This is a genomic window from Mesorhizobium sp. WSM2561 (assembly GCF_000513915.1).
Taxonomy (GTDB): domain Bacteria; phylum Pseudomonadota; class Alphaproteobacteria; order Rhizobiales; family Rhizobiaceae; genus Mesorhizobium; species Mesorhizobium muleiense.
The window spans coordinates 1-57325 of record NZ_AZUX01000025.1 but is presented as its reverse complement, the minus strand read 5'-3'; the positions used below and the strand labels follow the sequence as shown (position 1 = coordinate 57325).

The window sequence follows — 57325 nt, the reverse complement described above, 5'->3', positions numbered from 1 at the left end:
GAGCCGAGCAGCGGCAAAATCCTGTTCGGTGAGCGCGATATGGCCGGCGTGCCGATGGGCCGGCGTGGCGTCGGCTTCGTCTTCCAGAACTACGCGATCTTCACCCATATGAGCGTGCGGCAGAACCTCGCCTACGGCCCGAAAATGCGCGGCGCGCCAAAAGCCGAGATCGACCGCCGCGTCGGCGCGATTGCCGAGATGCTGCAGCTGACGCCGCTGCTCGACCGCAAAGCCGACCGGCTGTCGGTCAACATATTGCAGCGCGTGGCGATCGGCCGCTCGGCGATCATGGAGCCGGCGATCTTCCTGCTCGACGAGCCGCTGTCCAATGTCGATGCCGCCTTCCGGGCGGTGATGCGGACCGAGCTGAAGCAGCTACAGCGGCAGTTCCGACAGACCATGGTCTATGTCACCCACGACCAGCTCGAAGCGATGACCATGGCCGACCGCATCGCGGTGATGGACCACGGCGTGCTGCAGCAAGTCGGCACGCCGTTAGAGGTCTACAACAATCCGGCCAACGTTTTCGTCGCCGGCTTCATCGGTGCACCGGGCATGAACCTGCTGAGGGGCAGGCCGGCGGAAAGCGACCGGGGCCTGGTCATCGACCTCGGCCCGCTCGGTGTCACGCCGCCGCTGCCGGACAATCTCGCCGCGGCGGTGAGGGCCGCGCGCGGAGATGTGCTCTACGGCTTTCGGCCGGAGCAGGTGATTCTCTCAGACCGCGGCCTGTCGATGCCGATAACGTTTTTCGAGCGCATCGGCGCGCGCACCATTGTCCATCTCGGCCAAGGCGAGAGCGCGGTGAAGGCGGTGTTCGACAATGATGTCGGGCTGGCGATCGGGCAGACAGCGGTTGTCGCGCCGGCCGCGCAGTCGGTGCGCGTCTTCGACGCTGGCACTGGTCGCGCCATCAAGGCGGGAGGCTGAGATGCTCGTACAAATATCTCTACGTCGGCGCCGCCCCTCACCCTTACCCTCTCCCCGTATAGTGACGGGGAGAGGGAGGCGCCGGCGTTGGAGCTTCACCCTTCTCCCCGTCTCTATACGGGGAGAAGGTCCCGGCAGGCGGATGAGGGGCAGCGCCAACGCCGGTAGTCTGTCCGCAACCAGCGAAGCGGATTAAGACCATGGCCGATATCGTCTTCCGCAATGTGACGAAACGCTATGGCGACACGCTCGCCGTCGATGACGCCTCGTTCACTGTCAACGACAATGAGTTCTTCTGCTTCTTCGGCCCGCCGCTGTCCGGCAAATCCACAATACTGCGCTTGGTGCTCGGACTGGAAACCCCCGACACCGGCGAGATCCTAATCGGCGGCCGGCCGGTCAATACGGTGTCGCCAGCAGAGCGCAATGTCGCCATGGTGTTCCAGAACCTTGCGCTGTTTCCGCATATGAGCGCGCGCGACAATGTCCGCTTTCCCCTGGTCGAACGCCGGGTCGCCGAGGCCGATATCGTAAAACGTGTCGATGACGTCGCGGCCAAGCTGCATATCGGCCACATCCTGCACAAGCCGCCGGCGCAGCTTTCGGGCGGCGAGCGGCAGCGCGTGGCGATTGCCCGGGCGCTGGTGCGCGACCCCAATGCCTATCTGATGGACGATCCGATCTCGGCGCTCGACGCCAGGCTTCGCGAGGAGACGCGCGTCGAGCTGAAGCGCATCCAGCGCGAGCTTGGCAAGACGCTGATTTATGTCACGCACGACCAGGAAGAGGCGATGTCTGTCGCCGACCGCATCGCCATTCTGGAAAACGGCAGGATCAGGCAGACCGGCGCGCCGGCCGAGATCTATGATCGGCCGGCCAGCACCTATGTCGCGCGGCTGCTCGGTTCGCCGATGATGAACATCTTGAAGTCGGTGCGCTACGCGGAAGGCATGGAGGCGGCCGAAGGCACGATCCGCATCGCGGACAAGGCCGCGCCGGCCGATGCCGTCGAGATTGGGCTCAGGCCGGAAGACATCAAGGTCCGGCCCTGGCAGGATGGGGAAATATCGGATGATGGAATGTCGGTTGGGCGCGCGGGCCGCCCGGCGCGAGTGTTCGAGGTCGAGCCGCTCGGCGGCTACACCGTGGTGACCCTCGCTGCCGGGCAGGCGCGTCTGCGGGCACTGCTGCGCGGCCAGCCCGATATCAGGCCGGACGCGATGGTGGCGATATCCTGCGAGCCGGGCAGGGTGCATTATTTCGGGCAAAGCGGGGGAGCGCTGGCACGATGACAGCGGTTCTAAGGAACGAGCTTCGGGAGGATCAGATGGCAAGCGGAGTAATAGCGGGCAACGGCTTCGAGCCGGACGTTGAAGTCCGCACCAGGGAATACAGGATCGGCTGCGTTGGCGCCGGCATGATCATGGCCGAATGTCACCTTGCCGCCTACAAGGAAGCTGGTTTTCCGGTGGTGGCGATCGCCTCCAGGACCAAGGCCAGCGCCGAGAGGGTCGCCAGGCGCTGGGAGATCCCGACCGTCCACGACACGCCGGAACAATTGATCGAGGACAAAAACGTCGAGATCATCGACCTTGCGTTTCCGCCGGACCAGCAGCCGGAACTGATCCGCCATGCGCTGAAGCAGCAGCATATCAAGGCGATCCTGGCGCAAAAGCCGCTGGCGCTGTCGCTCGATGAAGCGGTCAAACTGCGCGACGAGGCGGCCGGGGCCGGCAAGATCCTCTCGGTCAACCAGAACATGCGCTACGACCAGTCGATGCGGGTGCTGAAGCAGATCATCGACAGCGGCGCGCTCGGCGACATCGTCTTCGCTCAGATCGACATGCACGCAATCCCGCACTGGCAGACATTTCTCGAGGACTATGACCGGCTGACGCTCGCCAATATGAGCGTCCACCATCTCGATGTGCTGCGTTTTCTGTTCGGCGATCCCGACGAGATCACCACGCTGACGCGCAAGGATCCGCGCACGCGTTTCGACCATTCCGACGGCATCACAGTTTCGACGCTGCGGTTTCCGTCCGGCGTGCTCGCTGTGTCGCTGGAGGATGTCTGGTCCGGCCCGCGCCAGGACGGCTACAAGGACGACCAGCATATCAACTGGCGCGTCGACGGCACCAAGGGCGTGGCCAAGGGCACGATAGGCTGGCCGACGGGTTCGGCCTCGACGCTGACCTATGCCTCGACCGAGACCACCGGCGGTGAATGGGTCACCCCTAGCTGGAGCACGATGTGGTTCCCGCACGCCTTCATCGGCGTGATGGAGCAACTCCAGCATGCGGTCAAGACGGGTGAGCGGCCGGCACTTTCCGTCGCCGACAACGTCAAGACCATGGCGCTGATCCAAGCCGGCTATCGCTCGATCGACGAGGGCCGCACGGTCAAGCTGTCCGAAATCTCGATAAACACAATCAACTGAGTCGATTACAGGGAGAACTTCTTATCATGATGCAGGCAGGTATCTTCACGGGCTATTTCCCGTACGGCCTCAAGGAAACCGCGCAGAAGATCCGCGCGCTCGATTTCAACACGGTGCAGCTCGACCTGCATTTCAGGGATATCGACCTGTCGGTCGGGCAGATCACCAAGGAAAAGGCCAGGACAGTTCGCGACACGTTTCGCGACCATAACCTGCCGGTGTGCTGCGTGTCGGGCTACACCAACATCATTCATCCGGACATGGGCGAGCGCGAGAGGCGCGTCGGCTATCTCAAGGAGATCATCCGCAATGCGCGCGAATTCGGCACGCCTTACGTGATCTCGGAGACCGGCACCTACAACACCGAATCCGACTGGGTGCACCATCCCAAGAACAAGACCGAGGAAGGTTTTGAGGAATGCCGCAAGGTCATCGCCGATCTTGCCCAGACCGCCTACGACCACGGCGCGGTCTTCCTGCTCGAAACCTATGTCAACAATGTCGTCGGCTCGGTCGAGGAGACGGTGAAGATGTTCGCGCAGGTCGATCATCCCGGCCTCGGCCTGTTGATGGATCCGACCAACTATTTCGAGACCCATAACATCGACAGGATGGACCAGATCCTGAACCAGGTATTCGACACCCTGACCGACAAGATCAAAATAGCCCACGCCAAGGACGTCAAGCGCTCGGGCGGCGACAAGTCGGAGAAGCACGCCGATATCGGCGACGAGGACGCGCTGGAAAGCCACACCTTCCGCGGCGTCGGCGAAATCGAGCTGCCGGCGCCCGGCCTCGGCTCGCTCAACTACGATCTCTATCTCAAGCGGCTGTCCGAAAAGCACCCGAACATCCCGGTCATCATTGAGCACCTTTCCGAGGACGACGTGCCGCGCGCCAAGCAATTCCTCGACGAGAAATTCCGCGCCAACGGACTGTGACGGCCACAACAAAGGGAGGAAGAGAATGTTGAAATTCGTATCGAAAATCGCGGCTGCGGCGACCGTGTTCGCCGGTGTTGCACTGGCTGCACCGGCGCTGGCGCAGGATGCTCAGAAGACGTTCTACCTGCTGTCGCATGGCGGCCCGTCGGACGCCTTCTGGATCGACTGGAATGCCGGCGCGACCAAGGCCTGCGACCAGCTCAAGGTGACCTGCAAGATCTCGTTCAGCGGCGGCGACATGGCGGCGCAGAAGGAGGCCTTCAACTCCGCACTTGCCGCCAAGCCGGACGGCATCGCCACCACCTCGGCGCAGCCCGGCCTCTGGACCGAGGAGGTCAAGGCAGCCAAGGCGGCCGGCATCCCGATCGTGTTCTTCAATACCGACGATCCGGCGACCGGCCGGCGGGCCTATGTCGGCGCCGACCTCAGGCAAGCCGGCGTCATCTGGGCGAAATATCTGGTCGACCACAAGATGGTGAAGCAGGGCGACAAGGTGTTCCTGCCGGTCGAGGTGCCGGGCGCCAGCTATCAGCAGCTCGAGACCGAAGGCATCGCCAGCGTCTTCGATCCGCTCGGCATCAAGTACGACGTGGTCGATTGCGGTACCGATCCGGCCGGCATCATCGCCAAGATGACCGACTACATGGTCGCCAACAATCCGCCGGCAATCATCGCGCTCGGCGATTCCGTGGCGGCCAGCGTCAAGCGGGTGTTCGACGGCGCCGGCGTGCCGGCTGGCAAGATCCCGGTCGTCGGCTGGGGCAATTCCCGGGAAACCGCCGAAGCCGTCAAGACCGGGTTCGTCAACGCGGCTGCCTGGCAGTTCCCGTCGGCGCAGGGCTTCATGCCGGTGGCGCTGCTCGGGCTTGCCGCCGCGGGCGAACCGATCGGCTACGATATCCACACTTTCAGCCTCTACGACGCATCGAGCGTCGAACCGATCCTGAAACTCTACGACAAGTGATTGAAACTGACGCCCGTTGCGCAGGCGGCGGGCGTCACCCCGAGATATGGTCCAAGCAGTCATGACTATTGCCGCAGAACAGGAAATGCCGCGCTCCAAACGCAGGTCGAGCCTGATCCGCTCGCCGCAATTCTCTTCGCTCGTCATCCTGATTGTCCTGCTGGCGGTGTTCGCGATCGCCGATGCGAACTTCCTGTCGCCGCTCAACATCTCCAACATGATGGCGTTCCTGCCCGAACTCGGCATCATAGCGCTCGGCATGACGCTGCTTCTGACGGCGGGCGAGTTCGATCTTTCGGTCGGCGCCGTGTTCGGTCTGGCGCCGGTCGTCGTTATGCTGCTGGTGCAGAACGGCGGGTTCGATATCGGCATCGCGCTGCTTGCCGGCCTGCTGCTCTGCATAGCGATCGGTGCGGTCAACGGGCTGATCGTCACCAAGATCGGCATCTCCTCGTTCCTGGTGACGCTGTCGATGCTGCTCGTCGTGCGAGGTGCTGCGCTCTACATCACGCAAGGCTTTCCGCTGAAATCCTGGGACCAGCCTGGCTTTTTCGTGACACTGCTGGCCGGCAGCTTCAATATCGGAACGTTCCGTTTCTATACCTCGCTGTGGTGGTTCATCGGCCTGTCGCTGCTGGCGATCTACGTGCTGCACTACGCCAAGCTCGGCAACTGGATCAGCGCCATCGGTTCGAACCGCAACGCTGCGGTGGCGCGCGGCGTGCCGGCCGATGCGGTCAAGGTCTGGCTGTTCATCCTGACCTCAGTGCTGGCGGGTCTGGCCGGCATGATCAGTGCGTTCCGCATCTCGGCCGCCTCGCCGGTAGCCGGTACCGGATACGAGCTTGAAGTGATCGCCATGGTGGTGGTCGGCGGCACGGCGCTGACCGGCGGGCGCGGCACCATCCTGGGCACCATCGTCGGCGCGCTGATGCTGCGCAGCATCCGCAACGGCATCGTGCTGATCGGCGTGCCCGGCCTCGCCTACAATATCTTCGTCGGCGTCATCATCCTTGCCATGCTCATCCTGCACGCTTTGCTGCAGAAGAACGCCGCCAGGAGCTGACCATGGAAGTGCTTCGGCTGCACAATCTGCAAAAATCCTTCGGCAGCGTCCGCGCGCTGAAGAGCGCCTCCTTCACCCTCAACGAGGGCGAGGTGGTGGCCTTGCTCGGCGACAACGGCGCCGGCAAATCCACGTTGATCAAGGCGATCTCCGGCGTCTTCCCCGTCGACCGCGGCGACATCTATGTGCGCGGCCTAAAAGTCTCGATCCGCTCGACGCGCGACGCCATGGATCTCGGCATCGAGACCATTCACCAGGACACGTCGCTGGCGCCGGACCTGAGCATCGCGCGCAACCTCTTTCTCGGTCGCGAGCCGGTCAATCTGAAATGGCTGGGCGTGTTCGCGCCGCTCGACCTCGCCAAGCTGCGTGATGCCGCCGCGGCACTTTTGAAGCGCGTCGGCATCTCGAAAAAACTCGACGCCGATGCGCTGGTCAGCACGCTGTCGGGCGGTGAACGCCAGTCGATCGCCATTTCGCGGGCCATGCAGTTTGCCGCCAAGGTCATCATCCTCGACGAGCCGACCAACAATCTCGGCGTCGAGGAAACACACGGCGTGCTGCGCTTCGTCAAGGAGGTGCGCGCCGCCGGCCATTCGGTTCTGCTGATCACCCACAACATCCATCACGTCTTCCAGGTCGCCGACCGCGTTATCGTCATGCGCCGCGGCGAGATCGTCGCCGAGCAGACAGTCGCTGATACCGACCTGCTGACGGTGGAGAGCATCATCACCGGCGCCGACATGTCGGCCCTGCTCAAGGAGACGAGGGCGAAGTGAAGGAACTGGCCGTCACATGGTAGAGCTTTACGGTAAGACGCTTTCGCGCCGGCAGGTCTCGGAACGGTCCGGCATGCTGTCGCAATTCGCCGGCGTGCGGCTGATGACGCTTGGCGATGGGGTGGAGCGCGGCATCCGCATGCTCGAATTCCGCACCGGCTCCGGCCTGCGCTTCACCGCGCTGGTCGACCGGGCGCTCGACATCGCCGATTGCGATTTCAAGGGCCAAGCAATCGGCTGGCATTCGCCGAGCGGCTTTCGCCATCCCGGCCTGCACGAATATGAAGGCGAGGAGGGGCTGGCCTGGGCGCGGTCGTTTTCCGGCCTGCTGCTGACCTGCGGCCTTGACCATATATTGTTCATGAACGAGGTACCCGCCGACAGCTACAACTATCCACCGAAGAAGACGGTGCGTCATTCGCTGCATGGCCGCGTCAGCACCATCCCGGCGCGATTGACCGGCTATGGCGAGACATGGGACGGCGACCGCTGCGTGCTGTGGGCCGAAGGCATCGTCCAGCAGTCGACGGTGTTCGGCGAGGATCTGCATCTGCTGCGGCGGATCGAGGCCGATGTCGGCGGCAACGAGATCCGGCTTTCGGACCGCGTCGTCAATCACGGCTTCAGCCGCACGCCGCATATGTACTTTTATCACATCAATGTCAGCCATCCGGTGCTCGACGAGGGCTCGCGCTACCTGGCGCCGATCCGCGACGTCGTCTGGGCGGGCCATGCCGGCGAGCGCTATGAAGCGCAGAAGGTCGGCTACCGCACGGCGCCGGCACCGCAACTGGGCTTCACGGAACAGGTCTGGCAGCACGAACTCGGCGCCGACGCCAACGGCGACGTGCCGGTGGCGGTGGTCAACGACCGTCTCGGCCTCGGTCTCGAAGTCGTCACGCGCAAGGACCAGTTGCCTTGCGCCTACGAGTGGCAGAATTTCCAGGCCGGGCATTATGCGCTCGGCATCGAGCCGTCAACGCATCATGTGCTCGGCAATCTGGCGGCGCGCGAGCGCGGCGAGATGATCTGGCTGGAGCATGGCGAAAGCCGTTCGTACGAAGCGGTGTTTCGGGTTCTCGACGGCGCCGGCGAGATCGCCGGCGCCGAGAGCCGGATCGCAGCGATTGCCAGGCAGCCGCGGGAGGATTATCCGCGGCCATCGGGTCATTTTCCTGTTCTCGGAGGCAGGTCGTGACAATGGCGAAGGCGATGCGAAACACCAGTTGGAAGGCTGGCCTCGGCCGGAGTGGAGAGGGCTCGCGGCCGTTCGGAAATTGGAGGTCACAATGGCTGGCAAGGTGAAGCGCGATTACAGCCTGGTCGGCGAAGGCACGCGGATTGCGATCGAGACCGGGCTAGCCTCGGCGGAGTGGTACCATACCGATGTGCCGCGCAAGACGATGAAGGAGCTGATGCAACGCTCCGACAGTCCGGCAATCCGCGACACGGCCATCTGGCTGGGCGCCATCCTGGTCTCCGCCGCCGGCGGCGTTTACTTCTGGGGCACCTGGTGGTGCGTGCCGTTCTTCTTCGTCTATGGCGTGCTCTATGCCTCGGCCAGCGATTCGCGCTGGCACGAATGCGGCCACGGCACGGCTTTCCGCACGCGCTGGATGAATGATGTCGTCTACCAGATTGCCAGCTTCATGCTGATGCGCAACCCGGTGACCTGGCGCTGGAGCCATGCCCGCCACCACACCGACACCATCATCGTCGGGCGCGACGCCGAGATCGCCGTGATGCGCCCGCCGGACCTGCTGCGCACCGCACTCGCCTTCACTGGTATCCTCGACTTTCGCTATTCGCTTCCGGCACTGGCACGCCAGGCGTTCGGCAAGCTGACGCCGGAGGAGAAAAGCTACGTGCCCGAGATGGAACAGCACAAGGTCGTCATCGCCGCGCGCTGGCATGTCGCCATCTACATCGCCACAATCGCGCTCGCGCTTTTCATGCAGTCGTGGATACCGCTGGTGCTGATCGGCGGGCCGCGCCTCTACGGCACCTGGCATATGGTGCTGACCGGCCTGCTGCAGCACATCGGCCTGGCCGACAATGTCGTCGATCACCGGCTCAACTCCAGGACCGTGTATATGAACCCGATCAGCCGGTTCATCTACTGGAACATGAACTACCACGTCGAGCATCACATGTTCCCGATGGTGCCCTATCACGCGCTGCCCAGGCTGCACGAATTGATCAGACACGATCTGCCGGAGCCGAACCCGTCGATGTGGCATGCCTATCGCGAGGTTTGGCCGGTCCTGCTCAGGCAGCTCAAATACGAGGACTATTTCCTCAAGCGCGAGCTGCCGCCGACGGCACGGCCCTATCGTGGCGAGTTCCACGAAGTGAACATGTCGGCAGCGGCGGAATAGCACTGCGCAGCACAGCAAGTCGAAATTTCGGGAGCAAATAGAGATGGCCGATTGGGTCGAGGCGTGCCCTGTGGACGATGTCGACGAAGAGGATGTCATCCGCTTCGATCATGCCGGCCGCAGCTTTGCGATCTACCGTTCGCCGGATGACGAATTCTTCGCCACCGACGGCTTTTGCACACATGAAAAGGCGCATCTGGCCGATGGGCTTGTCATGGACGACATCATCGAATGCCCCAAGCACAATGGCCGCTTCAACTACAAGACCGGCCAGGCCAAGGGCGCGCCGGTCTGCGTCAATCTGCAGACCTATCCGGTGAAGGTCGAAGCTGGCAAGGTGATGGTCCAGATCGCCTGACCGGCCTTCCATTCACGTAACATAGGGGACCAGAATCGATGAGCCGGAAAAGACCGACGGTGGCAGACCTGCGCGCCATGAAGGGCAAGCGGCAATTGACCATGCTGCGGGTGTTGACGATGGACGAGGCCGAGGCCGCCGAACGAGCCGGGGTCGACATAGTCTCGGTGCCGCCGGAACTGGTGCTCGATCCGCAATACCGCGATGCCGCACCCAGCCTGTTCACCATGCCGGGCGACAATTTCTACGAGATCGGCACAGCCGACGATTTCGTCCGCTGGGCGTTCCGACTCTACAAGGCGAGCGCCGACGCGGTCTATTGCAGCGCCGGCTTTGCCACTGTCAAACGGCTGGCCGATGACAATATCCCGGTGATCGGCCATGTCGGCCTGATTCCGTCGCGCGCCACCTGGACCGGCGGCTTCAAGGCTGTCGGCAAGACCGCCGACAGCGCCATGCAGATTTTCGAGGCAGTCAAGCAATACGAAGCGGCCGGCGCGATCGGGGCCGAGATCGAAGTGGTGCCGGTCGAGGTGGCCAAGGCGATTTCGGAGCGAACCTCGCTGATCATGCTGTCGATGGGGGCCGGCACCGGCTGCGACGCGCAATATCTGTTCGCCGACGACATCCTTGGCCAGAACCGTGGCCACATGCCGCGCCATTCCAAGGTCTATCGCAATTTTGCCGCCGAATATGACCGCCTGCAGGCGGAACGCATCGCTGCCTTTTCCGAATATGTCGCCGACGTCAACAGCCTGGCCTATCCCGAAGACAAGCATGTGGTGCATATGGACCCGGCTCAGCTCGGTCAGTTCATGGAGAAGATCGACGCCGGATGAGATGCTCCGGCCAGGACCTGCTGTGACCTTCTCCCACAACAAGGGGAGAAGGAAAGGGCGCTGCTCGCTACACCGGCCGATATACCTTCTCTGCCGTGACTGGTCGCGAAACGACACGAAAGTTAGTTGGGCCATGTCTGGACGTCGTCGCCCAAATGCTGTTCAAACCGGTGCGTCATCGATTTGCCGGACAATCGCCTGGTCCCAGTGGCGCGGGAAACCTTTCGTACAGTTCTGCGCATGACCGCCATTCCCGAAAACAAAGCCTTGCCCGAAACCGCGACGGCGGCGCGGCAGGCGCGGCGCGTGGCGCTGATCGTCGCCGTCGCCTTCTTCATGCAGCTTCTGGATTCGACGATCATCTCGACATCGCTGCCGCAGATGGGAGAATCCTTCGGCGTGCCGGCAGTGGCGATGAGCATCGGCATCACCGTCTACATGCTGACCATGGCGGTGTTCGTGCCGCTGTCCGGCTGGCTCGCCGACCGCTTCGGCGCGCGCAACATCTTCCTCGTGGCGATCGCCCTGTTCACGCTGGCCTCGATCGCCTGCGGCATCTCGCAGAACCTGACCCAGTTCGTCGCCGCGCGTGCCGTGCAGGGCCTGGGCAGTGCGCTGATGACACCGGTCGGCCGCATCCTGGTGCTGCGCAACGCCTCGAAGTCCGAGCTTCTCAACGCCACCGCGCTGATCACATGGCCGGTGCTGTTTGCGCCGGTGATCGGGCCGGTGCTTGGCGGATTCATCACCACCTATCTTTCCTGGCACTGGAATTTCTTCATCAACATTCCGCTCGGCGCGGCCGGCCTGGCGCTGGTCGCCCGCTTCATTCCCGGCGACCGCGCTTCCGAAACCAGGCCGCTCGACTGGCCGGGCTTCCTTGTGACCTCGGCCGCGCTCGCCTCAATGCTCTACGGCCTCGAACGCATCGCCCATCCGCAAGACGGCGCCTTGCCGACCGTGGCGCTGCTTGGCGCCGGCGTCCTGATCGGCTGGCTGGCCGTGCGGCACCTGGCGCGCGCCAAAAATCCGCTGCTCGACCTTGCGGCATTCAAGGTGCAGACTTTCGCCATATCGACGCTGTCGGCTGGCACCATTTTCCGGGTCTCCATCAACGCCACGCCGTTCCTGCTGCCGCTGCTGTTCCAGGTCGGGTTCGGCCTGAGACCCGTCGATGCCGGCATGCTGATCCTGGCTTATTTCCTCGGCAATCTCGGCATGAAGACGGTGACGACGCCGACGCTGAAGCGCTTCGGTTTCCGTTCGGTGCTGGTCGTCAACGGTGTGATCGCATCGCTGTCGATCATGGCCTGCGCGGCGATATCGCCGCAGACACCGCAAGTGCTGGTGGTGGCGCTGATGCTGATTGCCGGACTGACGCGGTCGATGCAGTTCACCGCGCTCAACACGCTGGCCTTCGCCGATATCGCTTCGGCGCAGCGCAGCTCGGCGGCGACGCTGTCCAGCATGCTGCAGCAGGTGGCGATGCTGTTCGGCGTGGCGGTCGCCGCGGCGCTGCTCAACCTGTCGCAGATCGCCAGGGCCGGGGCGGCGCCCGACCTCGTCGACTTCCGCCTCGCCTTCCTGGCGATCGGCGCCATCGGGCTCGCGGCTTCGTTCCGCTTCCTGGCGCTGCCGCGGGCCGCCGGCGCCGAGGTTTCGGGCCATCGGGCGTGACCTTCTCCCCTTGTGGGGCCCGAAGGGCGGGCGAGGCCCGTGACTCGCCCCGGGNGGTGGATCGGCGCGTAGCGCCGAGACGGATGAGGGGTGCTGGAAGAAACGCGGCGCGCAAAATTGAGGAATTTTAGGTGCTTACGTCTTGGAGGCAGCGATCCTTCCAGCACCCTCATCCGACCTCGCTTCGCGAGGTACCTTCTCCCACAAGGGGAGAAGGAGAGGTCAGCGCGTCACACCGGCCGATACACACGCTCCGCTGTGTTCCAAAAGATATCCGCCTCTGCGGGGGCACCATGCTTGGCTGCCGCCTCCCGGTGCGCCTTGATCAGTTCGGCGTGGCTGGTCCACAGCTTTTCGATCGGGAAGTTGGAGCCGAACATCAGACGGTCGCTGCCGAGGATGTCGATTGCGTTGTCGACGATGTAGGCGATCAGCGCCGGGTCGTTGCGGTGGACGAAGGTGCCGAGGCCGGACAGCTTGGCGTAGAGGTTTGGCGCTGCTGAAAGCGTGCGCAGGCCGGCCTTCCAGGCTTGCGTGGTTTCCTCCGACATGTCGGTCAGCATGCCGGCATGGGTGAGGATGAAATTGGTCTCGGGATTTTCGCCGACAAGCGTCAGCCCGTCCTTCATCTGGGCCGGGAAAAGCTGCAGGTCGAAGGACAGACCATAATCCTTCAGCCGCGCCACATTGGCCCGCACCTTCGGGTCGACGACCTGATCGGCGGACGCGGCAAAACGGAAGGCCGGCGTTTCGTGCCAGTGGAGTTGCATGCGCACGCCGCGCAGCAGGGGGTATTTGATCAGTCGGTCGACCTGATGGCGCACGTCGTCCACCGTCATGTCGGCATAGCCGACGATGGCGTGCGGCCAGCCGGTTTCGTTAGCCGTCGTCTGCAGGAAGGCGACTTCTTTCTCGAAATCCTCCTTGGCCCAGTTGGTCTGGACATAGACCGCCTTCTCGACATCAGAGCCTTGCTGGTCGGCGAGGAATTCCTCGATCGGGTAGTCGCGTCGGATCGGCTCGTAGGGACCGAAGATGCGCGGCACCATCGGCCCGCGCAGCCAGGGCTGATACTCCTGGCGCCAGATGTGGAAATGCGCGTCGATCGCCTTTTTCATCATGAAACCCTTTTCCAGATTGCTGCGGCCGCCGGAGCGGGGCGGGCGAGCGACAGGATGAAATCGCTGAGAGCGGCGATCGATGAGCCGTCGACCAGATCGTCCAGCACCGGCAGGATGGCGCGAAGTGCTGCCGTCGCCGGCTGAAAACGCGGATCGCCGGCCAGCGGCGTCGCCAGCGACAGCCGGAAGGCGCGGGCGCTCAGCCGGTGCATCGCCATTTCAAGCTCGGCATGGTCGCCGCGCTCCAGGGCATCCGACAGGATGACCACCGCCGCGCCGCGTGTAAGTGAGGAAAAGCGCGGCACCGACAGGAAGGCGAGCAGCGTCGGTCCCATGCGGGTGCCGCCATCCCAGTCGTCGACCAGTGCTGCCACGCGGGCGAGCGCTTGGTCGCGGTCGCGAATGCGCAGCGCCGTGGTGATGCGGGTCAGCCGCGTGCCGAAGGTGAAAATTTCAGCCCGGTCCGCGCCTTGCACCGCCGCATGCGCCAGCTTGAGATAGTCCGATGTGTAGAGCTTCATCGAGCCGGACACGTCGATCAGCAGCAAAAGCTTGCGCGGCACGGTCTGCCGGCGGCGCAGCAGCGGCGACGGTATATCGCCGTCGGCACTGACGATTTCGCGCAGCGAGCGGCGCAGATCGAGCTTGCCGCGCGCGTGCGTGCGCACGGTGCGGAAGGAGCGACGGGCGGGCAAAGCGGTAGCAAGTTTGCGGCGGAAGGCGGCAAGGCCGTCGCCGTCACGCTGGAAGTCGCGGGCGCTCAACTGTTCGGCGCCGGACGATAGCGCGCCGCCTTCCTCCTGGCGCGCCACCTCGTTCTCCTCGTCGCTGGCGCCGCCGTCGTCCTTGATGCGGGTTTCCTCGTTGGCCTCGCCTTCGATGACGGCCGCGGTGTTGCCGTAGAAATAGCTCCGGAAATGCGCCTCGAATTCGTCGCGGCGGTCGGGCGGCGGCGCCAGCGTGGCAAGGGCGGCCTCGTGGATGTCGGCCATCGAGCGGGGCCCGAGCAGCGTCACCGCCTGCATGAAGCCTGACACCTGCTCGGGTGCAATCGGAAAGCCGTAGCGGCGCAGCAGCCGGCCAAAGCCGAGCAAGGGTGCAGCCGCCCGGGGTAGGGCCGCGGGGCTCACGCCAATGCCTCCTCGACGATCCGGCCAAGCTCGGGCGCGATGTAGGACAGGTCCTCCTCATCCTTGATCAGCACGCCGATGGCGCGGCGGAACGCTTCCGGCCACGGGCTGCCGCCTTTCTCGAGGATGGTCGCGGCGTTGGCCCATTCGACCGCTTCGGCGATGCCCGGCGGCTTGGCCAGCGGGCGGGCGCGGATGTCGCGCACGGCGGTAGCCACGGCGCGCGCCGTGGCGTTGGCGACGTCGCTGGCGCGCAGCATGATGATTTCGGCCTCGCGCTCCGCGTCGGGATAGGTGATCCAGTGGTAGACGCAGCGGCGTCGCAGCGCCTCCGCCAGTTCGCGGGTGCGGTTCGAGGTCAGGACGACGATCGGCTGCGATTTGGCGTGTATAGTGCCGCGCTCGGGAATGCTGATCTGGAAATCGGAAAGGAATTCCAGCAGCAGCGCTTCGAACTCATGATCGGAACGGTCGATCTCGTCGACCAGCAGCACGCGCTTTTCCGGCGCCTTCAGCACCTGCAGCAGCGGCCGCGCGATCAAAAAACGGTCGTCATAGATGTCGACCTCATGCTCGCCGGCGTGGCGGATGGCGAGCAACTGGCGCTGGTAGTTCCATTCGTAGAGCGCGTGTGCTGCGTCGATGCCTTCATAACATTGCAGCCGCACCAGGTCGCGCCCGAGCAACTCGGCTATCGCCTTGGCCGCCTCGGTCTTGCCGACGCCGGGCGCGCCTTCGAGCAGCAGCGGCTTGCCCAGCCGGATCGCCAGGAAAATGGCGGTGGCCAGGCTTTCATCGGCCAGATAGCGCGAGGCGGCGAGGCGCGATGCCACCGCCTCCGGCGAGATCACGACAGTGTCGGCGCTTCCAGTCCGGGCGCTTCTTTTGGGCATTTCCAGCACTCAGTTCGAGGCTTGCGCCTTCAGCGCCCGCAGGATGCGTTCCGGCGTGATCGGCAGCGTGTCGATGCGCACGCCGACGGCGTCGAAGACCGCGTTGGCGACCGCCGGGATTTGCGGGTTGGCGCACATTTCGCCCGGCCCCTTGGCGCCAAAGGGTCCGTCGGCCGAAGGCCTCTCCAGCACGATGATCTCGGTTTGCGCTAGATCGCCTGGTCCCGGCATCAGATACTGGTTGAAGTCGGTGCCGCCATGATCGCGGTCGGGGTAATATGGTTCCGTCGTCTCGTAGAGCGCGTGGCTGATGCCCATCCACGAGCCGCCGACGAGCTGCTGCTCGACCATTTTCGGGTTCAGCGCGCGGCCGATCTCAAAGACGTTCTTGACCGTCAGCACGGTGACCTCGCCGGTTTCGTCGTCGACCTCGACTTCGACCACCGTGCAGGCATGCGCGTAGCAGGTCGACGGTTTCATCGCGCCGGTTTCTTTCTCGGGATATGAGCGCGGGATCAAGAACATGCCGCGGCCGGAAATCGAGCGGCCGCGCTTGAAATGCGCCGACAGCGCGACATCGAAGATCGAGATCGATCTTTGCGGCGCGCCCTTGACCAGGATGTTGCCCTGGCCGTCGGTCTCGAGGTCCGAGGCGTTCACTTCCAGCTCCTCGGCCGCCACTTCCAGCATGACCTGGCGGGCTTCCCTGGCCGCCTGGATGACGGCGTTGCCGGCGCGGTGGGTGCCACGCGAGGCGAAGGTGCCCATGCAGTGCGGGCCGGTGTCGGTGTCGGCGGTGTCGACGACGACGCGGTCGGTTGGCACGCCGATCGTCTCGGCACAGATCTGCGCCATGATCTGCTTCATCCCCTGGCCGAGATCGACGCTCGACAGCGTCACCATGAAATTGCCGGTCGGCGTCGAATGGACCAGCGCCTGAGTCGGGTCGCCGCCGAGATTCATGCCGGTCGGATAGTTGATCGCGGCGACGCCGCGCCCGCGCCTGATCGCCATTTCAAGCTCCCTTCGCGTAGGACGACATCGCCATGAATTTGTCCGCCACCGGCCAGTTGGCGGCGCGCGAGGCTTCCTGCATGCACTCGATCAGAGCCGCGCACTCGGTCGGCTGGCGGTGCGCCTTCATGTCGCCGTCGCGGTAGGCGTTGATGAAGCGGAATTCTAGCGGGTCCATGCCGATCAGCCGGGCGAGCTTGTCCATCTGCACCTCAAGCGCGAAATCGCCGATGGTGACGCCGAAGCCGCGCATGGCGGAGGAGGGAGTGCGGTTGGTGTAGACGCAGTAGGTGTCGATCCAGACATTCGGGATGGTGTAAGGGCCGGGATAGTGGCCGGCGCCCTTTTGCGCGCCATAGGGCGAATGGCGCGAATAGGCCCCGGCATCGGTGTAGCCGGTGACTTTTCTGGCGACGATGCGGCCATCCTTCATGACGCCGTCCTTGATGACGACCTTTTCGGCGGCGCGCGGCGAGGAAATCTGCATCTCCTCCTCGCGGCTGTAGATGAAGGAGACCGGCCGCCCGGTCAGCTTGGCGCCGAGGATGGCGATCGGCTCGACGATGACGTCGACCTTGCCGCCAAAGCCGCCGCCGACGGTGCCGCCGACGAAATGCAGTCTGTTGCCGGGCATCTGCAGGATGATCGAGGCGTTGTCGAGGGTGAAGAACATCGCCTGCGTATTGGTGTAGCAGGTGAAGCGGTCGTCGCCCTCCGGCGCGACGATGCAGCCGGTCGTCTCGGTCGGCGCGTGTTCGATCGGCGAGGATTGGTAGGTCTGCTCGAGCACGTGGTCGGCGCCGGCGAAACCGGCCTCGACATCGCCGAAGCGCACCTTGCGGCATTCGCCGCTGTCGTAGAGATAGTGATTCCGGCCGTGATATTCGTTGACGACAGGCGCGCCGGGCTTCAGCGCTTCCTCCATGTCGAAGACGGCCGGCAGCACCTCGTAATCGACCTTGACCTTGGCCGCCGCTTCCTGGGCGGCACGTTCGGTCTCGGCCAGCACCGCCACCACCGCCTCGCCCTTCCAGCGCACCTTGCCGTCGGCCAGCACCGTCTCGTCCTCCGGCCCGATCTGGATTAGTATCAGGATGGTGTAGACATTGTGCGGCACGTCCTTGGCGGTCAGGATTTTCACCACGCCCGGATGCTTTTCCGCCTCTGAAGTGTCGACGCTGCGGATGCGGGCGTGATGATGCGGGCTGCGCACCATCTTCAGATGCAGCATGCCTGGAAAATTGCGGTCGGCGAAATAGGCGGTCCTGCCGGTGACATGACCGGGCGAATCGGAGCGCGGCCGTGGCTGGCCGATCTCGTGCAGGTCGTCCGTGCGCTGGTCGGCGAAATAGCTCTTGCGGAGTTCCATTTTTTCGACTCCCCTCAAGCTGCGTTCTGCGAATTGGACCGCGCGGCGGTCAGCACCGCCTGGATGATCGGCTCGTAGCCGGTGCAGCGGCAGATATTGCCCGACAGCGCCTCGACCACCTCGTCGCGGCTGGGGTCCGGCGTGTGATCGAGCAGCACCTTGGCGGCCATGAGCATGCCCGGCGTGCAGAAGCCGCATTGGGTGGCGAAAGCGTCGAGGAAGGCGCGCTGCAAAGGATGCAGCACGCCGCCTTGCGAAAGCCCCGATGTCGTGGTGATCGCCGCACCGTTGCAGGTTTCGGCCAGCGTCAGGCAGGACAGCCGCAATTCGCCGTCGATGATGACCGAACAGGCGCCGCATGTGCCCTGATGGCAGCCGCCCTTCGGCGAGGTGTCGCCGATCTTGTCGCGCAGCGCATTGAGCAGCGTCGTGCCGCTGTCGATGAATTCGGCCTTCTCCGCGCCGTTGAGCGTGAACTGAACCGGGATCTTTGCCATCTTTTACTCCTTGCGCCGCAGCCAGGCGGAGATGTGCGCCATCGGCTTTCAGGCGAGCAAAAGCCGGCCGAGATGGACCGGCAGGACTTCGTTGCGATACCAGGCACTGGCGATCGGATCGGTAATCGGCGAGGTGCCGTCGTTCGCAACTGCCAGCGCCGGCGCGATGCCGTCGCTGGTGAGTATTCTGCCGAGCAGCGCCTTCTCCGCCGCCTTGGCGCGCATCGGCCGGTCGGCCATGCAGCCAAGCGCGATGTGCGCCGATGACACGGTTCCGTCCGGCGCTCGTTCCAGCACGGCGGCGATGCTCAGCACAGAGACGCCCTTCGGCTTGACCCGCGATACTTTCAGGAAGCGAAAGCCGCCTTCCATTGGCAAGCTGAAGCTGACCGAAGTGACGATGGCGTGATTGTCTTCGCGTTTTGCCAGGAAGGTTTCGATCGGCACCTCGCCGTCATCGGTGCCGACGGTTGCGCCCAATGCCAGCAGCGCGACGGTTAAATCGCCATAGGGCGCCGGGGCGAAGAGATTGCCGCCGACGGTCGCCATGTTACGGATCGCCGGGCCGCCGACGGCGCGCGCGGCGCGGGCAAGGGAAGACAGATCCCGGTGACGGGCGATCGCCGCCATGGTCACCGAAGCGCCGATGCGGACCTCCCTGCCGGAAACAGTGATGGCCGACAGCGCCGGTTCGGTCGACCTGATGAGGCCGGAGACCGAAACGTCGCCTTCATTGGCGGCGCGCACGACCAGCGTGCCGCCGCCGAGATAGCGGGTGCCGGCGGCTTTCAGCGCCGCGTTGGCGTCCTTGACCGTCGAGAAAGTCTGCAGTGCAAGCGCCATGGAACGCTCCTTTTTGTGAGCCCCATTCAGCTCAACCCTGGCCGGCGAAATGGGTCTTCAGGGCGTTAAAGCCGCCCTGGAAGACATTGGCGCCCATGCCCTCGGCCAGCTTGTCGGCTTCCTCTGGAGCCGCGTCGAAGCTGGCGGTCCATTCGGCATAGGTGCGGTCGCCATCGGTCACCCGGCGCAGCTGCAGCGTCGCCTGGTGGTTGGTCAGCGGCTGCGGCGTCTCCAGGATGGAGTAGCTGACGAGGAAATTATCGTCGGAGAAGTCGAGCAGCTTCTCGCGGATGCGGGCGCCGCTGGCGAGCTGAAAGTTGCGCACGCAGCCGATCGCTCCGGCGTCCTTGCCGTCCTCGATATGGCTTTCGACCATGCGCGGGTGCCAGCTCGGCAGCCCGTTGAAATCGCGTATGCGCGCCCAGACCTTTTCGACCGGTGCGTCGATGACGCTGGAGACGGTGACTTTCGCCATATGATGCTTCCCTTGCAGATATCTGTGTCGCGAGGGTAGGGCGGCGAGCCCGGCAGCACTTATCAATGCGTCTTGAACGCCTATCAATAAGTCTGAAAAAAACCGGCAATCTGAAAAAAACGGCGGCCTGAAAAAACGGGCAGTCTGAAAATGGCTCAGGAGATGGCCCGTGCCGCCTCGCGATAGAGTGTCGGCGGAACGCCGACATGGTCGCGGAAGAAGCGCGAGAAATTGCCCTGCGTGGTGAAGCCGAGATTGCAGGCGACCGAGATCAGCGGTTCCTGCGACCACTGCAACTGCCGCACCGCTTCCTCCATGCGCAGCGTGTTCCAGTAGACATTGGGCGTCAGATTGGTCTGCTCCTTGAACAGCGCGAAGAAATGCGGCCGCGACAGGCCGACGCTGCGCGCCACCTCGTCGAAGCAGATGCGTTCGCAGACATTGGCCTTCATCAGCTGGATCGCCTTGCGGACACGGAAATCCTGCACGCAGTGGACGCGGGCGCGCGCCACTTGTGGCGCCGAGGCGTCGGCGGCGTCGAGCACGCTGTCGATGAAGCGCTCGATCTCGTAATTGGCGATGTCGTCGATGCTCTCATTGTCGCTGAGATGGTCGAGAAGATTGGCTGCCGCCTTGTGCAGCCACGGCTCCAGCGTGATCGCCGGTGCCGAAAACAGCGGCGCGGTCGACCGCAGGTCGCGGCGCCGGCGCGCCCAGTCCGGATCGATGTAGAAGGCGAGGAACAGGCCGGGCCGGCCGTCGCGGGACAAAGCGTGGCTGTGCGGCTGGAAGGAATTGATACCGGCGGCGGTGCCGGGCCCAAGCCGCACCGTCTCGCGGCCGATGGTCATCTCGCCGGCCGTGCCTTCCAGCCAGATGATGATATGCGCCTCGACATGGGCATGGGTGACGAAGTCGCTGGCGACGTTCAGGACAGAAACATGTCCGAACCGGCCCCAGTAGAGCCTGATCGCTTCCGTCATGGGTATATCCTCCCGCAGGCGACTGGCCTCCCTTCGCCTGCAATCGGGATAGTGCGGCTCAGTCCGGGTCCGCGTCAAGGCGCATGTGCGCGCCTGGCGCACGCCACGCGGCGCACCGGCCGATTTTCAGACTGAGCGATAGCAACGACAACGAATTGCGCGCGTGACCTTCGGCCTATTCGTTGCGCCGGAAATTGCGGAGCCTGTCGAACAGGACCGCCATCAGAATGGCGCCGCCGATGAACACCCCCTGCCAGAAGGCGTTGATGCCGAGCAGGCCAAGGCTGTTGCGGATCACTTCGATCAGCGCCGCGCCGACGACGGCGCCAAAGGCCGTGCCCATGCCGCCGGCCAGGTTGGCGCCGCCGATGACGGTGGCGGCGATGACCTGAAGCTCCATGCCGTTGCCGAGATTGGTGGTGACGGCGCCCAGCCAGCCGGTCTGGATGATGCCGGCAAGACCGGCCGCCAGCGCCGAGATCATGTAGACCGCGACCTTGATCTGGCGCACCGGAACGCCGGTCAGCGTCGCCGCATGTTCGTTGCCGCCGATGGCGAAGATGTGCCGGCCGAATTTCGTCCAGCGCAGGACGAAGCCGGTGATCAGCGCCAGCACGATCATGTAGAGCACCGGATTGGCGATGCCGAACACAAAGGCGCCGCCGCCCAGCGCCAGAAGCTTGTCGTGGTCGGGCCCGAACTGGAAGACGACGGTGTTGTTGGAGGCGACCATGGCCAGGCTGCGGGCGATCGACAGCATGCCGAGCGTCACCACGAACGGCGGAAAGCCGAGATAGGCGATCAGGATGCCGTTGAAGGCGCCGATGATCAGCGCCGTCGCGATCGCAGCGGCAATGCCGACCTCGATACCGAAGCCGGCATGCATGGTCACCGCGAGCACCATCGAACACAGGCAAAGCACCGAGCCGACCGACAGGTCGATGCCGCCGGTGATGATGACGAAGGTCATGCCGAGCGCGACGATGGCGACGAAGGTGATGTTGCGGGTGATGTTGTAGAGGTTCTTCGTCGTGGCGAAGGAATCGGTGGCGACGGACAGGAACAGGCAGGCGAGGATGACAGCGATCACCACCCAGAAGGTCTGGCTGGCAAACACTCTGGTCAGCAAAGTGTGCTGTTTCTGTGCGATCGTCTGGTCAAGAGTTACTGCCATCGTCGACCTTTATCTGCTTGCGTGGTGAAACCGGCTGGCATCAAACCTGTTCGATGGCGCCGGTGATGAGCCCGGTGACTTCCTCGGGCGAACTCGACGCGATCGTCTTGTCGGCGACCTTGCGGCCGCGCCGCATGACGATGACGCGGTCGGCAACGTCAAAGACGTCGGGCATGCGGTGGCTGATCAGCACGACGGCAATGCCCTGGTCGCGCAGATGGCGGATCAGGTTCAGCACCTCGGCCACCTGCCGGACCGAGATCGCCGCCGTCGGCTCGTCCATCAGCACGATCTTGGCCTGCGAAAGCATGGTGCGGGCGATCGCCACCGCCTGGCGCTGGCCGCCCGACATCTGCTTGACCAAATCGCGCGGGCGGGTTTCGGATTTCAACACGGCAAAAATCTGGCCGGCGCGCTTGTACATCGCGGCGTAGTCGAGGATGCGAAACGGCCCGACGCCGCGGCGCAGCTCGCGGCCGAGATAGACATTGGCGGCCGCCGTCAGATTGTTGCACAGCGCCAGATCCTGATGGACGATCTCGATGCCGTGCTGGCGCGCCTCCACCGGCTTGTGCAGGATCAGTTCCTTGCCGTCCATCTGCATCGTGCCATGGCTCGGGCGGAAATTGCCGGCGATCATCTTGACCAGCGTCGACTTGCCGGCGCCGTTGTCGCCCATCAGCCCGACCACCTGTCCGGCCTCGATCGAAAGCGAAACGTCGTTGACGGCCTGGATGGCGCCGAAATGTTTTGAGATGTTGGCGAGTTCGAGAACCGGCACCAGACTGCTTCCTCCGTGTGTTCGGCCTGCGGTCCTGCCGCGGCCTCGCTCTTCCCAACTCCTCCCGGGAACCGCGCTTTGGCCCATTTACGCATATGCCCCCTTGCCGTCAACAGCGGCTTCTTTCGAAAAATCCGTTTTGTAGGACAAATAGCAATTGACGTCCGTCGCAAGCCGATATTAGCTAGACGTCGGAGGAGATTATGCCGATCTCCTGCCCCGGTTCGCTGGGGCTGAGCAGGCGGAGGTTTATCGGTCGAGGATCTGGCAGCGTCCCTATCGCGCTGGTCTGCAACCGCATCTGGAAATTCTTATCGGCCCGGCTTGACGACACGAGCGCTCGCGAAACGAACCTCTGTCATCGCGCATCCGGGCTGGTCTGTGTGGCGGGCACGCCGTGTCCGTCTGTTTCAAGGGAGGACTGAAATGAGGAAGTCACTATTGCTCGCTGCCGTCGCCATGCTGGCGTTGGGCGCCGGGCCGGCCATGGCCAAGAAGCAACTCGTCATCGTGGTCAAGGGGCTCGACAATCCGTTCTTCGAGGCCATCAACCAGGGTTGCCAGAAATGGAACAAGGAAAACGCCGACTCGGAGTATGAGTGCTTCTACACCGGTCCGGCATCGACCTCGGACGAAGCCGGCGAAGCCCAGATCGTCCAGGACATGCTGAGCAAGCCGGACACGGTGGCGATGGCGATTTCGCCGTCCAACGCACCGCTGATCGCGCAGACGATCAAGAGCGCCAATCCGTCGATCCCGATCATGACGCTCGACGCCGACCTCAGCAAGGAAGATGCGGCGCTGCGCAAGACCTATCTCGGCACCGACAACTACCTGATGGGCTACAAGATCGGCGAGTATATCAAGAAGGGCAAGCCGGATGGTGGCAAGATCTGCACCATTGAAGGCAATCCGGCGGCTGACAACATCCTGCGCCGCGCCCAGGGCATGCGCGACGCGCTTTCAGGCCAGAAGGATCTCCCGGCGCTCAAGGGCGAGGGCGGCTGGACCGAGGTCGCCGGCTGCCCGGTGTTCACCAATGACGACGGCGCCAAGGGCGTGCAGGCGATGACCGATATCCTCGCCGCCAATCCCGACCTCGATGCCTTCGGCATCATGGGCGGCTGGCCGCTGTTCGGCGCGCCGCAGCCCTATCGCGACCTGTTCAAGCCGATGGCCGACAAGATCGCCAAGAACGAGTTCGTCATCGGCGCCGCCGATACGATCGGCGACGAAGTGGCCATTGCCAAGGAGGGCCTGGTGACCGCGCTGGTCGGCCAGCGGCCGTTCGAGATGGGCTACAAGGCGCCCTCGGTGATGATCGACCTGGTTGAAGGCAAGCCTGTCGCCGATCCGGTCTTCACCGGTCTCGACGAGTGCACCAAGGATACGGTCGATACCTGCATCCAGAAGTAGGTTCGCAGTTTTCGGGGCGTCCGCTCGACGGGCGCCCCGTCACGCCGGTTCACGAAAATCTGCGAGGTGACGTGGCTGGGGCGAACCGCTCCTGCTTTGCCGCGCATTGAGTTCAGCTTGTGCCGGGGAACATGGATGTCGGACGCCAGATCGAAAAAGCCACTTACTACCGTCAAGGCACGGGCCACAGTCAAGGCACGGGCCAAGGTCAAGGCGCCGCTCGGCCGCCCGGCCGGCGCCCGCCGGACCGACGCGGCGCTGATCCCCGGATCGAGCGTGCATGCGTCGCTGGCCAACGAGATCGGCCTCAGAATCGTGCGCGGCGACTATCCGCCGGGAACCATCCTGCCCAATGAAGCCAAATGGTCCGAGACTTTCGACGTCAGCCGCTCGGCGGTGCGCGAAGCGATAAAAATGCTGATGGCCAAGAGCCTTTTGGCCTCACGCCCCAAGATTGGCAGCTGGGTCGAGCCGAAAGAGCGCTGGAACCTGCTCGATCGCGACGTGCTGGCCTGGTATGCGACGGCGCCCGATCGCGAAATGTTCCTGCGCACCGTCCAGGAGTTCCGTCACATCATCGAGCCGGAAGCCAGCGCCTTTGCGGCGATCCGGCGCAGCGACGAGCAGATGGCCGAGATCAGCCAGGCCTGCAGGGAGATGGGCGAGGCGGCGACATTGCCGGAGCGCACCCGCGCCGACACGCGTTTTCACCTGGCTATCCTGCGCGCCTCGGGCAACGACCTGCTGGTGCCGCTGGGCGTGCTGATCGAATCGGCGCTCGATCATCTCTTCGTTTTCGTCACGCGCGAAACCAGCGACCAGCCTCGGGCGCAGGCGCTGCATGAGGCGATCGAGAAGAACATTCGCCTCCGGCGGCCGGCGGCAGCCCGCACCGCGGTGCACAGGCTGCTCGCCAACACCGACGAGGTTATCGGGCGGTCGCGGCGGTGATTCATACGCCTTTCCTTCTCCCCTTGTGGGAGAAGGTGGATTGGCGCGCAGCGCCAAGACGGTTGAGGGGTGTTGGAAGAAATGAGGCGTTGGCGTTCCCTGGAACACCCCTCATCCGTCCTCGCTTCGCGAGGCCACCTTCTCCCACAAGGGGAGAAGGGACGGCGGAAGCCTCAAATCGTCTGTTTCTTCCCATCCTTCGTCGGCGTCAAATCGACGCCGTTGACCTTGCCGATATGTGTCGCCAGCATCGGCACATATTGATCGACCGGCCCGGCGGCGAATGCGCCGGCGAAGGCGTTCTTGGTGGCGTTGCCGAGCGGGTTGGCGATGCCGGCGGCACCGGCCATCGATTCGAGATAGGTGAGGTCCTTGAAGGCGTTGGCGATGGTGAATTTGTGCGCATCGCGGTCGCCTTCAAGCGTCCAGCGCATAAAAGTCTGGTAGAAGCCGCAATCCATGCGGCCGTTGCGGATGACGCTGTCGAAGCGCGGCGGCGAGATGCCGACTTTTTCGGCCAGCGCCAGCGCCTCGGAATAGATCGCCGCATAGCCCAGCGAGATGAAATTATTGAGCAGCTTCATACGGTGGCCGTCGCCGGTGTCACCGATATGGACGATACGTCCGGCCCAGGTGTCGAGCACTGGCTTCAACCGGGCAAACACCGCGTCGGATGCACCGACCATGGCGTCGAGCGTGCCTTCCCAGGCCTCCTTCGGGGTGCGGCTGAGCGGGGCATCGACATAGTCGACGCCGAGCCCCTTGAGTTCGGCGGCAAGCGCCACCGTCGAGGTCGGGTCGGAGGTCGAGCAATCGACGACCACCGAACCCTGCTTCAGGCCCTCCTTGAGGCCGCCCGGCCCGCGGATGATGGCCTCGACCTCGCGCGAGCCGGTGACGCAGATGAAGACGATATCGGATGCCACCGCCACCTCGCGCGAGGTCGCGGCTTCCTTCGCACCGCGGCCAAGCAGGTCTTGCGCCGGCGCGCGGTTCTTGCGGCCGAGAAACGTAAGGGAATAGCCCTTGTCGACGATGTTCTTCGCGATCCCGTGTCCCATCAAGCCAAGGCCGATAAAGCCGATCTTTTCGCTCGCGGCGGTGGTGTTCATGTCGTGTAATCCCTGTTGCGGTCTCGATGATGGCGCCGCCCTTCGGCAGGCGAATTGTTGAAGCAGGTTTTTGCCGCAAGCGGTTGGCAGACGATTGCAGAGTTAGATATTGTCTGACAATACACATGTATTCCAGGGAATGTGGAGAGCAAAATGACGAAGCGGATCATGTTCACCGGCGGCAGCGGCAAGGCCGGGCGTCATGTCGTGCAGTATCTGGTCGAGCAGGGCTGCCAGGTGCTCAACATCGACACCAAGCCGCTCGACAATCCCAAGGTGCGCACCTTGATCACCGACATCACCGACAGCGGACAGGTGTTCAATGCGCTGTCGAGCTATATGGGCCTGCATGAATTCGACCCGTCGCTGCGCGCGCAGCCGGTCGACGCCGTGGTGCACTTCGCAGCGATCCCACGCATCATGATCACGCCCGACAACGAGGTGTTCCGCATCAACGCGCTCGGCACCTACAATGTCATCGAGGCGGCGGTGAAACTCGGCATCCGCAAGGTGGTGATCGCCTCCAGCGAGACGACCTATGGGCTGGTCTTCGCCAACGAGCCGCGCGACCCGACGCATTTCCCGCTCGACGAGGACTACGACGTCGATCCAATGGACAGCTATGCGCTGTCGAAGATCGTCAACGAGAAGACGGCGCGCGCCTTCGCGCTGCGCAGCGGCATCGACATCTACGCCTTGCGCATCGGCAACGTCATCGATCCGCATGAATATTCCCTGTTCCCGAAATGGTTCGCCGATCCAGGTTTCCGCAAGCGGATCGCCTGGAGCTATATCGATGCGCGCGACCTCGGCCAGATCACGCTGCGCGCCATCGAGAAGGACGAGCTCGGCTATCAGGTGTTCAACGCCGCCAATGACGACACCTCGTCCGACCTGCCGACGGCCGAACTGTTGAAGCGGTTTTATCCCGGCGTGCCGGTCAAGGTTGAGCTCGGCGAATACGAGACGCTGCTTTCGAACCGCAAGGCGCGGGATATGCTCGGCTTCCGCCCGGAACACAGCTGGCGGAAATACGTCAGGACGGCATGACGAGGCCGCTGCCTCCCGGCTGGTCTGTGCACAGAAGCAGGCTTTGCCGCCCGAGGCTGTTCCGGTGCTTGACAGCTTTCGCAATCCGGACTTTGTGAACGCATGCGGGACGGCAAGCCGAATAAGCGAAATACACCGGCCAAGGCGGCGTCCGCCGAGCGCCCGGCTGCCGTTCGCCGTGCCGATACGGCGCGCATGCCTGGGGCGAGCGTGCATGCGTCGCTGGCCAACGAAATCGGTCTCAGGATCGTGCGCGGCGACTATCCGCCGGGAACCATCCTGCCCAACGAGGCCAAATGGTCCGAGACTTTCGACGTCAGCCGCTCGGCGGTGCGCGAAGCGATAAAAATGCTGATGGCCAAGAGCCTTTTGGCGTCGCGTCCAAAGATCGGCAGCTGGGTCGAGCCGAAAGAGCGCTGGAACCTGCTCGACCGCGACGTGCTGGCCTGGTACGCGACCTCGCCCGACCGCGAGGTGTTCCTGAAGACGGTGCAGGAGTTCCGCCACATCATCGAGCCGGAAGCGACCGCCTTTGCTGCGATGCGGCGCACAGACGAGCAGATGGCCGAGATCAGCCGGGCCTGCCGGGAGATGGGCGCGGCGGCGACGCTGCAGGAGCGGACCCGTGCCGACACCCGTTTTCATCTGGCGATCCTGCGCGCCTCCGGCAACGACCTCCTGGTGCCGCTCGGCGTGCTGATCGAATCGGCGTTCGATCATCTGTTTGCCTATACGACGCGGGAACTGGACGATCTGCAGCACGCGCAGAAGCTGCACGAGGCGATCGAAAAGAACATCCGCCTGCAGCGGCCGGATGCGGCACGCAACGCGGTGCGCAAGCTGTTGGCCAATACAGATAGCGTCATCAAGTCGCGCTGAAAAGCGCGCCGGACCACTGCAGCGCTTCATCTCGAGCTTTCTTCGCCGTTCGCAATCTCGCCGTCCGCAATCTCCCCGTTCGCAATCGCCGCCGGGCCACAGCCGCCAATCTCCAAGATTTGAGATTAGCCGCAGGGTCCCATGCCTTCGTCATCCTGGGGCGAAGCAAGGAGCGAAGCGACGCCGCGCAGACCCCAGGATCCATGCCGTTACCTTGGAGCACTGCTGCGGTGCGGGACCTTTGATCGCGGAGGGACAGCGCCCCCTCTGTCCTGCCGGACATCTCCCCACAAGGAGGGAGATTGGCTTCATCACTGATTTCGCCAATCACCAACCTTGCGGACGCTGTCCGCGAAGCTGCCGATCTCCCCCAAGTGGGGGAGATGTCGAGTCTTGGCAAAGAGGGCAGGACAGAGGGGGGCGCGAAGGATCGCTACAGAGCGCTTTTATTCTGAGCCGTTGCATTCTTCGGCGGCTGTCACGGAATGGCTCCCAGCGTCTGCGCCGCCTCGCTTGGCTCCTTGCTCACTGTTCTCTCGGGCGCCCAAACGCGGCGCGCAGTTCGTTTTTGGCATCCTCCAGCACTTTCTTCTGCTTGGCCGGCAGGTTCGTGCCGGCGCGGTTGATGTAAAAATTCAGCATCGACATGGCGGACTGGAACGGCTCGCCCTTGCGCCGGTCGCTGTGCTCGGCCGATCGCTTCAACGAGGCTGCGATCTTCCTGGGGTCGTGGGATTCGAAGATATGGTCCTCGAGGTCGAGCGCATCGCTGTGCTCGGTGACCTCGGCCGACCATTTCCTTTTCGCGGTCATGACAAGCTCCTTCCATTGCTAAGTCTGATGAAAAACTCCGGGACGGCGGCCACGTTCCACTCCAGCTCAAATCCCTGGAGCCACGGAATTGCGCGATGTGGCGCTGCACGGCGCCGCCAATGTCCCGATAGTGGTGTCGAACCCGTCGACTTGCGCACAACCGCGGACAGGAAACGCCTTGACCACAACCGCCTCCAGCCAGGCCAGCAGCCCCGGCATAGACAGCGCCTATGCCTGGCTGCGGCTCGGCATCTCGATGCTGCTGGCGACGATCGGCGGTGTCGGCATGTGGGCGGTGGTCGTGGTGCTGCCCGCCATGCAGGCCGAATTCGGCGTCGATCGCGCCGCCGCTTCGACGCCCTATACCGCGACCATGATCGGCTTCGCCGTCGGCAATGTGCTGGTTGGCCGCGCCATCGACCGCATCGGCTACTGGATACCGGCGCTCATTGCCTCGGTGACGCTCGGTACCGGGTTCCTGCTGGCGTCGCTGACCACTTCGATCCTGCAGTTCACCCTTGTCCAGGGACTTTTGATCGGCGTCGGCACGTCGGCGATTTTCGGGCCGCTGATCGCCGACATCTCGCACTGGTTCAACCGCCGCCGCGGCGTCGCGGTGACGGCTGCCGCCGCCGGCAGCTATCTCGCCGGGGTGATCTGGCCGTTGGCAATGCCCTACGTCATACAGAGCGAGGGCTGGCGCTTCACCTATGCCGCGATCGGCGTCGTCTGCCTCGCCACCATGCTGCCGCTGATCATGCTGCTCAGGCGCGGCGCACCACATGCCGCCGCTCCCGGTTCATCTGGCAGCCGGCCGGTCCAGCCGATCACGCTGTCACCGGCAGCGCTGCAGGTGTTGCTCGTCGTCGCCGGCCTTGGCTGCTGCGTGGCGATGTCGATGCCGCAGGTCCATATCGTCGCCTATTGCATGGATCTCGGCTACGGCGTGGCGCGCGGCGCCGACATGCTGTCGATCATGATGGCGGCGGGCGTCGTCAGCCGGCTGGCGTCCGGCTTCCTTGCCGATCGCATCGGCGGCGTGAAAACCCTGCTGATCGGCTCGGTGCTGCAAGCCCTGTCGCTGCTGTTCTACATCCCCTTCGACGGGCTCGCGTCGCTTTACGTCGTCTCGCTGGTCTTCGGCCTGTCGCAGGGCGGCATCGTGCCTTGCTATGCCATCATCGTGCGCGAATACATGCCCGCCAAAGAGGCCGGCCAGCGCGTCGGCATCGTAATCATGGCAACCATCTTCGGCATGGCAATCGGCGGCTGGATGTCGGGCTGGATCTACGATCTGACCGGCTCCTACGCCGCCGCGTTCCTCAACGGCATCGCCTGGAACCTGCTGAACATAGCGGCCATGGTGCTGCTGCTGTGGAAGGCACGGCGCAGCGCCGCGGCGATGGCCTGAGCACCTTCCCCGCTGGCCTGCCCCTGGCCGGAGCGATGGAAGAGACATAGCGGTGGCCCCTGTGACGCGGATGCCGGCCACGTTCCTGCTTGACTATCACATATCTCGGCGGTTATTGGTTTCCAATAGCCAGAGAGTTATCGATCGCCATATGTCACAGCCCCACGAGATCCTCTTCAAAACGCTTGCCGATCCGACGCGACGGGCCATCTTCGAGCGGCTGTGTCGCGACGGCGACCAGACCGTCGCGGCCCTGACCGCTCGGGCCGGGGTCTCGCAACCGGCCGTGTCAAAGCATCTTGGGGTGCTGAAGCAGGCCGGGTTGGTGCGCGATCGCCACGAAGGCCGCAACACGCACTACAGCGCGGAGCTTGGCGCCCTGGCGCCGCTGATCGACTGGACAAACCAAATGGCTGGGTTCTGGCAAAGCCGGTTCGATAACCTCGAAGATCTGCTCAAAAGGATGGACCAATGACCAATACCGAGACCGAAACGCGCGCCGTCATTGTTGAACGGGAGGTCGCTTTTCCGCCGGAAAAGATCTGGCGCGCGCTCACCCAATCACATTTGATCGAGGAGTGGCTGATGAAGAACGATTTCAAGCCAGACGAGGGGCACCGTTTCAATCTGAGCGCGGACTGGGGGACGGTCGACTGTCAGGTCCAGGCAGTCGAGCCCAACAAGACGCTGTCTTACACGTGGGATACCAAGGATCTCAGGAGCGTCGTCACGTGGACGCTCACCCCTACGAGCACGGGGACCCATCTGCGCATGGAGCAGTTGGGCTTCCGGCCGGATCAGCAGCAGTACTATCAGGGCGCCCAACACGGGTGGCAGCGGTTCTTTGCGAACCTGGAGCAGGTCCTGTCGCGGATAGAATAGCCGTGCCGGCGCCATAGGCATCTGCGCGCGAAACGCAATGCCCAACAAGAAATCTGTCAACGAAACAAGGTAGCAAGAAAGGCCCGCCAAGCGGGTCGACCGATCCGCTTCAACTCGTCTTCAGAGGAGGTCCCAAATGAACTGGAACACGTGGATTCGGCAGTTCCACCGCTGGCTGTCGATCATTTTTACGGCGGTCGTCGCTGCCATCTTCATCACCCTGGGGGTAGGTGTCGAGCCCGCCTACTGGGTATATCTCATGCCGCTGATCCCGCTCGGCTTGCTCATGCTCAGCGGTCTCTATCTGTTCGCGTTGCCCTATGCCACGAGGTGGCGCAGCGGACGACGCACGGCGTAGAAGTCTGAGCACGGTGGACGACAAGACGCCCGCTCACCACCCACAGCCGAAATTCAAACAGTGGCGCTACCCGAGTTTGGGGTAGCTGTGCTGGCACTGTCTTGGCCGGTTCGCTTGACAATGGGGTAAGGCTGCGCGACGCCAGACGGGTGCGGCAAGTAGGGTGCGGCAAGTCGGGTGCGGCAAGTCGGGTTGGCATGGCGACAGTGGCAAAGACGCTGAACAGCATTTCGCGGCCGCGCTTCGGCGAGGGCGCCGCGTTCGGGACGAGGCTATGACCAAACCGCGCTCGCGCCGCGGCGGCGGCCGTCCGACGATCGCCGATGTCGCGCGCAAGGCCGGCGTCGGCGCCATCACCGTCTCCCGCGCCTTGCGCGAGCCGGGGCGCGTTTCGGAGGATCTGCGCCACCAGATCCGGGCTGCTGTCGATGAGCTCGGCTATCTGCCCGACCCGAATGCGCGAGCGTTGGCTTCGGCGCGCGCCGAGGTCTTTGGCGTGCTGGTGCCGTCGCTCACCAACAGCGTCTTTGCCGAAGTGCTGCGCGGCATCTATGACAGCCTGTCGGACAGCTCCTACCGCATCCAGTTCGGCAACACACATTATTCCGGCCTCGAGGAGGAACGGCTGCTGCAGGTGTTCGGCCCGCAGCGCCCGGCGGCGCTGATCGTGGCGGGCATCGACCAGACGGCAATTTCGCGAAGACTGCTCGAGACGGCCGGCTGCCCAGTGGTGCAGGTCATGGAGACCGGGCCCGATCCGGTCGACATGATGGTCGGCTTCTCGCATTTCGACGGCGGCAGGGCGGCGACTGAGCACATGATCGAAATGGGCTATCGCCGCATCGGCTTCATCGGCGCGCGCATGGACCCGCGCTCGCAGCGGCGGCTGGCCGGCTATCGCGCGGCGATGGAGGCGGCCGGCCTGTTCGACGCGCGGCTTGTCACCACCACGCCAGTGCCGTCCAGCGTGACGCTCGGGCGCGAATTGTTTCGCGACGCGCTGGCCAAGATGCCGACGCTGGACGGGGTTTTCTGCAACAATGACGACATCGCGCTCGGCGCGCTGTTCGAGTGCCACCGCGCCTCGATCGCCGTGCCGAAGACGATCGGCATCGCAGGCTTCAACGATCTCGACATGATGGAAGTGGCTTTCCCCTCCGTCACCAGCGTCCGGACGCCTCGCTACGAGATCGGCCGGCTGTCAGTCGCCATGGCGCTCGCGGCGATTGCAGGCAAGCGGTCGCAACAACCGGTCGTCGATCTCGGCTTCGAACTCAAGTGTCGTGAGAGCACTGCCCGCTGAAAGCGCTTGCAGGCATCGCGAAATGCCGCTTTACCCTACGTCATGGTAGCGCTACCAGTTATTTCCAGGCGAAAGCTCGCGAAACAGCGAAGTCTGTTTATTATATATAAGCGACAGCTGATGCTTGTTTATTATGTATAATATGATAGTTTTTATTCCGGTTTACTGAGCCACGAGGGAGGAGATCGGGTTGGCATTCGGCCACCCTGAAAGCGCGACGGCAAGGCAGGAGGTGCCGAGCCAGGCACGCGAGACGCGTAGAACAATCAGAAACTGCAACTGGGAGGAATATCGATGATCAAGTCACTCGTAGGTGGCGTCGTCGCCGCCACTGCATTCGTCATGCTGAGTTCGTCGGCGCTCGCCGAACCCGAAATCGTCGCAGGCCCATCCGCCGAGCCGGAATGCTTCGCGCCATGGGCCGCCGACACGCAGTTCTTCAAGTTCCCCAAGAAGGAAGGCCCGTACCGCATCGCGCTCGCCAATGGCTACATCGCCAACACCTGGCGCATCCAGATGGTGCAGACGGCAAAAGCCTATGCGGCGCAGCCGGAGGTCGCGGCCAAACTCAAGGAATTCAAGGTCGTCTCGACCGGCGAAGACGTGCCGGCGCAGATTTCGGCGATCAACAATTTCATCGATTCCGGCTATGACGCGATCGTCGTCAATGCGCAGAATCCGACGGCGTTCGGTCCGGTCATCAAGCGTGCCAAGCAAGCCGGCGTCGTGCTGGTCGCCTTCGACAACATCCTCGACACCAAGGACGCCATCAACGTCAATGTCGACCAGAAAGGCCTTGGCGAATTGTGGGCCAACTGGCTGATCAAGCATATCCCCAATGGCGGCAAGCTCCTCGAGGTGCGCGGCGTTGCCGGCACGTCGGTCGACACCGACCGCCACAACGGCATCCATGAGGCCCTCGACGCTTCAGGCAAGAAGTGGGAGGTCACCGAAGTCGTCGGCAAATGGGACGACGGCGTCGCGCAAAAGGCTACGGCCGACGCGATCGCCACCAACGGTCCCTTCGACGGCGTCACCGGGCAGGGCGGCGACACCGGCATCGTCCAAGCGATGATCGACGCCAAGCATCCGTTCGTGCCGTTCGGCGGCGAAACGGAGAATGGCTTCCGCAAATTCTGCGCCAAGTTTGCCTCAGAAGGGCTGAAATGCTCGTCGGCCGGAACCGGACCCGCCCAGGTGGCGGTCGCCATCAAGACGGCGATCGCCGCGCTCGAAGGCCAGGTCGTCCCGCAGGCGGTGAAGCTGCCGCTGGCGATCGTCGAGGATCCGAACTTCAAGGAGGGCGAGGACTATTTCCCCGACCAGTCCGACAATTTCTTCGTCGGCAACTCCTTCCCGACCTGCGGCATCAATTTCACCGCGCAGGAAATCATGGGCCAGAGCAAGGAGAACCAGTAGGCTGATCGCTCGGCGCCGCGGGATATTCCGCGGCGCCGGTCCCGGTGAACAAGCGCCTTGGGAGGGGCCGATGGACGGTGCGGTTCCGCTCTTCCGCATGGAGGGCATATCCAAGCGCTATGGCGGTGTGCGGGCGCTGGAAAAGGCCGAGCTTTCGGTCACGCCAGGCAGCATCCACGCCATCCTCGGCGAAAACGGCGCCGGCAAATCGACGCTGATCAAGGTCATGGCCGGCGTCGTCGCGCCTGACGAAGGCCGCATGATGCTGGACGGAAGCGAGGTGAGCTTCGCGTCGCCGGCCGCGGCCAACCAGGCCGGCATCGTCTGCATCTTCCAGGAATTGTCGCTCGTCCCCGAACTCAGCGTAGCCGACAACATCGTCATTTCCGATCCGCCGAAACGCTTCGGCATGATCGACCGCAGGGCGCAGCGGCGCATCGCGGAAGAAGCCCTGGCGCGTGCAGGCGCCGCCGACATCCACCCGCTGGCGCTGGTCAAGGACCTTCCGCTTTCAAGACGGCAGATGGTCGAGATCGCCAAAGCACTTGCCAGGAAGCCGCGCATCCTGATCCTCGACGAGGCGACCTCGGCGCTGACCGCGGCCGACGTCGCCAAGATTTTTGGCGTCTTGAAGCGGCTGCGCTCGGAAGGGTTGGCGCTGCTCTACATCTCGCATCGGATGAACGAGATCGCCGAACTGGCCGACCAGTGCACTGTGTACCGCAACGGCCGCAACGTCGCCAGCTATGCTGCCGGCTCGAAGAGCGACAATGAAGTCGTCGAGTTGATGATCGGCCGCGAATACAGCCATATTTTCCCACCGAAGCCGGTGCGCGCCCCGGCTATAACCGCTCCGGTACTGGAGGCGCGAAAACTGTCGTGGACCGACCGGCTGGACAATATCTCGCTCACGGTCGAGGCGGGCGAAGTCGTCGGCCTCGGCGGCCTCGACGGCCAGGGCCAGCGCGAATTGCTGCTCGCCTTCTTCGGCGTGCTGCGCGGCCTCAGCGGCCAGATACTGATCGACGGCAAACCGGTGGCGATCGCCAGCCCGGCCAAGGCCCGCGGTGACCGGATCGGCATGGCGCTGATCCCGGAGGACCGCAAGACCGAAGGCCTGATGCTGCCGATGACGGTGCGCGAAAACCTCTCCTTTGCCGCACTCGACCGGTTGTCCAGGGCCGGCATCATCGACCGTGCCGCCGAGCAGCGGCTGATCGACGACATGGTCGCCCTGCTGGCGATCAAGACGGCCGGCCTCGACATCCCGGTCGGCGCGCTGTCCGGCGGCAACCAGCAGAAGGTCGTCATCGCCAAATGGCTGATGCGGCAGCCGCGCATCATCCTGCTCAACGACCCGACGCGCGGCATCGATGTCGGCACCAAGCAGGAACTGTATCAGCTGATGCGCAAGCTTGCCGACCAGGGCGCGGCGATCCTGTTTTACTCGACTGACTATGACGAGCTGATCGGCTGCTGCGACCGGGTGCTGGTGCTCTATGACGGAGCGGTCAAGCGCGAGCTGGTCGGCGCCGAGATCACCGAGCGGGCGCTGATCGCCAGCGCGCTCAACATCCATGGCGAAGAGATGAAAGTCAGAGGCATGGCGAAGACGCCAGCCCGAGGAGCAGACGCGTGAAGGATTGGCGCTACTGGCTTGCCGAACAACGCGGAACGCTGCTGGCGTTCGGCATCTTCATCGTGATGTTCACGATCTACACCTCGAACCATCCGGCCGGCTTTACCGCCAATGTCGTGCAGACGGCTTCCAACAAGGGCGTGCTGCTTGCCTTCGTCGCCATGGCGCAGACGCTGGTGGTGATCACCGCCGGCATCGACCTTTCCGTCGGCATGATCTTTCTGCTGACCAATTGCCTGGCCTCATGGCTGGTCATCGGCACCGGCATCGAGACCGCCTTCGGCGTCGTCGCGGTGCTCGGCACCGGACTGCTGTGCGGGGCGATCAACGGCGCCATCGTCATCTACGGACGGCTGCAGCCGATCGTCACCACCATCGCCACCGGCGCGGTCTATTTCGGCATCGCGCTGCTGCTGCGACCGTTCCCGGGCGGTTCGGTCAACGAGGATCTTGCCGACGCGCTGACCGGGCGGCTGTTCGGCGTGGTGCCGGCGAGCCTGGTGGCGCTGCTGGCCATCGTGCTTGTCGTCTGGGTGCCGTTCAGCCGCTCCGTGCTTGGCCGCGCGGCCTATGCCGCAGGATCTTCGGAGATGGCAGCCTACATGTCCGGCGTGCCGATCCGCCGCGGCAAGTTCGCCGCCTATGCGCTGGCCGGCCTGCTGGCCGCGATCGGCGGGCTGTTCCTGACCTTCTTCACCTATACGGGCGAGGCGGCCTATGCCAGCGGCAATGCCTATACGCTGTTCTCGATCGCCGCCGTGGTGCTCGGCGGCGTCTCATTGTTCGGCGGCAAGGGCAGCGCCATCGGCGCGATATTCGGCGCGCTCGCCTTCCGCACCATCGGCGACCTGCTCTTTGTCTTCGATTTCGATCCGCTCTGGCAGCCGCTGTTCCAGGGCGTCATCCTGCTGATCGCGGTCAGCCTCGGCGCCTTCGCCCTGTTCAGGGTCCGCAACCGGCTGGAGTGGTTCCTGTGAGCGAAACGACCATCGCCGGCATCGCCGGCCGCATGCCGAAATTCATCCGCCGCGCCGACCCTGCGGTGCTGACCGCCTTTGCCTGCATCGTGCTGCTGCTGTTTGTCGGCAGCCTTTATTCGCGCAGCTTCCTGTCGCCGGAATATCTGCTGCAGCAGCTCAAGGTGGCGTCGTTTCTCGGCGTCATCGCCACCGGCATGATGCTGGTCATCCTGCTTGGCCAGATCGACCTGTCGGTGCCGTGGTCAGTGGCGACGGGCGCGATGATGGCCTGTGCGGCCGCCGCCTACGGCCCCCTCGGGGTGGTGCTGGCGATCCCGTTCGGCATTTTCTGCGGCGTCGCGATCGGCATCGTCAACGGCATTGGCGTCGCTTATCTGCGCATTCCCTCGATGATCATCACGCTCGCCACCAATGCCGTCGCGCAAGGGCTGATGGTGGTCTATACCGGCGGCTTCTCGCCACAGGATTCGGCGACCCGGGCGATGCGCTATCTGGCGACCGGCTTTGCCATTCCGGGCGTGCCCAACGCCGTCGTCATCTGGGCGCTGATCGGTGCTGCGATGGTTTTCGTGCTGACCCGCACGGGCTTCGGCCGCACGGTCTACGGCATCGGCAACCGCGAGCGCGCCGCCTACCTCTCCGGCATCGACACGCGGCGCGTGGTGCTGATCGCCTTCGCCGTATCCGGCGGGCTCTCCGCCTTCGGCGGCGTGCTTCTGGCCGGCTATGCCTCCAAGGCGGCGCAGTCGATGGGCGACGCCTATCTGCTGCCGTCGATCGCTGCGGTGGTGCTTGGCGGCACCTCGATCCTCGGCGGCCGCGGCTCCTATCTCGGCACAGTCGCGGGCGTCATCCTGATCACGCTTTTGCAATCCATTCTTTCGGTCATGCAGATGCCGGAGGCGGGGCGGCAAATCATCTATGGCGTCGTCATCGTCGCCATGCTCCTGCTTTACGGCCGCGCGCCGGCCAGCCGCTGACCCGCATCGTGGACGAAAAGACAGCACAAATGCAGAGCGATCGCATTCGGCCCGCACCGGCCGTCGTGGTGATGGGCGTTGCCGGCTGTGGCAAGTCGGCCGTCGGCGCAGCGCTGGCGGCAGCATTGGGCGCTGTCTTCGTCGAGGGCGACAGGCTGCATCCACCGGAAAATGTCGCGCGCATGGCAAGCGGTGAGCCGCTGACCGACGCATTGCGCGAAGGCTGGCTCGACGCGATCGGCCGGCGCATTGCAGGACCGGTCGGCGATGGGCAGAGCGTCGTCGCCGCCTGCTCGGCGCTCAAGCGCAGTTATCGCGAGCGTCTGCGCGGTTTTTGCCAGGACATTTTGTTCCTCTACCTGGAAATCGATCCGGCGACCGCAAAGCAGCGTGTCGGCTCCCGCCAGGGGCATTTCATGCCGGCAAGCCTGGTCGACAGCCAGTTCGCCACGCTCGAACCGCCGGCAGCCGACGAGAATGTATTGACGCTCGATGCAACGCGCCCGATCGCCGACATTGTCGCTGACGTCACAAGCCTGTTCGAGGCGAATTCATGAGCGGGTGGCCGGCGCGGATATTGCTTCAAGACGCCAGATCAGATCTGTGACGTCAGTTCGACTGGAAAATCGTCATTGTCGGCGTCGCGCATGGCGGCGAGGCTGCGATTGTCCAGCACCTCGGCGATCGCATGGCGCACCTCCAGCATCATGTTCCGGACCTGGCATGTCGCCTCGTCGCAATCATCGCAGCGCTGATATTGGGTACGGCTGGCGCAAGGGATCGGCGCCAGCGGCCCGTCGAGGACGCGCACGACATGGCCGATCTTGATCTCTGAGGCCGGGCGGGCGAGGCGATAGCCGCCTTCCTTGCCCTTGCGGCTCTGGACGAAGCCGGCATTGCGCAATTCGCCTAGAATGGCATCCAGGAATTTCTTCGGGATGTTGTTGGCGACGGCAATGTCGTTGACGAACGCCAGCTGGCCGACCGGCAAGCCTGACAGATGCACGAGGGCCTTGAGGCCGTATTTGCCTTTTTTGGTAAGCATGCCCGATTCAGTTCATGAAAACCCCAACCGCCCGCATCTGGCGGTTGTTTGTGTGCAAATCATGACGTTTTGTCGCGCGATGCAGTTTCGCGAAACAAGCCGTCCGAGGGTACAGTAGGCACAAACACGTTGATTGTTCGTGACGTTTTGGACGGCGCGCTGGGAACGTGCGGGAAATCACCCGTCCGGAACGCGAAAAACGAAGAAAGCCGGCAAAGCCGGCTTTCTATCAATTTCGAAGATCGCTTGGCTCAGCGGCTACCATAGGTCTGGTCGAGCAGTCCGCCGGCAGCAAAGTGCTCGGCCTGGACCTTGGCCCAGCCGCCGAAGACATCTTCGACCGTCAGCAGCCGGACATCGGGAAACTCGGCCTTGTATTTGGCGGCGACCGCCGCGTCGCGAGCCCGCAGGCCGTTGCGGGCGGCGATGTCCTGGCCTTGCGGCGTGTAGAGGAAGTCGAGATAGGTCTTGGCGAGGTCACGCGTGCCATGCTCGTCGGCGACCGTGTCGACGATCGCCACCGGAAACTCCGCCAGCAGGCTGACCGAAGGCGTCACCTGCTCGAACTTGTCATCGCCATACTCCCTGCGGACGCCGCGCGTTTCCGACTCGAAGGTGATCAGCACGTCGCCGATTTCGCGCTGCACGAAGGTGGTGGTGGCGGCGCGTCCGCCGCTGTCGAAGATCGGCACGTTGTTGAACAGCTTGGTGACGAATTCCTTCACCTTGGCATCGTCGCCTTTGAAGGCTTCCTTGGCGTAGGCGGTGGCCGCTAGATAGGTGTAGCGCGCATTGCCCGACGTTTTCGGGTTGGGGAAGATAACCTGCACGTCGTCGCGCACGAGATCGTTCCAATCCTTGATGTTCTTCGGGTTGCCGGCGCGCACCAAAAAGGACGGCAGCGAATAGAAAGGCGAGGCGTTGTCGGGGAAGTCCTTCTGCCAGTCGGCGGAGATAAGCCCCTTCGAGACCAGGAAGTCGATGTCGAGGACCTGGTTGAAGGTGACGACATCGGCGCCGAGGCCTTCGGCGATGGCACGCGCCTGCGCCGACGTCCCGGCATGCGACTGATCGATGGCCGCCCCGGGGTGCTCGGCGATGAAGGCCTTGTTGACCTGCGCAAACAGTTCGCGGCCGACATCATAGGACGCATTCAGCAGTCTGTCGGCCGACCAGGCTTGGGAGGATGCCAGGAACAGGCCGGCCAATGTGGCGACGCCAAGCAAAAATCGCTTCATGAAAACAGAACTCCAATGCAGTGCGCTTATTGCCGAACCATAGCGGCAAGGCATGGTGGGCGACGAGACACGCAGAGCGGCTTCACCACGCCCTCGCGAGAAAAAAGTTCCCATTCCAGGCCGTTGCTAGGATTTTCTTTCACCCGGAGTCTTGCGAGGCACCTGGGCAGCGGTCCCCATGCGTTGGCAAAACGATTGCATCGCGACACTGTCTGGCATTTTACAAATGGTATAAAACAAAGGAGCCATCGCTATGCCCCAGCGCCGCCATTCCAAGACTCCGCCGAAAGAGGCGAAGCTGTTTCGCAACAATCGCAGCCAGGCGGTGCGCATTCCTGTCGAGTTCGAGCTCCCCGGCGAAAAGGTCTTGATCAGCCGTGAAGGCGACCGCCTGGTCATCGAGCCGGTCCGCAAACCTGGCCTCTCGGCGCTGCTCGCGCAATGGGCGCAAGAGCCGCCGCTCGGTCCCGAGGGAGACTTCCCCGAGACCGACGATATGCCTGTCAAATCCGAGGAATTGTTTTAATGCGGTTCATGCTGGACACCAACATTATCAGCGATATGGTCCGAAACCCGGCGGGCAGAGCCACCAGCGCCATCCTGCGCATCACCACCCTGGTGACCGCCAACATGGGAGAGTTCAACCGGATCAAAGGCCTGAAGGTCGAGAACTGGCTGGCGTAGCGCCGGACAGAGGATCAAGCAGCCGGAAAAAGTTTCCAGCGCCGCGGCCTGAACGCAACCCGGCTTTTCTGCGCCGCCGGATGGTCGACCGGCAGCTCGATCTCGACCCGCTGGCGCTCGCCGCCGATTTCGAGCTCCACCCGTCTGGTGCCGGCGACGCGGCGGCTGGCGGCGACCGTGCCGGCGATGCAGCCATTGCATTCGTCCACCAGGTCGACATCGTGCGGGCGGAAGAACAGCGTTGCTTCGCCCCGCGGCGCCTGCGGCGCCGACAGCCCGATCGGGCGGTCGGCGATCCAGACCTGGCCGTCCTCGACCTTGACGGGAAGCGCGCTCGATTCACCGATGAAGCCATAGACGAAGGGCGAGTTCGGCGTGTCGTAGATTTCGTCGGCGGTGCCGACCTGCTCGATGCTGCCCTGGCTCATCACCACGACGCGGTCGGCGAGCTCGAGCGCTTCTTCCTGGTCATGGGTGACAAAGACCGTGGTGTGGCCGGTGGCGTCGTGGATGTCGCGCAGCCAGCGGCGCAATTCGCGGCGGACCTGGGCGTCGAGCGCGCCGAACGGCTCGTCCAGCAAAAGCACGGCCGGTTCGATCGCCATCGCGCGGGCCAGCGCCACGCGCTGGCGCTGGCCGCCCGAAAGCTGCGCCGGATAGCGCTTTTCCAGGCCGGAAAGCTGGACGAGGTCGAGAAGCTCTGAGGCACGGCGGCGGATTTCCTGCGCCGACGGCCGTGACGCGCCATGCCGAACTTTTAAGCCGAAGCCGATATTGTCGGCGACCGTCATATGGCGAAACAGCGCATAATGCTGGAAAACGAAGCCGACATTGCGCTGCTGAATCGACTTTTGCGATGCATCCTCCTCGCCAAAGAAGATCTTGCCTTTCGTCGGCCGCTCCAGCCCGGCGATCAGCCTGAGCAGCGTCGTCTTGCCGGAGCCGGACGGCCCGAGCAGCGCGATCAGTTCGCCGGACTTGATGTCGAGCGAAACGTCGTGGAGCGCCGGAAACCGCTCAAACTCCTTGCGCACGTTGGCAACGCGAACTTCCATCAACCGTCCCTTTTTTCAGTGTCCGCGCGTCGCGGCGAGCTCGGCGCCGTAGCGCATCTCGAGAAGTGTTTTCAAGACCAGCGTGACCAGCGCCAGGCCGGCAAGCAGTGAAGCGACGGCGAAGGCGGCTGCGGCATTGTATTCGTTATAGAGGATTTCGACATGCAGCGGCATGGTGTTGGTCAGTCCGCGTATGTGGCCCGACACGACGGAGACCGCGCCGAACTCGCCCATGGCGCGGGCATTGCACAACAAGACCCCGTAGAGCAGCCCCCATTTGACGTTGGGCAGCGTCACGTACCAGAACGCCTGCCAGCCATTGGCGCCGAGCGACAGCGCCGCCTCCTCGTCGCCATTACCCTGTTCCTGCATCAAGGGGATCAGTTCGCGGGCGACGAACGGGAAGGTGACGAAGATGGTGGCCAGCACGATGCCCGGCACGGCAAACAGGATGACGATGCCATGCGCCTTCAGCCAGGCGCCGAACAGGCCTTGCGCGCCGAATAACAGCACATAGACCAGGCCGGAAATGACCGGCGATACCGAAAACGGCAGGTCGATCAGCGTGGTCAGGAAGGCCTTGCCCTTGAACTCGAACTTGGCGATCGCCCAGGCGGCGGAGACGCCGAAGACGATGTTGAGCGGCACCGAGATCGCCGCCACCAGCAGCGTCAGGTGGATCGCCGAACGCGTGTCGGGATTGGTCAGCGCCTCGGTATAGGCACCGATGCCCTTTGCGAAAGCCTCGTTGAAGACGACGATCAGCGGCAACAGCAGGAAAATGCCGAGGAAGGCAAAGGTCACGATCATCAGCACGGCTTTCGCCGGGCGGCTCTCGGTCACTGCCGCCGACTGGCTTTCGTGGTGCGGTGCGTAGGATTTGATCTCCGGATCAGCCATAGCGCTTGCGGCTCCACGTCTGCACCAGATTGATGACCAGCAGCATCACGAACGACAAAGCGAGCATGATCGCCGCGATCGCGGTCGCCGCCGCATAATTGTATTCCTCCAGCCGGATGACGATCAGAAGCGGCGCGATCTCGGATTTGTAGGGCAGGTTGCCGGCGATGAAGATGACGGAGCCGTACTCGCCGACACCGCGCGCGAAAGCCAGCGCGAAACCGGTGACGATGGCCGGCGCCAGGCCCGGAAGCAGAACCCGGGCGATTGTCTGGAAGCGATTGGCGCCGAGCGTGGCAGCCACTTCCTCGACCTCCTTGTCGATCTCCTCCATGATCGGCTGGACGGTGCGCACGACAAAAGGCAGGCCGATGAAGATCAGCGCGATGACGATGCCGAGCGGCGTATAGGCGACCTTGACGCCGAGCGGCGCCAGCAGGCTGCCGAGCCAGCCGTTCGGCGCGTAGAGCGTGGTCAGCGCGATGCCGGCGACCGCCGTCGGCAAGGCGAAGGGCAGGTCGACCATGGCATCGACGATGCGGCGGCCAGGAAAGCTGTAGCGCACCAGCACCCAGGCAACGATCGTGCCGAAGACGACATTGACCATGGCGGCAATGAAGGCGGTGCCAAAGCTGATTTCAAGCGCGTTGATGGTGCGGCGGTCGGTGGCGATCGCCCAGAAATCGGCCCAGCCAAGCGCGGCCGATCGCCAGATCAGCCCTGACAGGGGAATGAGGATGATGAGCGTGAGGTAGGCAAGCGAGAAGCCGAGCGTCAATCCGAAACCCGGAATGACGCTCGGCTGTCTGAACCGCCACCCCGCCTTGGCGGGTGCTGTGGTCATGTCGTCCTGATCTAGAGTCTAGCTAACTGGGTCTACTGGGCCGGCTTGTAGATCTGGTCGAATATACCACCGTCGCCGAAATGGTAAGGCTGTGCTTTCTTCCAACCGCCAAAAAGCGGATCGTCGATGGTGATCAGCTTGATCTCAGGCAGTTTGGCGAGGTCCTCGGGCGGTACCAAATCCGGCTTCGACGGGCGATAGTGGTTCTTGGCGATTAGCGTCTGGCCTTCCTTGGAGTAGAGGTAGCTCAGATAGGCTTCGGCGACTTTTCGCGTGCCCTTGGCATCGACATTGGCGTCGACCACGGCGACCGGCGGCTCGGCCAGGATCGAGGTCTGCGGGTAGACGATATCGAAATTGTCGGCGCCGAATTCGTCGAGCGCCAGATAGGCCTCGTTTTCCCAGGCCAGCAGCACGTCGCCCAGCCCCTTTTGCGCAAAAGTCACGGTCGCGCCGCGCGCGCCGGTGTCGAGCACCGGAACATGCGCGTAGAGATTGCCGACGAATTCCTTGGTCTTGGCCTCGTCACCGCCATCCTTGGCGTTGGCATAGGCCCAGGCCGCGAGATAGTTCCAGCGCGCGCCGCCCGAAGTCTTGGGGTTCGGCGTAATCACCTGGACGTCGTCCTTGACCAGATCGCCCCAGTCGTGAATGCCTTTCGGATTGCCCTTGCGGACGAGGAAGATGATGGTCGAGGTGTAGGGCGCCGAATTGTTCTCGAATTTGGTCCGCCAGTCGGGATTGATTTTCTTCGATTTCTCGACGATGGCGTTGATGTCGCCTTCTAGCGCCAGCGTCACCACGTCGGCGTCGAGGCCGTCGATCACGGCACGGGCCTGTGCGCCCGACCCGCCATGCGATTGCTGGACGGTCACCGTCTCGCCGGTCTCGGCCTGCCAGTGGGCGGCGAACGCTTCGTCGAATTGCTTGTAAAGCTCACGCGTCGGATCATACGACACATTGAGGATGGTGGTATCGGCGAACGCGAAACCGAGCGTGCCGAACTGGACAGATGTGGCGACCAGTGCGCCGAGCAGTTTCCTGAAATGAGGATTGGTCATTTCCGCCTCCGTTGAGATCGCCTCAATCTACTGAATTGGTAGAAATTAGATGCAATCAATGTTGCTTTTTTTCGCCTTATGAAGCAATTTTTCGCCGGCTTTCGGTATCACGAAGAAATTCTTTCCTCGCAACGCTGCAGTGCGGAATCCGGGCACATGAAGCAATCTATCTAGAGACAGGTCGCGCCTCGGCAATGGCCTGAGGAGTCGAGCGTGTCCTGCTTACTCGCCGACCCAATGGAAAGCCAATTCCCTGAATCGCTTGGCGCATTCTATTCAACGAACACTTTCACGCTGGCCGCACGCCCGGCCGCGTCGATCACGGTCAGGGTCGAATAGCCGGCGCCGTCCGGCTGCCAGGTCGCGGTGCGCCGCCGGTCGATGCCGACCAGCGGCTTGCCATTAGCCAGCCAGCGGAACGGGGCGCGGCCGCCTTGCAGCTTCAGCACCAGTGGCGTGGCGTCGGCGGTGGTGGCGCCGAGATCGACGTGGGCGCCGTCGGGCGGAAAGATGATCGTCGGCGCGGGCTCGGTCGGCGTCGCCTGGACCAGGCCGTCGGCGCCAGAACCGAAGCGCGCCAATGTCACCGGCAGATCGTCGCGCCTGGGTCTGGTGACGCCGGCCGGCTGGTCTGGCAGCGGCACGGCAGCCAGGCCGGAGCGGACAAAGCCCTCGAACAGGATCGGTGCGGCCGAGACATAGCCGGACAGGCCGGGCACCGCGCCGGCATCGGGACGGCCGACCCAGACGCCCAGCACGTAGCGCCCGTCGAAGCCGACCGACCAGGCATCGCGGTAGCCGTAGGAGGTGCCGGTCTTGTAGGCGATGCCGCGCTGGGCGGCGCCCTCGGGCGGCTTGACGCCCGACAATATGTCGGTGATCTGCCAGTTCGCCTGATCGTCGAGGAGGGTAGCGGTCGAGCGCTCGGCATTCGCCGGCTCGGTGCCGTCATGCAGCGTGTGTGCCTTGCCGCCATTGGCGAGACCGGCATAGAGCTGGACGAGGTCGCGCAGCGTCACGCCGACGCCGCCAAGGCCGATGGCGAGACCCGGCGCCTTGTTGACGGGCAGGATCGGCGTGACGCCGGCCTGCCGGAAGCGCGCGAGCAGCCGCGCCGGCCCGACCGCGTCGAGCACACTGATCGCCGGCACGTTGAGCGACAGCTGCAGCGCCTGCCTGATGCTGACGTCGCCCTGATAGCCCATGTCGAAATTCTTCGGCCGATAGCCGGAGAAATCCGTCGGCCTGTCGTCGATCAGCGTTTCCTGCGCCACCAATCCCTGCTCGAAGGCGAGCCCGTAGATGAACGGTTTCAGCGTTGAACCGGGCGAGCGGACGATCCTGGTCATATCGATCCAACCAGAGCGGCTGGCGTCGAAATAGTCGGCAGAGCCGACTTCGCCGAGGATGTCGCCGGTGCGGGCGTCGGCCAGCACCATGGCGACGGACAGGCGAGGGCCGAGCCTGGCGGCGGCATCCCTGGCCACCTGTTCCAGCCCTTCCTGGACACTCTTGCGGATCGTCAGCCGCAGCTTCTGGCCGGGGACGGCCCGGGGCAGCACTGCATAAGCGGCATGGGCGGCGAGTGCCGGCAGCGGGCGGCGGCTGGCGGGAACATCGTCGAGCGCGGCACGTGCGGCCTCGCCTTCGCCGAGCAGGCCTGATGCGACCATGCGCGTCAGCACCCGGTCGCGGGCGGCGTGAGCGATTGCCAGGTTGCGGTCGGGCCGGCGCTTTTCCGGCAGTTGCGGCAGCGCGACGAGCAGCGCCGCCTCCGAGACGTCCAGCCGCCTCGGCTCCTTGCCGAAATAGGCCAGCGAGGCGGCGCGCACGCCTTCGAGATTGCCGCCATAGGGCGCCAGCGTCAGATAGCGTTCGAGGATCTCGCGCTTGGTGAGCCGCCGCTCGATCTGCAGGGAGCGCAGCAGCTGCTTGAGCTTGGAGCCGAGGCTGCGGCTGTCGCGCGGTTCGGTCAGCCGGGCGAGCTGCATCGACAGCGTCGAGCCGCCGGAGACGATTCGGCCATTGGTCACGAACTGGCCGGCGGCGCGGGCCAGCGCCAGCACGTCGACGCCTCGATGGTCCCAGAAGCGCTTGTCCTCGTAAGTCACCAGCATGTCGACGAACTGTCTGTCGACCTGATCGAGGCGGGTGGCGAGCCGCCAATAGCCGTCCGGCGTGGCAAAGGCCCGCAACAGCTGGCCGTCGCGGTCCTGGACTTCGGTCGATACCGTCAGCGCCGCCGGCAGCGGCGGCGGAAAGGCGCGGTCGAGCTGCCAAAGGGTGGCGGCGGCGATTGCTGCGAAGCCGGAGAGGGAGGCGGCGGCGATGGCTGAACGGCGCAGGAATTTTTTGGCGAGCACGGCGCTGCCCCTCATCCGCCTGCCGGCACCTTCTCCCCGTATAGTGACGGGGAGAAGGGGGCTGTCACGGCCCACAGCGGCTTTTCAGCAGCGTTCGAGTTTGGCGAAAATTTCGGCGCAAGCTTCTTTCTCCCCATCTCTTTACGGGGAGAAATGCCCGGCAGGGCAATGAGGGGCAGCGACATCGCCATGTTCCTGTTCGCCGCCTTACGGCGCCTTGACCTCCATCATGCCGGTTGCGGTGCGGGCCGAATATTGCGGCCGGTACATGTCCTCGACGGTTGCCGCCGGGTGGGCATAGGTGCCCGGCGTCACCGCACGCACGACATAGGCGAGCGTGATATTGCGGTCGCCTTCGCCGTCGTTCGGATTGAAAGCGGCGACGAAACGGTCGTCGCGGAATTCGAGATGGGCGGCGTCGGTCTGGGCCAGCCAGGAAAAATTCGACAATTGGGCGCTGGAAACCAAGCCCGGATTGTCGATCTCGAAGCCGGCCGGCAGCAGATCGGTGATCACCAGCCGCGACGGCCATTTGTTCTGCTCGTAGATACTGAGCACGACGACATAGCGTTCGTTCTGGGTCGCCTGGGTGACATTGGCTTCGGTGCCGTCGAGCTTGTAGTAGGTGCGGCCGATGGTGAAGCCGTCGCCGCTGGCCGGCAGCGGCTGGATCGGCGAGGCCACCGTGGTGACGACCGCCTGCAACGGGTTGCTGCCGGTGTTGGCGACGGTCAGCGGACTGTCGGCAATGTCGCTGCCGGCGATCTGGTCCGAATAGGCGCCGGCATGCGGCGCGCCATTGATGGTCAGCGCGATCGCATCATTGCCGGCCTTCAGGGCACGCGCCGCCAGCAGCATCCAGGACTCGTCCTGCGTGCTGGTCCATCTGACGGCGGCGCGTTCCTGCGTCACCCGCTTGATCAGCGCCGGCACGATCGTCGGCACCGGCTTGGATTCGGCGGCAAGCGCCAGCATCGCTGCGCCGTCACGCAGCGGCGAGCCGTAATCGGACCTGTAGTGGTCGTATGCCGAGCTCGAATTGGCCAGTTGCAGGGCGGCCTGGAAGGTGGCTTCCGAGCGCTGCGTGTCGCCATAGAGCGCCAGGCCCGCCGCCAATTGGGCGACGGCCATCGGGCTGGTAAAGGCTTCGAGCTGGGTGTCGGCGTAGTAGCGCAGATCGCCGATCGAGGCCTTCTTGTTGCGGGCCAGCACATAGAGCGCATAGGCGATCTCGCTGCCGCGATCCTTGACGTCCTGGTCATAGCCGATCGCGTTTTGCAGATTGCTCAGCGCCTGGTTCATCGCCAGCGCCGGCACGTCGTATTTCTGCTCGCGCGCCCGGGTCAGGAAGTCGGTGACATAGGCGTCGAGCCACAAATCGCCGGAGCCCGGGCCCCACAGGCCGAAGCTGCCGGCCGAGGCCTGATAGCTCAGCACCTTGTAGATGGCGTCCTGGATGCGGCCGTGCAGATCGGCGTCGCTGGCCATGCCGGCGCCCGACGCCATCTCGTTGACATAGAGCAGCGGCATGGCGCGGCTGGTGGTCTGCTCGGCGCAGCCATAGGGGTAGCGGTCGAGCGTCATCAGCAGCGATGGCACGTCGAAGGCCGCCGCCTGTGAAACGCCGACGCTGACCGAAGCGCCGTCGAGCAGGCTTGCCGCCAAGAGCTCCTTGTCGACGCGCAGCGAGCCGCCATTGCCCTTGAGGTCGACCACCATGCGGGTGGTCACCGGCAATTGCGCCGGGCGCACCGGGACATAGAGCGTCTGCTCGACAGCGGTGCCGTCGGCATGGGCGAGCTTGATGGTGATCGAAGCGTTCCCCGGCGCCTCAGCGATCAACGGCACGGTCAGCGTCTGCCGCTTGCCCTTGGCCAGTGTCAGCTTTTCGGGCAGGGCGGCACTGCCGGTCGAAAGATCGCCTGACGTGTCGATCGACAGCGCATAGTCGCCCTCCGGACCGTCGGCGTCGGTGACGTCGAGCCGCATGAACGCCGAATCGCCGGGCGCCAGGAAGCGCGGCAGGCCGGCTGTGATCACCACCGGATCGCGCACGATCACGTCGGATTGGGCATGGCCGACCCCGTCCTCGGTCCAGGCGACGGCCATGACGCGCACGGTGCCGTTGAACTGCGGGATGTCGAAGTCGACCCGCGCCTTGCCGTCGGCGTCGAGCTGGACCGGACCGGAGAAGAAGGCGACCAGCTTTTCGGTCGGCGGGCTGCCTTGCGACTGGATGTTGGCGCCGTCGCCGCCGCTGCGCAGCTTGCCGGTCGTGCCCAGCGAGCCGTCGATCAGGCGGCCGTAGAGGTCGCGTACTTCAAGGCCGAGCATGCGCTGGCCGAAGAACCAGGTCTCCGGATCCGGCACCTTGTAGTTGGTCAGGTTGAGGATGCCGACGTCGACGGCCGCGACCATGACATAGGCGTTGGCGCCCGGCTGCACGCCGGCCACCGAAACCGGGATCGACAGCTGCTGGCGCGGCATGGTCTTGTCCGGCGGCGTCAGGCTGACGGCGAGTTTTTTCGAGCCCGGATCGACCTTCAGCCATTTGACGCCGATGGCGCGCGCCGGCATGCGGGTTTCCTGCGCATCACCCGGCCTGAACAGCGTTGCCGTGACATAGGCGCCGGCGCCCCAGTCGTCGCCGACCGGGATGTCGATGGTGCTGCCGCCGGCCGGCACGCTGGCGGTGACGGTCTTCAAGAGCTTGTCGGCGCCGATGGTGACGAGCAGCTCGCCGGCAAAATGCGGCGACACTTTGAGCTTGGCCACTTCGCCGGCCGCATAGCTGTCCTTGTCGAGGGCGATTTCGAGGCCGTCGGGCGTTTCGGTGGTGGTGGAGCTGACATACCAGCCGGCGTCGAACTCGTAGCTGGTCGCCGGGCCCTCCGGGTCAGACGTCTCGATCTCGAGCCGGTAGCGGCCCCAGTCGACCGGCAGCGAGACGGTGGCCTCGCCGTCGGCGGTCATGTCGACCTGGCCGCTGGCCACCGACTTGGTGAAGGTCACCGGCTCATAATTCCAGGAATTGCTGGAGCGGTACCATTGGTAATTGCGTTCGACCTTGACCAGCGACCATTGCGCGCCCTGCAGCGCCTCACGCTTGCCGTCGGGGTCGACGGCAATCAGGCCGAACTTCGCCGTGCCGCCTTGCGGCACCTCGTCGCCGTCGAAATCCGGGCGGATGCCGATCATCTGGCCCTGCGGCCGGATGGCGATGTTGAGCGAGCGTTCGACGGCGCGGCCGCCGGTCTCGCGCATCCTGACCGTAACCTTGGCGTCGACCAGCCTGGTGGTCGAGGGCAACTGGTCGACGGAAACCGGGAAGGTCGCCTTGCCGTCGTCGCCGACCACCGGCAGGCCGGTGAACGGGGTGACTGACGGTTCCGCCGACTGCTCGTCGGCGAGGCCGAAGGAATAGCCCTTGAAGCGGTCCCAGGCGCGGGTGGTCGACAGCGTCAGTTCGCCTTCGAGCGCCAGCCCGGCGGCCGGCGCGCCATAAAGGAAGCGGCCGTCGACGGTAACGTTGGCGGTTTCGCCCTGCGCGATCTCCTGCTTGTCGGAGGACAGGTCGAACTCGATGCGATCCGGCACGAAATCCTCGACCAAAAACATCTGGCTGGCGACCGCCGCCTGCTTGGGGTCGGTGTGGATCGCCACCGTCCAGGTGCCGCGCATGGCGTTGGGTTCGAGCGGCAGGTCGACGGCATGGCCGCCGGCCGATGCGCCGTCGCTGACGATGCGGCGGTTCTCGACGCCGTCGGGACGGGTGAAGATGAAGGTCAGCGGCAGGTTCTCGACCGCCTTGGCGGCGCTGTCGCGGGCAAGTGCTGCGACATGGACGTCCTCGCCGGCGCGGTAGATGCCGCGTTCGGTCCAGGCATAGACGTCGAGCGCGCCCGGCGCCGGACGCCCGGTGACGCCGCGATCGGAAAGATCGAAGCCGGCGCGGCCCATGTCGAGGAAGACGAAGTCGCTGTCACCTTGCTCGGCTGTCAGCACGGCCGGCACCATGCCGCCGTCGCCGCGCGTCAGTCCGGGGTTGAAGACGGCGCGGCCTTCCGCGTCCGTGGTCGCGGTGCCGAGGATCTCGTTGTTCCTGGCCAGCAGCGTCAGTTCAGCACCTGATATCGGCTTGGCGGTTGCGAGCGAACGGGCAAAGACGTTCAGCCCGTCCTGCCCGGTATAGGTCGACAGGCCGATATCGGAGACGACGAACCATTGCGTGGCGCGCGAATCATAGTCGTCGTCGTTCTCGTCGACCGGTTGCGCGGTCAGCACATAGACGCCGGGCTTGCGCTGCGGCAGCGCTTCGTCGACCGGGAAGGAGGTGGTGACTTCCTTGTTCAGGTCGTTGTCGATGTCGAGCTGGCCCTGCCAAACCGGCTCGCCCATCTGATCGGAAATGTTGGAGATGTCGTAGCCGTCAAGCTGGCGCAGGAACTGGTAGCCGGACAGAAGCTGGGTCAGCGAGCGGTCGCCGATGCGATAAAGCTTCATTTCGGCGGCGCTCATGTTGACGGTGACGACCGGGATGCCGCGGCGCGCGCCGGCCGGCAGCACGAAGCTGTCGCCGGTGAAACGGGCGGACGGGGCGCGGTCCTGCACATAGATCGACAGCACCACCGGGGTGGAGATCACCTCGCCGATGGCGGCCGGCAGGCCGGGACGGAAGGTCACGTCGTAATGCTGGCCGTGCTCGAGCCCCTCGACGCAGATCTGCTTGTCCTTGGCCTCGACGCCCTTGGGGGCGGCGCTGTCGACGGTGACGAATTGCGCGTAGTCGACGCCGGTTTTGACCAGGTCTTCTGAAAATTGCGCGCAGATGCGTGGCGCGCTGGTGTCGGCGTCGACCGTGTGATCGACGACGCGGAAGCCCTTGCGCGCCTTGAGGTCCTGATAGGCGGCCGTGACCCAGGGCGAACTGGCCAGCGCGAGGCTCGCTTCGTAGGCCTGCAGGGCCGGCCGGGCGAGGTCGCGGCGATCGAGCCCGTCGCCAAGCAGTGCCAGCGCTTCGGCGCGGGTTTTTGTGGTGCGCAGCAATTTGTAGGCGTTGAAGCCGGCGGAGGTGGCGTTCGCCGGCAGGGTCGACGCCTCGGCGCTGTTGGCGGTCGGCTGCACGGCAAGCGTTTCCCGCGCCAGTTCAAGCCAGAGTTGGCCATCGTCGGGCAATACCGAAACCAAAGCCTCGTATTTTTGAACGGCCAAGCGGTGGTCGCCGGTCTGCGACGCTTGCCTTGCCGCCTCCCGCAGCGCCGTCAGCCCTTCGGTGGGCTTGGTGTAGGCCGGGCCGGTGAGCCTGTTGCGGTATTGCTGGGCCTGGTCGGCCATCCAGGCGGGGAAGAAGGCGAGCGCCGGCGGCGCGCCGATATCGGGGTCGCCTTCGACGTTGACGACCTTGCCGGCGACGGCGCCCTTGAAGGGCTTCAGCGTGTTATAGTCGGATTTGAGAAAACACCATTTGGCCTTGGGGTTGTAGGTGAAGGCGCGGCAGGCGGGATCGCCGAGACATGTCGTCGTGCACTGATCGAGGCTGACGTTCTGGTCGGATCTGAGATCGAAGCCGAAATAATCGGAATTGTCCGATGTCACCACCCGGCGCGCTTCGGCCGCTTGCGCGACACTGGCCCAGGCGAAAAAGAGAAGGAAAAGAATCGACAGACCACGAGCCGCGCGCATTGCCATGACACCCCTCCGGACACTGCTTACGTTACGTCCACGTACGTCCAGACATGTTCAAGCTTCGGTCCAGCTTGTCAACACAAGGACGCGGCAGGTTCCCGCCTGCCAACGGTTTCCTTTCCGGCCGATGACCGGTAGTACCTCCACAGGACAGGGATCACGCTTTCTTGCGGCGACGCAGAAGGTGTGAATTCCAAGCCCTGTCCATTTCGGACAATTGGATTGTGGCAATTGGATTGTGGCCCGTTTACGAGCAATTCAGAACTTCATTCCAATTTTAGCTTTGGCCGCTAGTGTAGAGTTGTAATGTCGGCGTATGAAAGGCAGATGTCGGGAGGAACCGCGCCACGGCGCGTGTTTTTGCTCGCCCTGCTTTCCGCCTTGCTATGCTCGACTGCACTGATTGGTGCGAGCGGAAATGCGGCCGCTTTCGAGATCTTCGGCATCAAGCTGTGGGGATCGTCCGAGGATGAAGATGCCGACATCGTCGATCCGCTGCGCTATGCGGTGACCCTCGAGGCGCCCGACGCCGACGAGGATCTCGCCGAGAAATTCGAAAACGCCTCGGCGCTGAAGGACGACGAAGAACGTCCGGTCTCCGGTTCGCTCGGCCTGCTGGCCAAGGCGCGTGCCGACCGCGATCAGCTTGTCGCCGCCCTTTATGCGGACGCCCGCTACGAGGGCGTCGTCACCATTACCATCGAAGGCAAGCCGCTCGACGATTTGCCGCCCGACGCCGAATTCTCGGGTCCGCAGCCGATTCCGGTGGTGATCAACATTGCGGCCGGGCCGAAGTTCACGCTTGGCGACATCAGGCTGGAGGGCGACGCGGCGGGGCTGGCTGGCGCCGATTTCGGCCTGATCGCCGGCGGCGATGCCGGGTCCGGTGCCGTGCTCAAGGCCGAGGCGTCGATCGTGCGGGCGCTCAAGGAGCAAGGCAGGCCGCTGGCCAAGGTGACGGCCCGCGAGATCGTTGCCGATCACGCCACCTCGACGCTCGACGTGACGCTGACCGTGGCCGCCGGGCCGGTTGCCGGCTACGGCGACACCACGGTCGAAGGCACCGAGAAGGTCGACCGCGATTTCACCGAATACATGACCGGCCTGAAGCGCGGCCGCCAATATTCGCCGGAAGAGGTCGACGAGGCGCGCGACCGGCTGCTCGGGCTGGAAGTCTTCAACAGCGTCACGCTGAAAGAGGCCGACGGTCTCGACGCCGACGGCAACATCCCGATCGGCGTTGAAGTGAGCGAGCGCAAGCCGCGCTATTTCGGTCTTGGCGGCACCTTCTCCAACACCGAGGGGCTCGGCCTCGAAGGCTATTGGGGTCACCGCAATCTGTTCGGCCGTGCCGAAAAACTGCGCATCGAGGGCGAAATCAGCGGCATCGGCAGCAACGAACTGACCGAGCTCAACTACAATGCCGGCATCATGTTCGAAAAGCCGGGCGTGGTCGGGCCGGCGTCTAAATTCTTCGCCGGCGCCAACACCGTGCTGGAGCATCCCGACGCCTACGACCGTTTCTCGGTCAAGGGCAACACCGGCCTGTCGTATGACCTCGACCGGCAGCAGACGGTTTCGGCGGAAGTCGCGCTCGACTATTCGAAGATCACCGATTCCTTCGGCAAGCACACTTTTCTGATCGCCAGCATTCCGCTGCGCTATGTCTACGACAACCGCGACAACCGGCTCAACCCGACGACCGGATTCAGGGCGCTGGCCTATGCCGAGCCGAGCTACGACATTTTGAACGGTGCCGCCTTCGTCAAGCTTAGGGGCGAAGGATCGGCCTATCAGTCGCTCGACGCGGCCTCGAAGTTCGTCCTGGCCGAACGCGTCGCCATCGGCTCGATCATCGGCGCCGGCCTTCAGGATGTTCCGGCCGACCGGCGCTTCTATTCCGGCGGCGGCGGCTCGGTCCGCGGTTATGCCTATCAGGGCATCGGTCCGAAGGACGCCGACGGAGAGCCGATCGGCGGGCTGTCCTTCTTCGAGACCTCGTTCGAGATGCGCATCGCCATCACCGACACGATCGGCGTCGTGCCGTTCGTCGATGCCGGCACCGTCTCGACCGATCAATTCCCGGATTTTTCCGGCATGAAGGTCGGCGCCGGCGTCGGCTTGCGCTATATTACGCCGTTCGGACCGTTGCGCATCGATGCGGCGGTGCCGCTCAACCCGGATCCCGACGACCCGGATTTCGGCATCTATGCCGGTATCGGCCAGGCGTTTTGATGACAATGTTCAAGCGCATCCGTCGCATTGCCCTTTACACGCTGCTCGTCCTGGTGGCGGCGGTGGTCGGTGCGCTCGTCGTGCTGACCAAGACCGAGCGCGGCCGCGCCAATCTCGCCGGCATCATCTCGACCGTGGCGTCGACCGATGACCAGAAGGTCACGGTCAGCGGCATCGACGGCATCTGGTCCGGCGCGCTGACGGTCGACCATGTGGTGCTGGAGGATCGCCAGGGCGCCTGGCTGGTGGCGCGCAAGGTGGCCGTCGACTGGTCGCCGCTGGCGCTTCTGTCGAAAAACTTCAGCGCCGGCCGCATCGGCGCCGATCGCATCGAGCTGGCGCGGCTGCCGGTGGCCGGCACGCAGCCGAGCCAAGGTGGCGCCACCACGCTGCCGGTGTCGCTCGACATCAAGCAGATCGACCTGCCGGAAATCGCGCTCGGGCAGGCGCTGGCCGGCAGCGGTATCGCCGAGCTCGCCGCCAAGGGATCGTTCAAGGCCGATGCGGCGCCATTGGCGCTCGCAACCAGCCTCAACATCACCCGCCGCGACGGCAAGCAAGGCAAGCTCGACGCCAACATCCATTTCGCGCCCGCCGACAACAAGCTGGACCTCGATCTGAAGGCGTCGGAGCCGGCCGGCGGCATCATCGCCAATCTGCTCAAATTGCCGGATGCGCCGCCGGTCAACATCGCCGTCACCGGCACCGGGCCGGTCGCCAATTGGAGCGGCATCGGTACCTTCGTCGTCGACGGCCAGATCGTCACCCAGCTCACAGGTCGCCACCAGCTCACCGACAAGGGCAACTATGTCGAGGCCAAGGGCGACGGCGACTTCCAGCGCTTCTTGCCCGACAATCTGAAATCCTTGTTTGCCGGCAAGACCAGCTTCGACCTCGCCGGAACCGCGATCGTGACGGGCGGCGTCGAGGTCGAGCGCGCCAGCATCGACAGCGATGCCGTGCATGGCACCGCCGCGGGCATCATCGACCCCAACGGCGCCAGCGACCTTTCGGTGGAACTCGCCGCCAAGGGTCCACCAATCGTGCTCAGCCTCGGCGCCGCGGCGCAGCCGGTGACGGTCGCGATCACCGGCGCCACGGCTCGCGCATTCGGCGGCGGCGAGGCGCCGATAATCGACATCGGCGCGTCCCTGGTCTCGGTGGTGGCGGGCGGCACGCGGGTGGACGATCTGGTGGCCGAAATCCATTCCGACGGCTTTGACATCCAGGACCGCAGCGGACCGGTCACCATCAAGCTTATCGCCGGCGGCCTGAACACCGACGTGGCGACTCTGGCGCCGCTGGTGACCGGCAGGGTCACCGCCGACCTCGCCGGGTCGGTCAGCAAGGACGAGATCGTCGTCGATCAAGGCACGCTGCGCAGCGATGCGCTCAATGCCTCGGTGACATCCAAGGTGACGCTGGCCGATCTGGCGATGACGCTCAAGATGAATGCCGATGCCGTCTCGACTGCGCTGCCGCCGCAGATCCGCCCGGTTCTCGGCGAGCGTGTGACATTCTCGGCGACCGCGACCCGCGACCCGCAAGGCTTGTTTGCCGCCAATGCGCTGCAACTCAATTCGGGCTCGCTCAGCGCCAGCGGCACCGCCAGCGCGACGGGCACCGACATCCAGGCCGACATCAGGGGCACGCTCGGCGATGTCTCGGTGCTGTCGCCGATGGTTGGCGTACCGGTCGGCGGGGCCGTCAATTTCGCGCTGACGGCGAGCGGCACGCGCTCGGCGCCGGATTTCTCGGTCTCGGCCGACAGCGACAGCCTGACCGCGTCGGGCCGGACGGTCAAGACGATCAAGCTGACAGCGACGGGCAAGGCCGACATCGTCAATCCCGCTGCCGATGTCGCACTGACAGGGTCCGTCGACGACCAGCCGCTCGATCTCAGGGCATCTTTGGTGACGCGCGGCGGAACGCGTTCCCTCAACGGGCTTAACCTGTCGCTGGCCGACAACAAGGTCTCGGGCGATCTCGTGCTCGACGACAGCTTGCTGCCGCTCGGCACGCTGACCCTCGAAGCGCCCGATATCGGCCCGCTGGCCGCGCTTGCCGGGCAGACGGCGGCCGGCGACGTGCAGGGCAGCATCCGCCTCTCGAATGATGGTGGCGCGCCGACGGTAGTCATCGATATGACGAGCGGGTCTATTTCCCGCGGCGATCTGGCGGCGAAGACCATCGCCGTCAACGCGCTGGTCGCCAACTTTCTCAAGGCGCCGGCGATCTCCGGCACGATCAAGGCCCATACGGTCACATCAGGCGCCACCGTGATCAGCGGCATCGGTGTCGATTTGAAGCGCGACGGCGACTGGACCGGGTTTTCCGGCGGCGCCACCGTCGCCGGCATTCCGGCCA

The 57325-nt window shown here is 64.3% G+C and carries 51 protein-coding genes and 1 pseudogene (1 of these 52 cut by a window edge); 30 read left to right on the top strand and 22 right to left on the bottom strand.

Annotated elements, in window-relative coordinates; all coding sequences use genetic code 11:
• From M727_RS0121235 to M727_RS0121180, 12 genes are all read left to right on the top strand, one after another.
• Window positions 1-930: the 3' portion of an ABC transporter ATP-binding protein gene (locus tag M727_RS0121235; protein ID WP_027154357.1), read on the top strand. It extends 159 nt beyond the left edge of the window; only the last 930 of its 1089 coding nucleotides appear in the window; the start codon falls outside the window, past its left edge; its stop codon occupies window positions 928-930.
• Between the two features lie 200 nt (window positions 931-1130).
• Window positions 1131-2222, top strand: coding sequence for an ABC transporter ATP-binding protein (locus M727_RS0121230; RefSeq protein WP_027154356.1), 1092 nt, complete (start codon window positions 1131-1133; stop codon window positions 2220-2222).
• A 35-nt stretch (window positions 2223-2257) separates the two neighbouring features.
• Window positions 2258-3370 (top strand): Gfo/Idh/MocA family oxidoreductase, encoded by a 1113-nt coding sequence (locus M727_RS0121225; protein ID WP_036262925.1) that lies wholly within the window; start codon window positions 2258-2260, stop codon window positions 3368-3370.
• A 26-nt stretch (window positions 3371-3396) separates the two neighbouring features.
• Window positions 3397-4311: a sugar phosphate isomerase/epimerase gene (locus M727_RS0121220; protein WP_027154354.1), complete on the top strand. Its 915-nt coding sequence runs from the start codon at window positions 3397-3399 to the stop codon at window positions 4309-4311.
• Window positions 4312-4336: 25 nt separating this feature from the next.
• Window positions 4337-5278 carry a substrate-binding domain-containing protein gene (locus M727_RS0121215; protein ID WP_027154353.1) on the top strand — a complete coding sequence of 314 codons (942 nt, stop codon included), beginning with the start codon at window positions 4337-4339 and terminating at the stop codon, window positions 5276-5278.
• A gap of 61 nt (window positions 5279-5339) precedes the next feature.
• Window positions 5340-6344: an ABC transporter permease gene (locus M727_RS0121210; protein ID WP_236376860.1), complete on the top strand. Its 1005-nt coding sequence runs from the start codon at window positions 5340-5342 to the stop codon at window positions 6342-6344.
• On the top strand, window positions 6341-7123 hold the full coding sequence (locus M727_RS0121205) for an ATP-binding cassette domain-containing protein (RefSeq protein WP_027154351.1): 783 nt from the start codon (window positions 6341-6343) through the stop codon (window positions 7121-7123). Before M727_RS0121210 ends, M727_RS0121205 begins: the two co-directional genes overlap by 4 nt.
• A 16-nt stretch (window positions 7124-7139) precedes the next feature.
• Window positions 7140-8321 (top strand): aldose 1-epimerase family protein, encoded by a 1182-nt coding sequence (locus M727_RS0121200; protein WP_027154350.1) that lies wholly within the window; start codon window positions 7140-7142, stop codon window positions 8319-8321.
• Window positions 8322-8412: 91 nt separating this feature from the next.
• Window positions 8413-9501 carry a fatty acid desaturase family protein gene (locus M727_RS0121195; protein ID WP_027154349.1) on the top strand — a complete coding sequence of 363 codons (1089 nt, stop codon included), beginning with the start codon at window positions 8413-8415 and terminating at the stop codon, window positions 9499-9501.
• A 43-nt stretch (window positions 9502-9544) separates the two neighbouring features.
• Window positions 9545-9859, top strand: a complete 315-nt coding sequence (locus M727_RS0121190; RefSeq protein ID WP_027154348.1) for a MocE family 2Fe-2S type ferredoxin — start codon at window positions 9545-9547, stop codon at window positions 9857-9859.
• Window positions 9860-9897: 38 nt separating this feature from the next.
• A complete protein-coding gene (locus M727_RS0121185; RefSeq protein WP_027154347.1) occupies window positions 9898-10698 on the top strand; it encodes a 3-methyl-2-oxobutanoate hydroxymethyltransferase in 801 nt (266 codons plus the stop codon).
• Window positions 10699-10938: 240 nt separating this feature from the next.
• Window positions 10939-12375: a DHA2 family efflux MFS transporter permease subunit gene (locus M727_RS0121180; protein ID WP_027154346.1), complete on the top strand. Its 1437-nt coding sequence runs from the start codon at window positions 10939-10941 to the stop codon at window positions 12373-12375.
• Window positions 12376-12605: 230 nt separating this feature from the next.
• Here M727_RS0121180 and M727_RS0121175 read toward each other — a convergent pair whose 3' ends face one another.
• The 11 genes from M727_RS0121175 to M727_RS0121125 all read right to left on the bottom strand — a co-directional run bounded on the left by M727_RS0121175 (window position 12606) and on the right by M727_RS0121125 (window position 22655).
• Window positions 12606-13493, bottom strand: coding sequence for an amidohydrolase (locus M727_RS0121175; RefSeq protein WP_027154345.1), 888 nt, complete (start codon window positions 13491-13493; stop codon window positions 12606-12608).
• The gene (locus tag M727_RS0121170; RefSeq protein WP_198032673.1) at window positions 13493-14569 is read right to left on the bottom strand and encodes a VWA domain-containing protein; all 1077 of its coding nucleotides are present in this window, start codon (window positions 14567-14569) and stop codon (window positions 13493-13495) included. Before M727_RS0121170 ends, M727_RS0121175 begins: the two co-directional genes overlap by 1 nt.
• A 53-nt stretch (window positions 14570-14622) precedes the next feature.
• Entirely contained in the window at window positions 14623-15519 is an 897-nt protein-coding gene (locus M727_RS0121165; RefSeq protein ID WP_027154343.1) for a MoxR family ATPase, read from the bottom strand.
• A gap of 9 nt (window positions 15520-15528) precedes the next feature.
• Complete coding sequence (locus M727_RS43815) at window positions 15529-16533, bottom strand: molybdopterin cofactor-binding domain-containing protein (protein WP_027154342.1); 1005 nt, start codon at window positions 16531-16533, stop codon at window positions 15529-15531.
• Between the two features lies 1 nt (window position 16534).
• Window positions 16535-17902, bottom strand: coding sequence for a xanthine dehydrogenase family protein molybdopterin-binding subunit (locus tag M727_RS43810; RefSeq protein WP_027154341.1), 1368 nt, complete (start codon window positions 17900-17902; stop codon window positions 16535-16537).
• A 14-nt stretch (window positions 17903-17916) separates the two neighbouring features.
• Window positions 17917-18399, bottom strand: coding sequence for a (2Fe-2S)-binding protein (locus M727_RS0121150; RefSeq protein ID WP_027154340.1), 483 nt, complete (start codon window positions 18397-18399; stop codon window positions 17917-17919).
• A gap of 48 nt (window positions 18400-18447) precedes the next feature.
• On the bottom strand, window positions 18448-19242 hold the full coding sequence (locus M727_RS0121145; RefSeq protein ID WP_027154339.1) for an FAD binding domain-containing protein: 795 nt from the start codon (window positions 19240-19242) through the stop codon (window positions 18448-18450).
• Between the two features lie 31 nt (window positions 19243-19273).
• Window positions 19274-19717: an SRPBCC family protein gene (locus tag M727_RS0121140; protein WP_027154338.1), complete on the bottom strand. Its 444-nt coding sequence runs from the start codon at window positions 19715-19717 to the stop codon at window positions 19274-19276.
• A gap of 155 nt (window positions 19718-19872) precedes the next feature.
• Window positions 19873-20700, bottom strand: coding sequence for an AraC family transcriptional regulator (locus M727_RS0121135; RefSeq protein WP_027154337.1), 828 nt, complete (start codon window positions 20698-20700; stop codon window positions 19873-19875).
• Between the two features lie 175 nt (window positions 20701-20875).
• Complete coding sequence (locus tag M727_RS0121130) at window positions 20876-21874, bottom strand: ABC transporter permease (protein ID WP_027154336.1); 999 nt, start codon at window positions 21872-21874, stop codon at window positions 20876-20878.
• A gap of 40 nt (window positions 21875-21914) precedes the next feature.
• The gene (locus tag M727_RS0121125) at window positions 21915-22655 is read right to left on the bottom strand and encodes an ATP-binding cassette domain-containing protein (protein ID WP_027154335.1); all 741 of its coding nucleotides are present in this window, start codon (window positions 22653-22655) and stop codon (window positions 21915-21917) included.
• Window positions 22656-23081: 426 nt separating this feature from the next.
• On the opposite strand from M727_RS0121125, the gene M727_RS0121115 reads away from it, so the two are divergent.
• Both M727_RS0121115 and M727_RS0121110 read left to right on the top strand, forming a co-directional pair.
• A complete protein-coding gene (locus M727_RS0121115) occupies window positions 23082-24071 on the top strand; it encodes a sugar-binding protein (RefSeq protein ID WP_027154334.1) in 990 nt (329 codons plus the stop codon).
• A gap of 135 nt (window positions 24072-24206) precedes the next feature.
• The gene (locus M727_RS0121110; RefSeq protein ID WP_027154333.1) at window positions 24207-25022 is read left to right on the top strand and encodes a FadR/GntR family transcriptional regulator; all 816 of its coding nucleotides are present in this window, start codon (window positions 24207-24209) and stop codon (window positions 25020-25022) included.
• A gap of 173 nt (window positions 25023-25195) precedes the next feature.
• Here M727_RS0121110 and M727_RS0121105 read toward each other — a convergent pair whose 3' ends face one another.
• The gene (locus M727_RS0121105) at window positions 25196-26134 is read right to left on the bottom strand and encodes an NAD(P)-dependent oxidoreductase (protein ID WP_027154332.1); all 939 of its coding nucleotides are present in this window, start codon (window positions 26132-26134) and stop codon (window positions 25196-25198) included.
• 153 nt (window positions 26135-26287) lie between these two features.
• On the opposite strand from M727_RS0121105, the gene M727_RS0121100 reads away from it, so the two are divergent.
• Together M727_RS0121100 and M727_RS0121095 are read left to right on the top strand one after the other, a co-directional pair.
• Window positions 26288-27184, top strand: a complete 897-nt coding sequence (locus M727_RS0121100) for an NAD(P)-dependent oxidoreductase (protein WP_027154331.1) — start codon at window positions 26288-26290, stop codon at window positions 27182-27184.
• Window positions 27185-27286: 102 nt separating this feature from the next.
• Window positions 27287-28063, top strand: a complete 777-nt coding sequence (locus M727_RS0121095) for a FadR/GntR family transcriptional regulator (RefSeq protein ID WP_027154330.1) — start codon at window positions 27287-27289, stop codon at window positions 28061-28063.
• Window positions 28064-28588: 525 nt separating this feature from the next.
• Here M727_RS0121095 and M727_RS0121090 read toward each other — a convergent pair.
• The gene (locus tag M727_RS0121090; RefSeq protein WP_027154329.1) at window positions 28589-28876 is read right to left on the bottom strand and encodes a DUF3175 domain-containing protein; all 288 of its coding nucleotides are present in this window, start codon (window positions 28874-28876) and stop codon (window positions 28589-28591) included.
• Window positions 28877-29054: 178 nt separating this feature from the next.
• Between M727_RS0121090 and M727_RS0121085 the strand changes: the two genes are divergently transcribed.
• From M727_RS0121085 to M727_RS0121040, 10 genes are all read left to right on the top strand, one after another.
• Window positions 29055-30287 carry an MFS transporter gene (locus M727_RS0121085; protein ID WP_027154328.1) on the top strand — a complete coding sequence of 411 codons (1233 nt, stop codon included), beginning with the start codon at window positions 29055-29057 and terminating at the stop codon, window positions 30285-30287.
• Between the two features lie 151 nt (window positions 30288-30438).
• Complete coding sequence (locus M727_RS0121080; protein WP_023798656.1) at window positions 30439-30762, top strand: metalloregulator ArsR/SmtB family transcription factor; 324 nt, start codon at window positions 30439-30441, stop codon at window positions 30760-30762.
• Complete coding sequence (locus M727_RS0121075) at window positions 30759-31169, top strand: SRPBCC domain-containing protein (RefSeq protein ID WP_027154327.1); 411 nt, start codon at window positions 30759-30761, stop codon at window positions 31167-31169. Before M727_RS0121080 ends, M727_RS0121075 begins: the two co-directional genes overlap by 4 nt.
• Window positions 31170-31305: 136 nt before the next feature.
• Window positions 31306-31527 (top strand): hypothetical protein, encoded by a 222-nt coding sequence (locus M727_RS0121070; protein ID WP_027154326.1) that lies wholly within the window; start codon window positions 31306-31308, stop codon window positions 31525-31527.
• A gap of 274 nt (window positions 31528-31801) precedes the next feature.
• On the top strand, window positions 31802-32830 hold the full coding sequence (locus M727_RS0121065; protein WP_027154325.1) for a LacI family DNA-binding transcriptional regulator: 1029 nt from the start codon (window positions 31802-31804) through the stop codon (window positions 32828-32830).
• Window positions 32831-33124: 294 nt separating this feature from the next.
• On the top strand, window positions 33125-34249 hold the full coding sequence (locus M727_RS0121060; RefSeq protein ID WP_027154324.1) for a sugar ABC transporter substrate-binding protein: 1125 nt from the start codon (window positions 33125-33127) through the stop codon (window positions 34247-34249).
• A gap of 70 nt (window positions 34250-34319) precedes the next feature.
• Complete coding sequence (locus tag M727_RS0121055) at window positions 34320-35888, top strand: sugar ABC transporter ATP-binding protein (protein ID WP_027154323.1); 1569 nt, start codon at window positions 34320-34322, stop codon at window positions 35886-35888.
• Window positions 35885-36865, top strand: coding sequence for an ABC transporter permease (locus tag M727_RS0121050; protein WP_023798662.1), 981 nt, complete (start codon window positions 35885-35887; stop codon window positions 36863-36865). The genes M727_RS0121055 and M727_RS0121050 overlap by 4 nt, the downstream gene beginning before the upstream one ends.
• On the top strand, window positions 36862-37848 hold the full coding sequence (locus tag M727_RS0121045; protein WP_027154322.1) for an ABC transporter permease: 987 nt from the start codon (window positions 36862-36864) through the stop codon (window positions 37846-37848). Before M727_RS0121050 ends, M727_RS0121045 begins: the two co-directional genes overlap by 4 nt.
• A 29-nt stretch (window positions 37849-37877) precedes the next feature.
• Window positions 37878-38405: a gluconokinase gene (locus M727_RS0121040; RefSeq protein ID WP_051505672.1), complete on the top strand. Its 528-nt coding sequence runs from the start codon at window positions 37878-37880 to the stop codon at window positions 38403-38405.
• A 38-nt stretch (window positions 38406-38443) separates the two neighbouring features.
• Here M727_RS0121040 and M727_RS0121035 read toward each other — a convergent pair whose 3' ends face one another.
• Together M727_RS0121035 and M727_RS0121030 are read right to left on the bottom strand one after the other, a co-directional pair.
• Window positions 38444-38893, bottom strand: coding sequence for an Rrf2 family transcriptional regulator (locus tag M727_RS0121035; protein ID WP_027154320.1), 450 nt, complete (start codon window positions 38891-38893; stop codon window positions 38444-38446).
• A gap of 251 nt (window positions 38894-39144) precedes the next feature.
• Entirely contained in the window at window positions 39145-40131 is a 987-nt protein-coding gene (locus tag M727_RS0121030; RefSeq protein WP_027154319.1) for a sulfate ABC transporter substrate-binding protein, read from the bottom strand.
• 253 nt (window positions 40132-40384) lie between these two features.
• Between M727_RS0121030 and M727_RS0121025 the strand changes: the two genes are divergently transcribed.
• Window positions 40385-40657, top strand: a complete 273-nt coding sequence (locus M727_RS0121025) for an AbrB/MazE/SpoVT family DNA-binding domain-containing protein (protein ID WP_027154318.1) — start codon at window positions 40385-40387, stop codon at window positions 40655-40657.
• Window positions 40657-40815 carry a hypothetical protein gene (locus M727_RS42405; RefSeq protein WP_198032668.1) on the top strand — a complete coding sequence of 53 codons (159 nt, stop codon included), beginning with the start codon at window positions 40657-40659 and terminating at the stop codon, window positions 40813-40815. Before M727_RS0121025 ends, M727_RS42405 begins: the two co-directional genes overlap by 1 nt.
• Window positions 40816-40829: 14 nt before the next feature.
• On the opposite strand, the gene M727_RS0121015 is transcribed toward M727_RS42405, so the two are convergent.
• From M727_RS0121015 to M727_RS0120990, 7 genes are all read right to left on the bottom strand, one after another.
• Window positions 40830-41870: a sulfate/molybdate ABC transporter ATP-binding protein gene (locus M727_RS0121015; protein ID WP_023798667.1), complete on the bottom strand. Its 1041-nt coding sequence runs from the start codon at window positions 41868-41870 to the stop codon at window positions 40830-40832.
• 15 nt (window positions 41871-41885) lie between these two features.
• Window positions 41886-42770, bottom strand: coding sequence for a sulfate ABC transporter permease subunit CysW (gene cysW / locus M727_RS0121010; RefSeq protein WP_023798668.1), 885 nt, complete (start codon window positions 42768-42770; stop codon window positions 41886-41888).
• Window positions 42763-43614, bottom strand: coding sequence for a sulfate ABC transporter permease subunit CysT (gene cysT / locus M727_RS0121005; RefSeq protein WP_027154317.1), 852 nt, complete (start codon window positions 43612-43614; stop codon window positions 42763-42765). The genes cysW and cysT overlap by 8 nt, the downstream gene beginning before the upstream one ends.
• Before the next feature lie 32 nt (window positions 43615-43646).
• Entirely contained in the window at window positions 43647-44675 is a 1029-nt protein-coding gene (locus M727_RS0121000) for a sulfate ABC transporter substrate-binding protein (protein ID WP_027154316.1), read from the bottom strand.
• 272 nt (window positions 44676-44947) lie between these two features.
• Window positions 44948-47053 (bottom strand): penicillin-binding protein 1C, encoded by a 2106-nt coding sequence (pbpC, locus tag M727_RS0120995; protein ID WP_027154315.1) that lies wholly within the window; start codon window positions 47051-47053, stop codon window positions 44948-44950.
• Window positions 47050-47223, bottom strand: a complete 174-nt coding sequence (locus M727_RS41640) for a hypothetical protein (protein ID WP_156941575.1) — start codon at window positions 47221-47223, stop codon at window positions 47050-47052. The genes pbpC and M727_RS41640 overlap by 4 nt, the downstream gene beginning before the upstream one ends.
• 22 nt (window positions 47224-47245) lie before the next feature.
• Window positions 47246-52726: an alpha-2-macroglobulin family protein gene (locus tag M727_RS0120990; RefSeq protein WP_027154314.1), complete on the bottom strand. Its 5481-nt coding sequence runs from the start codon at window positions 52724-52726 to the stop codon at window positions 47246-47248.
• 303 nt (window positions 52727-53029) lie between these two features.
• Between M727_RS0120990 and M727_RS0120985 the strand changes: the two genes are divergently transcribed.
• The gene (locus M727_RS0120985; protein ID WP_027154313.1) at window positions 53030-54958 is read left to right on the top strand and encodes an autotransporter assembly complex family protein; all 1929 of its coding nucleotides are present in this window, start codon (window positions 53030-53032) and stop codon (window positions 54956-54958) included.
• Window positions 54958-57325, top strand: a pseudogene (locus M727_RS0120980) (translocation/assembly module TamB); the annotation flags it as partial. The gene M727_RS0120985 and the pseudogene M727_RS0120980, both read left to right, overlap by 1 nt.

Coding starts and splice junctions, on each gene's coding strand:
- M727_RS0121215 (WP_027154353.1), top strand. CDS start 4,337: ATGTTGAAATTCGTATCGAAAATCGCGGCTGCGGCGACCGTGTTCGCC.
- M727_RS0121135 (WP_027154337.1), bottom strand. CDS start 20,700: ATGACGGAAGCGATCAGGCTCTACTGGGGCCGGTTCGGACATGTTTCT.
- M727_RS43810 (WP_027154341.1), bottom strand. CDS start 17,902: ATGGAACTCCGCAAGAGCTATTTCGCCGACCAGCGCACGGACGACCTG.
- M727_RS42405 (WP_198032668.1), top strand. CDS start 40,657: ATGCGGTTCATGCTGGACACCAACATTATCAGCGATATGGTCCGAAAC.
- M727_RS43815 (WP_027154342.1), bottom strand. CDS start 16,533: ATGGCGATCAGGCGCGGGCGCGGCGTCGCCGCGATCAACTATCCGACC.
- M727_RS0121130 (WP_027154336.1), bottom strand. CDS start 21,874: ATGGCAGTAACTCTTGACCAGACGATCGCACAGAAACAGCACACTTTG.
- M727_RS0121095 (WP_027154330.1), top strand. CDS start 27,287: ATGCGGGACGGCAAGCCGAATAAGCGAAATACACCGGCCAAGGCGGCG.
- M727_RS0121175 (WP_027154345.1), bottom strand. CDS start 13,493: ATGAAAAAGGCGATCGACGCGCATTTCCACATCTGGCGCCAGGAGTAT.
- M727_RS41640 (WP_156941575.1), bottom strand. CDS start 47,223: ATGTCGCTGCCCCTCATTGCCCTGCCGGGCATTTCTCCCCGTAAAGAG.
- M727_RS0121065 (WP_027154325.1), top strand. CDS start 31,802: ATGACCAAACCGCGCTCGCGCCGCGGCGGCGGCCGTCCGACGATCGCC.
- M727_RS0121190 (WP_027154348.1), top strand. CDS start 9,545: ATGGCCGATTGGGTCGAGGCGTGCCCTGTGGACGATGTCGACGAAGAG.
- M727_RS0121145 (WP_027154339.1), bottom strand. CDS start 19,242: ATGGCGCTTGCACTGCAGACTTTCTCGACGGTCAAGGACGCCAACGCG.
- M727_RS0121180 (WP_027154346.1), top strand. CDS start 10,939: ATGACCGCCATTCCCGAAAACAAAGCCTTGCCCGAAACCGCGACGGCG.
- M727_RS0121060 (WP_027154324.1), top strand. CDS start 33,125: ATGATCAAGTCACTCGTAGGTGGCGTCGTCGCCGCCACTGCATTCGTC.
- M727_RS0121105 (WP_027154332.1), bottom strand. CDS start 26,134: ATGAACACCACCGCCGCGAGCGAAAAGATCGGCTTTATCGGCCTTGGC.
- M727_RS0121225 (WP_036262925.1), top strand. CDS start 2,258: ATGGCAAGCGGAGTAATAGCGGGCAACGGCTTCGAGCCGGACGTTGAA.
- M727_RS0121000 (WP_027154316.1), bottom strand. CDS start 44,675: ATGACCAATCCTCATTTCAGGAAACTGCTCGGCGCACTGGTCGCCACA.
- M727_RS0121040 (WP_051505672.1), top strand. CDS start 37,878: ATGCAGAGCGATCGCATTCGGCCCGCACCGGCCGTCGTGGTGATGGGC.
- M727_RS0121200 (WP_027154350.1), top strand. CDS start 7,140: ATGGTAGAGCTTTACGGTAAGACGCTTTCGCGCCGGCAGGTCTCGGAA.
- cysW (WP_023798668.1), bottom strand. CDS start 42,770: ATGGCTGATCCGGAGATCAAATCCTACGCACCGCACCACGAAAGCCAG.
- M727_RS0121080 (WP_023798656.1), top strand. CDS start 30,439: ATGTCACAGCCCCACGAGATCCTCTTCAAAACGCTTGCCGATCCGACG.
- M727_RS0121015 (WP_023798667.1), bottom strand. CDS start 41,870: ATGGAAGTTCGCGTTGCCAACGTGCGCAAGGAGTTTGAGCGGTTTCCG.
- M727_RS0120990 (WP_027154314.1), bottom strand. CDS start 52,726: ATGGCAATGCGCGCGGCTCGTGGTCTGTCGATTCTTTTCCTTCTCTTT.
- M727_RS0121055 (WP_027154323.1), top strand. CDS start 34,320: ATGGACGGTGCGGTTCCGCTCTTCCGCATGGAGGGCATATCCAAGCGC.
- M727_RS0121185 (WP_027154347.1), top strand. CDS start 9,898: ATGAGCCGGAAAAGACCGACGGTGGCAGACCTGCGCGCCATGAAGGGC.
- M727_RS0121220 (WP_027154354.1), top strand. CDS start 3,397: ATGATGCAGGCAGGTATCTTCACGGGCTATTTCCCGTACGGCCTCAAG.
- M727_RS0121140 (WP_027154338.1), bottom strand. CDS start 19,717: ATGGCGAAAGTCACCGTCTCCAGCGTCATCGACGCACCGGTCGAAAAG.
- M727_RS0121110 (WP_027154333.1), top strand. CDS start 24,207: ATGTCGGACGCCAGATCGAAAAAGCCACTTACTACCGTCAAGGCACGG.
- M727_RS0121025 (WP_027154318.1), top strand. CDS start 40,385: ATGCCCCAGCGCCGCCATTCCAAGACTCCGCCGAAAGAGGCGAAGCTG.
- M727_RS0121230 (WP_027154356.1), top strand. CDS start 1,131: ATGGCCGATATCGTCTTCCGCAATGTGACGAAACGCTATGGCGACACG.
- M727_RS0120985 (WP_027154313.1), top strand. CDS start 53,030: ATGTCGGCGTATGAAAGGCAGATGTCGGGAGGAACCGCGCCACGGCGC.
- M727_RS0121115 (WP_027154334.1), top strand. CDS start 23,082: ATGAGGAAGTCACTATTGCTCGCTGCCGTCGCCATGCTGGCGTTGGGC.
- M727_RS0121100 (WP_027154331.1), top strand. CDS start 26,288: ATGACGAAGCGGATCATGTTCACCGGCGGCAGCGGCAAGGCCGGGCGT.
- M727_RS0121165 (WP_027154343.1), bottom strand. CDS start 15,519: ATGCCCAAAAGAAGCGCCCGGACTGGAAGCGCCGACACTGTCGTGATC.
- M727_RS0121070 (WP_027154326.1), top strand. CDS start 31,306: ATGAACTGGAACACGTGGATTCGGCAGTTCCACCGCTGGCTGTCGATC.
- cysT (WP_027154317.1), bottom strand. CDS start 43,614: ATGACCACAGCACCCGCCAAGGCGGGGTGGCGGTTCAGACAGCCGAGC.
- pbpC (WP_027154315.1), bottom strand. CDS start 47,053: ATGAGGGGCAGCGCCGTGCTCGCCAAAAAATTCCTGCGCCGTTCAGCC.
- M727_RS0121030 (WP_027154319.1), bottom strand. CDS start 40,131: ATGAAGCGATTTTTGCTTGGCGTCGCCACATTGGCCGGCCTGTTCCTG.
- M727_RS0121090 (WP_027154329.1), bottom strand. CDS start 28,876: ATGACCGCGAAAAGGAAATGGTCGGCCGAGGTCACCGAGCACAGCGAT.
- M727_RS0121035 (WP_027154320.1), bottom strand. CDS start 38,893: ATGCTTACCAAAAAAGGCAAATACGGCCTCAAGGCCCTCGTGCATCTG.
- M727_RS0121210 (WP_236376860.1), top strand. CDS start 5,340: ATGACTATTGCCGCAGAACAGGAAATGCCGCGCTCCAAACGCAGGTCG.
- M727_RS0121075 (WP_027154327.1), top strand. CDS start 30,759: ATGACCAATACCGAGACCGAAACGCGCGCCGTCATTGTTGAACGGGAG.
- M727_RS0121195 (WP_027154349.1), top strand. CDS start 8,413: ATGGCTGGCAAGGTGAAGCGCGATTACAGCCTGGTCGGCGAAGGCACG.
- M727_RS0121150 (WP_027154340.1), bottom strand. CDS start 18,399: ATGGCAAAGATCCCGGTTCAGTTCACGCTCAACGGCGCGGAGAAGGCC.